This is a genomic window from Streptomyces changchenzhani (assembly GCF_039766235.1).
In the GTDB taxonomy this organism is placed as follows: Bacteria; Actinomycetota; Actinomycetes; order Streptomycetales; family Streptomycetaceae; genus Streptomyces.
Map to the genome: position 1 here is coordinate 1 of NZ_JBDHNH010000008.1, position 55,455 is coordinate 55,455.

Genomic DNA, 55,455 nt, shown 5'->3' on the forward strand with positions numbered 1-55,455 from the left:
CTTCCGAAAAATGGGCAAGAGGCGAAGTGTCTGCTAACCGAAACGAGGGAGGAGGAGATTCTGAGAGCTTCAATTCCGGTAACATAGGCGTAGCCTCGGCGAGTAAGGCAGCGATTCTAATTCCCTGCGTGCCGGCCGGCCGAATTCCCGGAGGCCCCTACAGTCTCAGTGTCATTGTCGACTTGAACAAACGAGGGGGGTCCGATGACGCCAAGGCTCGTCAAGGCTTGATTGATCTGACTCGGAGCGCGGCGCAATACGCCCACAAGAAGGCAGATTGCGAACTTCCCTTCCACAATCAGCTCTGAATGTGCGGCTGGCCGGGAAGTTGCAGAAATCGGGCAATGATTCCTACAAGACCGACAGGGCGATCCAAGATGCGCTCACGCAGCAGGTGTACTTGTGACTGCCAAGCCGGTCCGCTCGTAGCGTGGGGCACTGGACGAGCTGAGTACTTATCAATGATGCAGTCGCTCTGTCAGCACTCTCGATTGATCACTACGCTTGCTGACATGGCGACTGACAGCGTGAGCGTTCGGACCCTTGATGGCCTGCACCTGGCGGCCACCCTCGAACGTCCCCAAGAGCCCACCACACGCGCCGTGCTGCTGGTGCATGGCGGTGGTGTCACTCGCGAGGAGGGCGGGTTCTTCGGACGGCTCGCAACCGGCCTCGCAGAGGCGGGCATTGCCTCGCTGCGCTTCGACCTGCGGGGACACGGCGAGAGCGACGGCAAGCAGGAGGAACTGACGCTTTCCAGCATCCTCAACGACATTCGCGTCATGCTTGCCCACCTCCGCGAAGCAACGGGAGCCGCAGAGATCACCTTGCTCGGAGCGAGTTTCGGCGGAGGTATCTGTGCCTACTACGCCGCCAAGTGCCCGGATGAAGTTGACCGCCTGATGCTGTTCAATCCCCAACTCAACTACAAACGGCGGACTGTCGACGCCCGGCCGTACTGGACGGATGACGTCATCAGCGAGGAGGCGGCAGCCGAACTCACCGAGCGTGGTGCACTTCAGTTCACGCAGACGCTCCGCCACGGCCGCCCCATGCTCAACGAGGTGTTTTGGCTCAAGCCCCACGAAGTGCTTGGGGAAGTTCAGGCCCCAACGCTGATCGTGCACGGCACGGCTGACACGCTGGTGCCCTTCGAGTCGTCCCGAGAAGCCGTTGAGCGCTTCACTGCTCCGGTACAGCTTGTTCCTGTGGAGGGCTCACAACACGGTTTTGCCGTCCACGATGACCCGCAGTACCTCAACCCCAAGAGCCAGGAGTATCAAGCGTCTGTCATCCGCACTGTGACTGACTGGCTCACGGCGTCGCTGTAAGCGTCTCGCGGAATTCTCGGACTGCGGGCCGGCTACGCCACCGATCGAGCGTCTGCGAAACCTCGCCGAGCACGCGCATGGTGCGCTCTGACTTCACCTCGTGCGCGACTTGGGCCGACGGCTTACCGATCTTGGCGGCTTCGTCCGGTTCGCCGCTGAGCGCCAGTGCTGCCGCCCGTCGCGCGTTGAAGAATCCGGTGTCTCGGTGGGACAGCGATCCGGCGCTCAGCACGTCGTTGAACAGGCCAACCGCGAGGCTCGGCTTCCCGGCCTCGGTGTAGGTGACAGCGTTGCGCAGTAGCAATGTGTCGGTGGTGAAGTAGACCCCGAGCGGCGTGGGGTCGTCGGCGGACACGGCAGTCAACAGGCCATGCGCTTCGTCGAGCTTTTGCTTGACAGCATCCAGCGGTTCCCCAGTCATGGCCAGCCCGAGGGCTTCCTGCTGGGTGACCTCAGCGTGGACCCGGGGCGGCAACTGCCATCGCTCATGCCGAGCAGCCTGGGCGAGGGTGAGCACCCGCAGCGCATCGCGTTCGTCGTACGCCATCTGGGACTTCTTTAGCAGGACATAACCCTGCATGGCAGCATCGTCGGCTTCTTGCGCCCACTCCATCGCGCGGTCGTACCAGAAGCCTGCCTGACCGGGCTGGTGGATGTCGCGGTACAACCATCCGGCGAACTCGGCTCCGTCGGCCCCGACCGACAGTAGCTCGCGCCGGGCCTTGGGCTTGAAGTTGCGAGCGCTCTGCTCGATGGCCCCGAGTAGTCCGAGGACGACCGGCAGGGTCTTCTTCGGACCGAGTGCGCCGTCGTCGCCCTTGGCGCGCTCCAGTTGAGTGCGGAAGTAATCGACGACCGGGCCGTCGAGGTAACGATGGGAATCCTCCAAGGCGCTCGCGACGCGCTGAAGTTCTTCCAGGCCCAAACCAGGCAAAGCGGCAGCGACAATGCCGCTGAGCAGCGATCTACGGTGGAGCGGACTCATAGCCTCGTGTTCCGTGGCGGTGGCGGTGCTGTCGGCCGGGATTGCCGACAGGCTGCCGAGGCCGTTGCCCGCGAGCGCGTCCGCGTCGACCGGCACGAAGACCTGCTGTCCGTTGACCATGACCGGAAGCAACGTCACGCCTCGAGTCCGGGGTTGCTCTGGCTTCCGGTGGCCGGTCTCTTGCCGCGGATTGACAGGAGCCGCGAACTGTCGTTCGCTGCCTGGCAGCTTGAACCACAGTAGGTCGGCCGGGATTTTCAGGCTATGCGCCCATTGCATGAGCTTGGAGAGGTCCTGCGGGGCGGCGCCGTTCTCGATCCGGCTGAGCTGAGCCTGGGTTACGCCGAGCCAGTCGGCGACGGCTCCTTGCGACAGCGCTCGTCCATGGTGTGGGTGGGTGCGGTAGGCGTAGAGCACCTGGCCGAAGTGCCAGCTTTCCAGAGCTTCGCGCATCCGGGAGCGCTGCCAGAACCCGACCGGGAGATCTGGCGGTTGGCCGGCTGACTGCCGCTCGTGTCGCGCGCAGGCCCCGCACCGATCTCCGGCGTTGTCCCTGGCCAGCCGCGTACCGCACTGGCAGTAGCGGGCTTGCTCTGGTGCCATACCGCCGGTACTCCCGCCGCTGGTGCCCCTGGCCTTTGCCTACCCAGCGTATTGCCACATGCGGCCCCGGGATGGCAATACGCCGGACGTATACCCGCGTATGCCTGGCCGTCGTTGGCCTGCCAATTGGATAGCAGCAGGCTCGGGAAGCCCCACTTACCTACCCGTCAGGGCAAGGAGCCAACGCTATGCCGACAACACCTCGACGCGCCTTCGGCTACCTCCGCGTGCTGCCCGGCATGGGAATAGACGACGTACTGCGCTTGCAGCGCGACTTGGTGGTCTTCGCCGAAGTGCAAGGCCTTGTTCTCGCTGACGTGTTCGTCGAGGCCCAGTGGCAGCAACTCAAGGCGTGGCAGGAGGTCGTGGTCCATTGCTGGGCCAAGAACGTCAGCAATGTCGTCATGCCCTCGCCCGAGCACCTGCATCAGATTCCGGTGTTGGCGGAGATCATGAGGGACGAGGTTGAGAGGGAGATCGGCGGCAAGCTCTGGCTGGTCGAACCGCTTGAAGAGACCGCCGCAGCCGAACCGGAGGCGGGTCGTGAGCGCTGAACATTTGGTCAGCCGGCTGGAGTTGGCTGCCCAGGCCGACGCTGGGCGGTGGGCACGAAGCCATACCTGCGATGTGCTGAGGGCCTGGGGTGTCGGCGAAGACCATATCGACACGGCACGGTTGGCCGTCTCGGAATTGGTCACCAACGCCGTACGACACACAACGGACGAGCTGACCGACGCCCCGCCGCAACGGCTGACGCTGACGCTTCAGCGAGAACCACACCGCTTGCTGGTGTGGTTGGCCGACCCGAGCAACAGGCCACCAGCGCGCGCAGTGCAAGTGTCCGGCGCGGAGAGTGGGCGCGGGCTGCTCATTCTGGAACAGCTCACCAAAGAATGGAGCTATTACTTCCTGCCGACTGGCGGCAAGGTTGTCTGGTGCTCGATTTCCCTGACTTAGCGGAGATCAACAGGCACCTGAAGGGCATCAATTCTATTACCGGCCGACCACACCGCCGCGCACGTACCCGGGATGAAGACGAATTTCCCCGGCATCGGTGAGACGTAGACGTCCTCCACTCCGGGTACTGGGCGCCCCTCGGGAGGCAGGATGCCCAGTTCGAGCGCCTCCCGCAGTTCGACCATCACCACAGAGATCGCCGACATGACCTCGCTCGCGTCTCCGTGCTGTGCACGGGCTCGTCACCACGGCAGCTCCCGTACCTGCTGGAAGCAGAGCACGACGAACAGGAGGCCCGCCGACACCAGCATGCCGTTGCTCAGCCAGCCGTTGCGCCATTCCGCGGGCGTGCGGGAGGAGTTGAGGAGCCAGACCAGGGTGAGTGCCAGGAACGGCATGAAGAACGCGCCCAGTACGCCGTACACCACGACCAGGCCGAACGGCTGGTCCAGCCACAGCAGGGTCATCGGCGGGAACGTCAGCCACAGCAGGTACGCGCGGAAGGGCTTCGAGCGCTCCTTGGCGCCCGTCGCGAGCTCCTCGACCGTTCCCTCGTCGATCGGGGCGCCCTTGCGGTCGGCCTGGAAGCGCTCCACGAAGTCGGCGAACATCAGGCTCACGCCGTGCCACACGCCGATGAGGGACGAGAAGGACGTGGCGAAGAAGCCGACCAGGAAGAGCTTCGCGGTGAACGCGCCGTAGCGGTCCTCCAGGATCTTGCCGAGGTCGATCAGGCCCCGGTCGCCCTTGGTCAGGGCGAGGTGTGAGGAGTGGAGCAGTTCCGCGCCCACGATCAGCATCGCCACGACGAAGATGCCGGTCGTGATGTACGCGACGCGGTTGTCGAGCCGCATCACCTTCATCCAGGAGGGGTTGGTCCAGCCCTTCGCGTTGACCCAGTAGCCGTACGCCGCCATGGTGATCGTGCCGCCCACGCCGCCGATCAGGCCCAGTGTGTAGAGCAGCGAGCCGTCCGGGAGCACCGGCACCAGGCCCGCGAAGGACGCTCCGATGTCCGGGCTGACGCGGATCGCGACGTACACGACGACCACGAACATGATGCCGATCAGGGCCGTCATGACCTTTTCGAAGACGGCGTACTGGTTGAACCAGACGAAGACCAGGCCGATCAGGCCCATGAGGATCGCCCAGACCTTGAGGTTCGGCCCGTCCGGGAAGAGCGCAACGATCGGCAGGGCCGACGACGACATGGCGGTGGCGCCGTAGATGAAGCCCCAGATGGTGACGTAGATCGCGAAGTAGACCGTCGTCCACCGGCCGAGGCTGCGCCAGCCCTCGAAGAGGGTCCGGCCGGTGGCCAGGTGCCAGCGGCCCGCGGCCTCGGCGAGGGAGATCTTGACGACGCAGCCGATCACCGCCGCCCACATCAGGGTGTAGCCGAACTTGCTGCCGGCGATCAGCGTCGCGACCAGGTCGCCGGCGCCCACGCCGGTCGCGGCGACGACGATGCCGGGGCCGATGTACTTCCAACTGGACTTACGTGGCCGGGCGGTGAGCTCTTCCGTGCTGTTGTCCGTCGTACCTGCCATCTCTGGCGCCTCCCCGCTCGTCCCACTCGTCCCCGAAGGTGATCCAAGTCACCAAAGCGGGGTGGGGGTGATCGCGCAAGAGGGTCAGCGGTTCGTATTGCCGGGGGCGCCGCGGTTGCCGAGGTATTCGCCCAGGACGGGGGCTATCTCCTCGAACCATTCCTGGAGCATCCCGCGGTTCTTGGCGACCACCGCGCAGTCGAGAAAGCGGCCGTCGGTGAGCACCACGCCCACCATCAGGATGTGGCCGCTGGTGCCCTGCTTGTAGTGGACGGTGGTGATGTCGTGCCAGGGGAACTCGGCGGTGTGGCCTTGGGACTCGAAGCAGACGCCCGCCTCGTCGATCACGATGGCGAAGCGCCGGTCCGCCGCGAGGAACTCGGGGCCCGGGAAGGGTTGTTGAAACTGTTCCTGTTGGGGTGCGTACGGCGTCGGGGCGTACGGCGGGGGCGGTGGGCCGAAGCCCTGTGGCACGTTCTGCGCCTGCTGCTGACCCTGCTGTTCCATGTCGGCCCCCTCGGCTCACGCTTGCGCGCATGTCCGCGCATCAGTAGGGAGCGCCCTCGGGACGGACGGGTCCCGGGGGCGCTCGCACACCATGGATCGTAGAGGCAGAGGCAGCTCTGGATGTACCTCTAGATGACCAGGCTCAGCAGCGCCGCGACCACGAAGCCCGCCACCGACAGGACCGTCTCCAGGACCGTCCAGGACTTCAGAGTGTCGCGCTCCGAGATGCCGAAGTACTTCGCGACCATCCAGAAGCCGCCGTCATTGACGTGCGAGGCGAAGATCGAGCCCGCCGAGATCGCCATGATGATCAGCGCGAGGTGCGCCTGCGAGAGGTCCTGGCCCTCGACCAGCGGGACCACGATGCCCGCGGTGGTGACGATCGCGACCGTCGCCGAGCCCTGCGCGACACGCAGCACCACCGAGATCAGCCAGGCCAGCACGATGATCGGCAGGCCTACGTCGTTGAAGGTGTCGGCGAGGGCGTCCGCGATGCCGCTGCCCTTGAGGACCGCGCCGAAGACCCCGCCCGCGCCGACGACCAGCAGGATGTTGCCGACCGGCTTGAGTGACGCGGTGGAGACCGTCTCCAGGGACTTGCGGGACCAGCCGCGCCGGATGCCGAGCAGGTAGTACGCCAGGAACAGCGCGATGGTCAGCGCCACGAAGGGGTGGCCGAAGAACTCGATGACCGAGCGGAGCGTCGAGGGGTCGAGCGCGATGGAGGAGAACGTCGCCAGCAGGATCAGGACCAGCGGGGTTCCGATGATCGACAGGACCGTGCCGAGCGCGACGGGCGTCTCGCGCGGGGTCACTCCCGCGGCGTGCTGCTCGGCGGCGACGGCGGCCTTGGCCTCCTCGGCGGCCTCCACCATGTCGTGCGGTACGTCGACGAAGATGCGCTTGCCGATCCACGCGGCGTACGCCCAGGCGGCGAGGACCGCGGGGACACCGACGATGACGCCCATCAGGATGACCCAGCCGAGGTCGACCTTGAACAGGCCGGCCGCGGCGACCGGGCCGGGGTGCGGCGGCAGGAAGGCGTGGGTCATCGACAGGCCGGCGAGCAGTGGCATCGCGTACAGCAGGATCGATTTGCCGGAGCGCTTGGCGGCGGCGTACACGATCGGCGCGAGGACGAAGATACCGACGTCGAAGAAGACGGGGATGCCGAAGACAACACCGGTGACGCCCATGGCGAGCGGGGCGCGCTTCTCACCGAACAGGTTCAGCAGGCGGGTGCTCAACACCTCGGCGCCGCCGGACACTTCGAGTATCGCGCCGAGCATCGTGCCGAGGCCGATGATGATCGCCACGTGCCCGAGGATGCCGCCCATGCCGGACTCGATCATCGAGACGGCGGCGGACTTCTGGACCGTACCGAAGAGCTCGGTGACCGACAGGCCGGCGGAGAGGCCCACCGCGATGGAGACGCCGAGCAGCGCGACGAAGGGCTGGATCCTGACCTTGATGATCAGGACGAGCAGCAGCGCGATGCCGAGGGCGGCGACGGTCAGCAGGCCGGCCGTGCCGGGGATCAGGGCGAGCAGGCCGCCGGTGTGCGGGGTCGGCGGTGGTACGGGTGGAGCGGCTGCGAGAAGCACGGGGGGACTCCGTTGTTCGGTTCCGCGAGGGTTTTGGGGCAGGGGGGACCACGGCACGGCGCTTCGGGGGAAAGCACCGTGCCGTGAGTTGTGGGGAGGTGGTGCAAGATCAGCCGAGCACGGCCAGGGCGTCGATCTCGATGAGCAGCCCCTTAGGGAGGCCCACATAGACGGTCGTACGGGCCGAGGCGGGCGCCTTGAGACCCTGCTCCTCGAAGTACGCGTTGTAGATCGCGTTCATCTCGGCGAAGTGGTCGACGTCCGTGAGGTAGACGCGCATCATCATCACGTCGTCCCAGCTCGCGCCGCCCTCTTCGAGGATCGCCTTGACGTTGGCGAAGGTCTGGAGGGTCTGCTCGCGCAGGGTCGGGCCCGCGGGGGTGGGGGCCTGGCCCTCCACGGCCGGCAGGAAGCCGACCTGGCCGGCGACCTGCAGGATGTTGCCCTTGCGTACGCCGTGGGAGAACTTGGCGGGCGGGGCGGTGTGGGTGGACGGCGTGATCGCGGTCTTCTCGCTCATGCGCTTGCTTCCTTGGTGGGGCCTGCTTTGGCCGGGGTGTCGGCAGTTGCAGGGGGGTTGGCGGTACCTGAGTACTCCCGGCTGATGGCCTCGGCGGTGCGGCGCACCAGCGGGAGGAGGGTGAGGAGTTCCTCGGCGGTGACGACGACATTCGGTGCGGACACCGACATGGCGGCGACGACCCGGCCGTCCGCACCGCGGATGGGGGCGCCGATGCAGTTGATGGACTCCTCGTGGCCGCCGAGGTCGGTGGCCCAGCCCTGTTCGCGTACGTTCGCCAGTTCCTTGAGGAAGGCTCCGGCGTTCGGCGTCGAACGGGACGTGTACATGGGGTAGTCGAGCTTGTCGGCGATGGCGCGCCGCTCCGGCTCGGTGAGGTCGGCGAGCAGCAGCTTGGCGACCGCGGCGACGGTGATCGCGACGGGCTTGCCGATCCGGGAGTACATCCGGACCGGGTAGCGGCTCTCGACCTTGTCGATGTAGAGGACCTCGTTCTCCTCGTACACCGCTAGGTGGACGGTGTGGCCGCAGTCCCCGTTGAGTGCGGTGAGGTGGGGGTGCGCGATCTCCCGTACGTCGAGGTTCTCGACGGCCTGCTGCGCGAGCGCGAAGAGGCGGGCGCCGAGGCGGTAGCGCTGGTCCTGCTGGCGGTAGACGAGTCCGTGCTCGTGGAGCGTACGGAGGAGTCTGAGCGCGGTGGACTTGTGCACGCCGAGGCGGTCGGCGACCTTGCCGAGATCGGCGGGTCCCTCCGCGAGCAGCGGCAGGATGCTCAGCGCTCGGTCGACTGTCTGGCTCATGCGGTACGTACCTCCACCTGGTCCTCCCCTACCCCGTCCAGGATCCAGCCGGGGCCGAGACGCAGTGTGCCCCAGGCGGGGGCATCGAGGGCGGCAAGGCGGTCGGCGTGGGCGCGGGCGGGCGGGGTGGCGAGGTCGCCGGGGACGGTGAGGGCGGCGGCGGCCATGAGGTGGCCGTGCCGGACGCGGGCGCGGTCGGGCAGGCCGCGGAGGGTGGCGGAGAGGAACCCGGCGGCGAAGGCGTCGCCCGCGCCGACGGATGCGACGACGTCGACGGTGAGGGCGGGGACGAAGGTGACACTTTCGCCGCCGCGGGCCCCGTCCGTGCGGGCGTACACGGTGGCGCCGAGACTCCCCTGCTTGATCACCAGCACCTCGGGCTCGGGCAGGGCGGCGCGGATGGCTGCCAGGCCGGTCAGGTCCCAGGCGGCCTTGGCCTCGTCCTCGCCGACGAAGACGAGGTCGGCGCCGCGGGCGAGGTCGAGCAGGACGCGGGGGTGGGGGCCCTCGGCGTCGTGCCAGAGGTTGGCGCGGTAGTTGACGTCGAAGGAGACGAGGGGCCGGCCGGGGGCGCGGGTGGTGAGCTCATGCATGAGGGCGAGGCAGTCGGGCGAGAGAGCGGCGGTGATCCCGGACAGATGCAGGATCCGCCCCGACCACAGGTCCCGGTGCGGCATGCTGCCGGGCGCCATCGCGGAGGCGGCGGACCCGGCCCGGTAGTAGACGACCTCGGAGAGGGGCGCTGGTTCTCCGGCGGGGGCGGGGGCGGGGGTGGGGGCCGCGGTGACCTGCGGGACTGTCGCCGGGCCAGCTCCCGTCGGGCGTTCCCCCGCTGTGCGGAAGTAGATGCCCGTCGGGCGGTGGGGGTCGCGCTGGACCGCCGTCGTATCCACGCCGTACGCCGCGATCGCGGCCACCAGGTGGTCGCCGAAGCCGTCCGCGCCGACCCGGCCGAGCCACTTCGCCGTATGGCCGGAGGCTGCGAGGCCGCAGGCGACGTTGGACTCGGCTCCGCCGATGCCCCGTACGAACGACGGCACGTCGGCGAGGCGCCCCGGTCTCGACGGCAGGAACGTGACCATGGACTCGCCAAGACACACAACGTCGACATCGACATCGATATCGGCGTCGGCCTCGGCCTCGGCAGCGGCATCAATGTCGATACCGGCATCGGAAGCGATGTCGGAGTCGACGGATCCGGGCACGGGCGCGGTCACGATCGCTCAAGCTCCTCACTGGTCGGTCGCCGGGCACCATTGACCGGGCGTTGGCTCGGATGTTAGACAGCGCTAAGCGAAATGCGCAATGGGTGTTGCAGAGAGTGCAACGCAATCTTCTAAGGAGGCCCCATGGCTGCCGAGATCGACTCCGACACCGCAGACGCGGTCGGATCACTCGCCCTGGAAACGGTGGATCACCGCTTCAAGGCGCTCCCGCCCGACGCCACGGGCCTGACCGTCGGCGCACTGGCAGCAGAGCGCCGGAATCTGTTCACCGGCGGCTTCACCACCCCCGTGCTCGCACTCTCCGCCGAGTCCCTGGGCCACAACCTCACGCTCCTGGAGACCTACGCCGAGCGGCACGGCCTCGCCTTCGCCCCGCACGGCAAGACGTCCATGTCGCCGCAGCTCTTCGCGCGCCAACTGGAGCGCGGCGCCTGGGGAATCACCGCCGCCATGCCGCACCAGGCCCGGGTGTACCGCGCGTACGGCATTCAGCGGATCTTCCTCGCGAACGAGGTCGTCGACGCGCCCGCGCTGCGCTGGCTCGCCGCCGAGCTCGACGCCGACCCCGACTTCCGCTTCGTCTGTTACGTCGACTCCCTGCGCGGCGTCGAGCTGATGGACGAGGCCCTGCGCGGCGTCTCGCGCCCGCTGGACGTCGTGGTGGAGCTCGCCGCCGGTGAGGGGGCCCGTACCGGCGCCCGTACCGAGGCCGAGTGCGCGGCGGTCGCCGACGCGGTCGCCGCGACCGCGACCCTGCGCCTGGTCGGCGTCGCGGGTTACGAGGGCGAGGTGCCGCAGGCCGACGACGAGCGGGTGCATGCCTGGCTGCGCCGACTCGTCGCGCTGGCCTCGGAGTTCGACAAGGCGGGCCGCTTCGCGTCGACCGGCCTCGACGAGATCGTGATCAGCGCGGGCGGCAGCGCGTGGTTCGACGCGGTGGCGGATGTCTTCGCCGAGATCCCGAGCCTGTCCCTGCCCGTACTGAAGCTGCTGCGCTCCGGCGCGTACGTCTCCCATGACGACGGCCACTACCGCCATCTGACCCCCTTCAACCGGATCCCCGACGAGGGCGCGCTGCAGCCCGCCTTCCGCCTCTGGGCGCAGGTCGTGTCGCGCCCCTCGCCGACCCAGGCGTTCATCAACGCGGGCAAGCGCGACGCCGCGTACGACCTCGATCTCCCCGAGGCCCAGGTCGTACGCTCCGCACGCGACGGCTCGATCCGCCCGGCCACCGGCATCAAGGTCACCGGCCTCTCCGACCAGCACGGCTGGCTGACCACGGAGGAAGGCGGCGCGGGCCCGGAACTGGAAGTGGGCGACTGGGTCGGGATGGGTCTGTCCCACCCCTGCACGTCCTTCGACAAGTGGCAGTTGATCCCCCTGGTCCAGGGCGACGGCACCGTCATCGACTACGTCCGCACCTTCTTCTAAGCCCCCGGGAGCAGCAGCCATGGACCTCGTCCTTCGCGACGTACGCGTCATAGACGGCACCGGTGGTGCCTCCTATCGGGCCGACGTCGGTGTCACCGACGGCCGCATCGCCGAGATCCGCCGCGAGGGGGACAACGGCGGTCGCCCGCGCCTGAGCGCGGCGCGCACGGTGGAGGGGGACGGTCTGGCGCTGACCCCCGGCTTCATCGACATGCACGCGCACAGCGACCTCGCGCTGCTGCGCGACCCCGACCACTCGGCCAAGGCCGCGCAGGGCGTGACCCTCGAAGTCCTGGGCCAGGACGGGCTTTCGTACGCGCCGGTCGACGAGCGCACGCTCGCCGAGGTCCGCAGGTCGATCACCGGCTGGAACGGTGACGGCTCGGACATCGACTTCGACTGGCGCACGGTCGGCGGCTACCTGGACCGCCTCGACCGCAACTTCGACGGGCAGGGCATCGCGGTCAACGCGGCGTACCTCATCCCGCAGGGCACGCTCCGGATGTACGCCATGGGCTGGGACGACCGCCCCGCGACCCCGGCCGAGACCGACCGTATGAAGCAACTGGTTGCCGAGGGCATGGAGGAGGGCGCCGTCGGCATGTCGTCCGGGCTCACCTACACCCCCGGCATGTACGCCGACGACGCCGAACTCACCGAGCTGTGCCGGGTGGTGGCGCGGTACGACGGTTACTACTGCCCGCACCACCGCTCGTACGGCGCGGGCGCGCTCCAGGCGTACGAGGAGATGGTGACCCTCACCCGCTCCGCAGGCTGCGCGCTGCACCTCGCCCACGCGACGATGAACTTCGGTGTGAACAAGGGCAAGGCACCGGATCTCCTCACCCTCCTGGACCGCGCGCTGGCCGACGGCGCGGACATCAGCCTCGACACCTACCCCTACACGCCGGGCTGTACGACGCTCGTCGCGATGCTGCCGAGCTGGGCGACCGAGGGCGGCCCCGAGCCGACCCTGGACCGGCTGCGGGACGACTCGACCGCCGAGAAGATTCGTTACGTCATGGAGGAGGTCGGCGCCGACGGCTGCCACGGCGTCCCCATCGAGTGGGACACCATCGAGATCTCGGGCGTCTCGGACCCCGGCCTGGCGAGCTGTGTGGGCAAGACGATCGCGGAGTCGGCGGCCCAGCGCGGCGAGGCCCCCTGGGTCACCGCCCGCCGGCTGCTCGTCAACGACAACCTCGGCTCGACGATCCTCCAGCACGTGGGCCACGAGGACAACGTCCGGGCGATCATGCAGCACCGGGTCCACACCGGCGGCAGCGACGGCATCCTCCAGGGGTACAAGCCGCACCCGCGCGCGTACGGCACGTTCCCCCAGTACCTGGGCCGCTACGCCCGCGACCTGAACATCCTCGGCCTGGAGGAGACGGTCGCCCACCTGACCTCCCGCCCGGCGGCCCGCCTTCGCCTGGCCGACCGGGGCCTGGTCCGCGAGGGCTACCGCGCCGACCTGGTCCTCTTCGACCCGGAGACGGTCGCGGCGGGCTCCACCTTCGCAGCGCCGCGCACGCTTCCTGTGGGCATCCCGCACGTCCTGATCGACGGCAAATTCGTGATGGAGGACGGCAGGCGTACGGATGTGCTGGCGGGGCGGGCGATCCGGCGTACGACGTAAGGCGTAAGACCGACCGGCAACTGAGGGGGGCGGCGTCGCGGGGGTCGGATCTCGCCGCGTCAGTACAGGTCGAGCACCGCCCGCAGGGCCTGGTTGACGCGTGCCATGTCCGACGGGCCGACCGCGCCGAGCAGTTGGGCGCCACGGAAGCGCGTGGTGCGCAGCTGCTGGACGTTGACGGCTACGGCGGTGCACGGCAGCGGGTCGTCGATCACCACCGACATCGCGGTGTCCGGGAAGCGGCCCGAGGGGTGCAGCACGATGACGAGCACCGCGCCGTAGGGCTGCTCCAGGCCGTCCAGCGAGATGACAAGAACGTTCCGCGCGTCGCGGAGCGTCCAGATGTCACCGCGCTTCACAGTGTGTCGCCCTCGCCACACAGCTCGTCGCCGAGTCCGAGCGCCGCCAGGTGCTGGGCGGAGTCGAGGACGGCCTGCCGCCGTGCGGCGCGCACGATGTACGCGTTGAGGGACAGACCGGCCGCTTCCGCCCCGGCGCGGATCGCCGGGGCGAGATCGTCGGGAATCCGGAGCGTCATCACAGTCATGCGGTCACTTTAGGAACCGTGGAGTGGTTGCGCAGCCCGGTGGCGGCCAGTGGTGTCCGAATCGGTATCTGCCTCCCTCCGGTGGCCGCCCGGGAAAGATCTCCGAAGAATTCCCAGAAGAATTCCCAGAAGCTGTCGATCCGGGCGTCTCCCGTTCGACGTAAGGGTGAGAGGCAGGGAAAACCCCCGCCCCGAAGGGCCCGAAAGCCCCGACCGAGGAGTCACGATGCCGCGCTTCATGACGCTGATCCGTATCGACGAGAACATGGCGCCCGAGGGCCCCAGCCCCGAGCTGGAGGAGCGCATGGGCGCGCTCCTCGAAGAGATCACCAAGGCCGGAGTCATGCTGGACACGGCCGGGCTCGCCCCGACCGCCGAGGGCACCAGGGTCACCTGGTCCGGCGGCACCACCAGCTACACCGACGGCCCCTTCACCGAGAGCAAGGAAGTCATCGGCGGCTACTCGATCATCCAGGCCAAGGACAAGGCCGAGGCGCTCGAGTGGACCAGGCGGTTCCTGGAGACCCACCCGGCGGAGTGGAGCATCACCGCCGAGGTCCGCGAGATCGCCGGAGGCTGACGGCAGGATTCACCAGGGGCCGACGGCCGTATTCAGCGGAAGCTGACCGCCGGAGTCCGCTTGCCGCACCCCCGTCCGGCTGCTCTGATGAGTGACCGTGACGGCAGCAAGTGCGACTCGTACGGTCGAAGCGGTATTCAGGATCGAATCCGCGCGGATCATCGCCGGTGTCACCCGCATCGTGCGGGACGTCGGCATCGCCGAGGAGCTCGCGCAGGACGCACTGGTCGCCGCGCTGGAGCAGTGGCCGGAGTCAGGTGTCCCGGACAAACCGGGTGCCTGGCTCATGGCCACCGCCAAGCACCGCGCGATCGATCTGGTACGCCGCAAGGAGACGTACGCGCGCAAGCTGGCGGAGGTCGGAAGGACCCTGGAGGACGTGCCGGCGCCCGAGCCGACGGGCCCGGACGACATCGACGACGACCTGCTGCGGCTGATCTTCACCGCCTGCCATCCCGTGCTGTCGACGGAGGCCAGGATCGCGCTCACCCTGCGGCTGCTGGGCGGCCTGACGACGGAGGAGATCGCCCGTGCGTTCCTGGCGTCGGAGCCGACGGTCGCCCAGCGCATCGTCCGCGCGAAGCGGACGCTCGCGAAGGCCGCGGTCCCCTTCGAGGTCCCGTACGGAACCGACCGGGCGGCCCGCGTCGCGTCGGTACTCGAAGTCATCTACCTGATCTTCAACGAGGGTTACTCCGCCACCGCCGGCGACGACCTGGTGCGCCCGGCGATGTGCGAGGACGCGTTGCGCCTGGTCCGCGTACTGGCGGCACTGATGCCCGAGGAGCCGGAAGTGCACGGCCTGGCCGCGCTCCTGGAGTTCCAGGCCTCCCGCATCGCGGCCCGCACGGGTCCCGACGGTGAGCCGGTGCTGCTCGCCGACCAGAACCGCGCCCAGTGGAACCGCATGTTCGTCCGCCGCGGCATCGAGGCCCTGCAGCGCGCGGGCCACGGCCCGTACGCCGTCCAGGCCGCGATCGCCGCGTGCCACGCGCGGGCGGTGCGCTACGAGGACACGGACTGGACGACGATCGCCACCCTGTACGGCCGCCTGATGGCGCTGACCCCGTCGCCGGTGGTGGAACTGAACCGCGCGGTGGCCGTCTCGATGGCGGAGGGCCCGGAGGCGGGCCTGAAGCTGGTGGACGCCCTGGCGGCCGAACCGGCCCTGAAGGACTACCACTTGCTGCCCAGTGTCCGGGGGCATCTGCTGGAGCGCCTGGGGCGCGGGACGGAGGCGCGTACGGAGTTCGAGAGGGCGGCGGCCCTGACCCGCAACGCGCGCGAGAAGGAGCTGCTTCTGGAGCGGGCGGCGCGGGCGGGGGCGGGCACCCCCTAAGGGACCCCTAAAGGACCCCTAAGAGCTGTCCCGGGCCGGTATTCCGGAACCCGCCGTACCGGGTGCGCCCCGGCCCGCCGGAGTGGACGATGGCCTCCACAGAGCCTGCTCACTCCTCTCCCTGGAGCCACACCATGGAATGGACCCTCGAAGTCGTCAGCGTGCCCGTCTCGGACGTCGACCGGGCCAAGGCCTTCTACGCCGACCAGGTCGGCTTCAAGGTGGACCTGGACACCGAGGTCGCCCCCGGCATCCGCATCGTCCAGCTCACCCCGCCCGGCTCCCGCTGTTCGGTCGCCCTGATCACCGGCATGCCCAAGCCACCAGGGGCCCCGGACCCCGCCGCCCCCGGCTCCCTGCGCGGCCTCCAACTGTGCGTGACGGACATCGGGGCGGCCCGCGCCGAGCTGGTCTCCCGGGGGGTCGACGTCTCCCCCGTCCTGCACATGGGCGCCCAGGGCTGGGCCGAGGGCCGCAGCGAGGCCGACTGGAGCAGCTTCATGCACTTCACCGACCCCGACGGCAACGCGTGGAACGTCCAGGAGGCCCCGGCTCCCCTCTCGGAGCGGTAGCCGACAGGCGGCAGGCGGCAGGCCTACGCGGCACCCGACGGGCCGCCACCCCGGGGCGTACGTCCCGGGGTGGCGGCGGGCCAAACGGTGGTGCGGGTTACCTCTCGGGGAGCCGGTCGAGGATCCAGCCGCCCAGTTCGGCGGTCATCTGCGAGTGCATCGTGTTCGTGGACGAGCACGTGAACTCGTCGAGGTCACTCGCCTGCGGCGAGATCGCGCTGACGTCCTCGTACAACGTCTCCTGGCTGATGTCCCGGATGTCGACCGCGCTGACCGTCGGCACGAAGCAGATCGAGTCGTAGTACGCCTTCGCCTTCATCCCGAGCAGCGGCTTCGTCAGGTTGGCAGCCGCGATCCCGAAGGACTCCAGCATGCCGCCGGGCGCGCCGTCCGCCTCGGGAAGGCCTCGTACACGTACCTCCTTCTCCTGGAGCAGCCCCTTGAGGTGTGCGAGGACGATCCGGTTGTCCGGCGACTGGGTCATCAGCGTGGTCGGCTTGAAGACGCCCTGCGTACACTCCAGCGCCTTCACGCCGGGCGGTACGTCGTTGCCCACGCCCCGCCCGTTGCCGTTGGCCACACCGATCTTGCGGGGGCGCATCGGCCAGCTGCCGACCTTGGCGAGCGCCTCACGGAACTCGGCGCGCAGCTCGTCCTCCTGCGGTGCTTCCTCGACGGTCGAGATGTGCCGCCACAGGAGCTGCCGCGAGGCCGGGCTGTTGATCTGCTTGCTCAGCGCCGGTATGCCCGTCATGAAGTGGGCGAGCGCCTGTAGCGAGACGGGGATCCACGCGCCCCGGTGCGGGCTGTCGTAGCTGAAGTAGAGCGCCGTCTCGTGGTCGATGTTCTCGGACTCCATCTTGGCGAGCGTGTAGCGGGTGATGATCCCGCCCACGCTGAAGCCGCCGACGGTCAGCGGCGCGTTGCCGACGCGCTCACTGATGGCCCGGTGGATGCAGTCCTGCGCCACCCTCGCGTTGTCCAGGAGCGACGCGGAGCGCTCCAGGTAGCCGAGCAGGATCAGGTCGTAGCCGCGCCGCGAGAGCTCGGTCGCGAACGCGTAGCCCTTGTTCTCCAGGCCGTCCCAGAACTCGTCCATGTTCGAAGGACCCGAGTTGAACCCGTCCGAGATGATCACCGGATTCGTCAGCCGGTCGTGCCCCTGCGCGTAGTAGACCCGGGCCATGCCGCCCTGACGGGTACGTTCGGCCGGGAAGATCCACTCGGCGTTCGGTGCGGGTGCCGCCGGCACCTGAGGAGCTTCTTCGCGCTCCCACAACCCCCAGGTCTGAACAGGCAGTTCGCTCATGACACACCCTTCTCTTGCTCAAGGAATGGAGTGACTGTCGCGCTGCGCTGAACGTATCGGCCGGGTGGCCCGGACGGAGGGCCTGGCGGGGCGATGTCCGGAACTTGGCCGATATCGGATCACATGAGTGTGGTGCCGCCGGAGCCTTCCGGCGGCACCACATTCAGGGGTCTGTTCGTGCTGCTTCGCTGGTTACGGCTTCGGGAGCGTGCAGCCCGGACGGCCGAGGTCGATCTTGTTTCCGGCGCCCACGCACGGAACGATGGTGTACGTCTGCTGGGCGTAGTTGATGCCCTTGCGCACGGTCACGTTTCCTGTCTCGTCGACCTCGCAGGGATTGTTGTCCGTGCAGCGACCGCCGCTCTCGTTACCGGTGTTGTTGACGGCGACGACCTTGCCGGTGGCGTTGTCGATCACCGGCGAGCCGGAGGTGCCACCGATGGTCTTGCAGGCCGGGGTGTAGCGGACCGAGTCCTTCCAGGTCCAGGCGCCTTCCTTGATCCGGTAGGCGAAACCGTCGACCGCGCAGCTGTACGTCCGCTTCCAGTAGCCGGAGACGACCGTGATGGCGCCGCCCTGCGCCGGGCGGGCCGCGCTGAGCTCCAGCGCCTTGATTTGGTAGGAGCTCTCGATCTGGGCGTAGGTGCTGGTCAGTTGGTAGAGGGAGGCGTCGGTGTCCGTCATCGTGCCGTACGCGATCTTGCTGGCTTTGAGCGTCCCGGCGTTGCCGCCCGAGGCGTTCAGCAGGGTGAAGGTGCGCGTCGACGGCTTGTCGACGACGACCTGGCCGGGGGCGGGGAAGCCGCTCTCCAGGCAGTGCCCGTTGGACAGCACCAGGGCCGGGTCGGTCGGCTTCGAACTGGCCACCCTGACGACCGAGCCCGAACAGTTGCTGAGCGCCACCGTTCCGGCGAAGTCGACTGCCTTGACGGCGGGTTGGGGCTTGACGGCCTTTACAACGGGGTGGGGCGCGGGCCGGTCGAGAGTCTCTGCGGCTGCGGGCGCCGCGCCTGCTCCGAGGAGCAGGACGGCGAAGAGCGCACCGACGAGAGGCTTCTTCATGTGGGGGGTCCCCTCTGCGTGACCTTGCGGCCTTGTGACATGTGGGACCGAAGTGGCCTTCGGTTTGTCATGCGCATTGTTAGGTGATTCCGGGTGCCCGACAAGACCGCATGCTGAGACGGCGCAATAAATCCATCCGACTTGGACGCGGGTTCGGCTACCTGACCGAGTCCTGCACCTGTGCCTGTGCCCGCGCCTGCATCCGCGCCTGCGCCTGCGCGACGGCGGTGGCGTACGAGAACAGCTCGTCCCCGTCCCGGCAGACCTCCGCCCTGGAGCTTGGCGGGCAGCCGGTCCAGCACTTGTACGCCCTGCTCCGCTGCCACACCCTTTCGCCTGATCACCACGCCCCGGCAACGTGGCCAAAAACACGGGGCGGCCTTCATTACGCGCCCGTAAGGTGGCCGTCATGCAGGTGATCCAGTCGACGAAGCTCGCAAACGTCTGTTACGAAATCCGCGGCCCCGTGCTTGAGGAGGCGATGCGGCTCGAAGCGGCGGGTCATCGCATCCTCAAGCTCAACACCGGTAATCCGGCGGCCTTCGGGTTCGAGTGCCCGCCCGAGATTCTGGAGGACATCCTCCGCAATCTTTCCAGCGCGCACGGCTACGGCGACGCGAAGGGGCTGCTGGCCGCGCGGCGCGCGGTGATGCAGCACTACCAGACCAAGGGGATCAACCTCGACGTCGAGGACATCTACCTCGGCAACGGCGTCTCCGAGCTGATCCAGATGGCGATGCAGGCACTGCTCGACGACGGCGACGAGGTGCTCGTACCGGCGCCGGACTATCCGCTGTGGACCGCGTCGGTCTCACTGGCGGGCGGCACCGCCGTGCACTACCGGTGCGACGAGCAGGCCGACTGGATGCCGGACCTCGCCGACATCGAGCGCAAGATCACCGACCGCACCAAGGCGATCGTCATCATCAACCCGAACAATCCGACGGGTGCGGTGTACGACGACGAGATGCTGCGCTCTCTCACCGAGATCGCCCGCCGGCACAACCTGATCGTCTGCTCCGACGAGATCTACGACCGGATCCTCTACGACGGCGCGACGCACACCCCGACCGCCGCCATCGCGCCCGATCTCCTCACCCTCACCTTCAACGGGCTCTCGAAGAACTACCGCGTCGCGGGCTTCCGCAGCGGCTGGCTGGCGGTCTGCGGCCCGAAGGCGCACGCGTCCTCGTACATCGAGGGGCTGACGATCCTCGCCAATATGCGACTGTGCGCCAACATGCCCTCGCAGCACGCGGTGGCCACGGCGCTCGGCGGGCGGCAGTCGATCGACGACCTGGTGCAGCCGGGCGGCCGGATCCTGGAGCAGCGGAATACGGCGTACGAGCTGCTCACGCAGATCCCGGGTGTGACGTGTGTGAAGCCCAAGGGCGCGCTGTATCTCTTCCCGCGTCTGGACCCCAAGGTCTACAAGATCAAGGACGACCGGGAGATGGTCCTCGACCTGCTGCGGGCCGAGAAGATCATGGTGGTGCACGGTACGGGCTTCAACTGGCCCGAGCCCGATCACTTCCGGATCGTGACGCTGCCGGCGGCGGAGGATCTGGCCGACGCGGTGACCCGGATCGGCACCTTCCTGGACGGATACAGCCAGCCGTAGTCGGCCGTGGCCGCTCGTGGTGCGGGCTGCGGAAGCTTCGTCCGACTCGGCTCAACTTTAGACAAAATCTAATGTAGGGTGGTCTGCAGACCCTGGAAGGAGGCCACCCATGTACGAGCCGATTCGCACCAAGTCGGTCCATCGTGTGGCCACCGACTCCGGCGACTTCCCGCACCTCACGCGCGAGGAAGAGCTGGACATCCAGCTGGCCGGGCACCTCGCCGCACTGCTCGCGGTGACGGACGAGCTCGGCCTCGACGAAGCGGCGCAGATCGCCACCCAGGTGGCACGACTGCGCGGCGCACCACCGGTCCGGCACGCGGCGCTCACCAACGCCACCCCCGCGGTGCTGCACCGCAGGGCACGGGACCTCGCCGGGCGGGCGCTCGTTGTCGCCGCCTCGCGAGCGGACACCGCTGCCGCGATCCTGTCCGCCAAGCGCATGGACGCGCACGCGGCCGCGCTCGACCAGCTCGCTCTGGTCGGCGCCCACTGACGGCCCCGGTTCGTGAGCCGCGGAGGTGCACGGACCGGGTGCCACCCATTTGCAGTAACCCTTTGAGCAGCTGAACGACGCGCGTGCGCTTGCGGACGCGCGTCGTTCGCATGCGCGCACCGAAGAGTCCCCCACACACAAGAGTCCGGCCCCCGAAGCCATGAGGGGGCTTCGGGGGCCGGATACCGCGGCTGGCCGGGACCCCACAGGTCAGGGCGGATGTCGAAAATGGCCCGGCCGCGGAGTTACGTCGCCGGGGCTCAGCCCAGGCGCTTCACCAGGGCGCGGTACTCGTCCCACAGCTCCTTCGGGGCGTGGTCGCCGAAGGTGTTGAGGTGCTCGGGGACCAGCGCCGCCTCCTCGCGCCAGACCTCCTTGTCGACCGTGAGCAGGAAGTCCAGGTCGGACTCGGAGAGGTCCAGGCCCTCGGTGTCCAGCGCGCCCTTGGCGGGCAGGATGCCGATCGGCGTCTCGACGCCCTTGCCCTTGCCCTCCAGGCGCTCGACGATCCACTTGAGCACCCGGCTGTTCTCGCCGAAGCCCGGCCACACGAACTTGCCCGCGTCGTTCTTGCGGAACCAGTTGACGTAGTAGATCTTCGGGAGCTTGGACTGGTCGGACTTGTCCGCGCCGACCTTGATCCAGTGGGCCATGTAGTCGCCCATGTTGTAACCGCAGAACGGCAGCATGGCGAACGGGTCGCGGCGCAGCTCGCCGACCTTGCCCTCGGCGGCGGCGGTCTTCTCGGAGGCGACGTTCGCACCGAGGAAGACACCGTGCTGCCAGTCGAAGGACTCGGTCACCAGCGGCACGGCCGTGGCGCGGCGGCCACCGAAGAGGATCGCCGAGATCGGCACGCCCTTGGGGTCCTCCCACTCCGGCGCGATGATCGGGCACTGCCCGGCCGGGACGGTGAAGCGGGCGTTGGGGTGGGCGGCGGGGGTGCCGGACTCGGGGGTCCAGTCATTGCCCTTCCAGTCCGTGAGGTGCGCGGGCGGCTCCTCGGTCATGCCCTCCCACCACACGTCGTTGTCGTCGGTGAGCGCGACGTTCGTGAAGACCGAGTTGCCCCACATGGTCTTCATGGCGTTGGCGTTGGTGTGCTCGCCGGTGCCGGGCGCGACACCGAAGAAACCGGCCTCCGGGTTGATCGCGTACAGCTGGCCGTCCTCGCCGAACCGCATCCACGCGATGTCGTCGCCGACGGTCTCGACGGTCCAGCCGGAGATGGTCGGCTCCAGCATCGCCAGGTTCGTCTTGCCGCACGCGCTCGGGAAGGCGGCGGCGATGTACTTCGACTCACCCTTCGGCGGCGTCAGCTTGAGGATGAGCATGTGCTCGGCCAGCCAGCCCTCGTCGCGCGCCATGACGGACGCGATGCGCAGGGCGTAGCACTTCTTGCCGAGCAGGGCGTTGCCGCCGTAGCCCGAGCCGTAGGACCAGATCTCGCGGTCCTCGGGGAAGTGCGAGATGTACTTCGTGGTGTTGCACGGCCACGGCACGTCCGCCTCGCCCTCGGCGAGCGGCGCACCGAGGGTGTGGACGGCCTTGACGAAGAAGCCGTCGGTGCCGAGCTCGTCGAGGACGGCCTGGCCCATCCGCGTCATGGTGCGCATCGACACGGCGACGTATGCCGAGTCGGTGATCTCGACGCCGATCGCGGAGAGCGGCGAGCCGACCGGGCCCATGCAGAACGGGACGACGTACATCGTGCGGCCACGCATCGAGCCGTGGAAGATGCCCTCCTTGCCGGAGAACATCTCCCGCATCTCGGCGGGGGCCTTCCAGTGGTTCGTGGGGCCGGCGTCCTGCTCCTTCTCGGAGCAGATGAAGGTGCGGTCCTCGACGCGGGCGACATCGCTCGGGTCGGAAGCGGCGTAGTAGGAGTTCGGGCGCTTGACCGGGTCCAGCTTCTTGAACGTCCCCTTGGCCACGAGCTCCCCGCACAGGCGCTCGTACTCGGCCTCGGTGCCGTCACACCAGACCACCCGGTCCGGCTGGGTGATCCGAGCGATCTCGTCTACCCAGGAGACGAGCTCCTGGTGGTTGGTGGGGACGGTGGGAGCCGCGATGTCGCGCGCCACGGTTGCTCCTTGTTGAGGGGTTTTATTGATGTATGCCCCGTGGGGGCTGCGACCCGGATGCGACGTGCCGCTCATCCGGTGCCGACCGCACTCATTTGATCATCGGGCCCATGCGCCCATATGTCCAGGGGGCTGCACACGTGAGCATCGCCACTCAGGGACTTAATACCTGGTCGTAACCTACGGTTCCGTAGGTAGCATTGGGGGCATGACTTCAGCCGCGCCAGACCCGCTCGCTCAACCGCAGGCCCTCGACGAGGGGCCGGTCGACATCGAGAGTCCTGGCCTGGTCAAGCCAAAGCTGCGGGGCTGGCTGCACGCCGGGATGTTCCCCCTGGTGCTGGTCGCGGGGCTGGTCCTGATCGCTCTCACGGATTCCACCCGGGCCCGGATCGCGTGCGGGATCTTCGTCCTGACCGCCTGCCTGCTCTTCGGCATCAGTGCGATCTATCACCGGGGCACCTGGGGTCCGCGTGGTGAGGCCATCCTGCGTCGGCTCGACCATGCCAATATTTTTCTGATCATCGCGGGCACCTATACCCCGCTGACCGTGCTTCTTCTCCCGGACTCCACCGGACGCCCGCTGATGTGGGCCATCTGGGCGGCGGCCGTTGCGGGCATCGCCTTCCGGGTCTTCTGGGTCGGCGCACCGCGCTGGCTGTACACGCCCTGCTACATCGCGATGGGCTGGGCCGCCGTCTTCTTCCTGCCCGACTTCATGCGCGCGGGCGGAGTCGCCGTGCTCATCTGTGTGATCGTCGGCGGGCTGCTCTACAGCGCCGGCGGCGTGATCTACGGAATCAAGCGGCCCAATCCGTCACCCCGGTGGTTCGGCTTTCACGAGGTCTTCCACTCACTGACCCTGGCGGCGTTCGCCGTGCACTATGTGGGCATCTCGCTGGTGGCCTACCAGTACGGCTGAGTCACCCCGGCCCGAGCCGCCCCGGCCCGCCCGGATGCGTACGGACCCGATCCCCCCGGTGGCCGTGGCCTCGAAACCGCGGCCACCTGCCATGGCCTAGCCCCCCACGCCCGTACCCGCCTCCGCGTCCGCGCCCAGCCTCTCCCGCAGCACGGACGGCTCCGCCGTGGGCGCGTCGCACACGAAGTGCCGGCACACGTACGCCCCGGCCGGCCGGTCCGCGAGCAGCGGGAACTCCTCGCTGCCCACCTCCCCGACCGCCACCACCGCCCCCGGCGCCTGCGCCAGCAGCGCGACCCGGTGCAGGTCCTTCGTCAGCGGGTCGTCCGCAGGGCCGACCACCGCGACCTCGCGCGGCCCGTCCAGCGCCGCCTCGGCGACCGCCAGGCCCCAGCCGATGAAGCGCGGGGCGCGCGGGCCCAGCGCCTTGACGACGCCCAGCGCCCCCTCGGCCGCCGCGCGGTGCGCCTCCGAGCCGGTGTGCGCGGCGTACGACAGGAGCGCGCCCGCGGCGGCCGTCCAGCCGGACGGCGTCGCGCTGTCCGTCGGGTCCTGCGGGCGGCGGATGAGCTTCTCCGCGTCGTTCGCGGTGTCGTAGAGCGCCCCGCCCTCCCCCACGAACTGGTCGATGACGATGTCGAGGAGGAAGCCCGCGAAGTCCAGCCAGACGCCTTCGCCCGTCACCGAGGCCAGCGCGAGGAAGCCCTCCGCGACATCCGCGTAGTCCTCAAGCACCCCCGCGTTGGCGCCTGCCTTGCCGTCCTTGGACGTACGGGCGAGCCGCGCACCCTCGTCCATGTGGACCCGCACCAGCAGATCGGCGGCCTCGGTCGCGCGCTCGACGAGGTCGGGCCGGTCGAAGAACGCCCCGGTCTCGGCCAGCGCGGCGATCGCGAGCCCGTTCCACGCGGCGACGACCTTGTCGTCACGCCCCGGCGCCGGCCGCTGCGCGCGCGCCGCGAGCAGCCGTGCCCGGACACTCGCGACCCGCCCGGCCTCGGCCAGACCCAGGCCCGCGCTCTCCGCCTCGGTTTCGGAGAGCTGGAGCACGGACGCGCCCTCCTCGAAGGTGCCCTTCTCGGTCACCAGGAAGCGCCGCGCCGCGAACTCCGCGTCCTCGTCGCCCAGGACCGCACGCAGCTGCTCCGGCGTCCATACGTAGTACGCGCCCTCGACGTGCTTGCCGCTGCCGTCGTCGCTGTCCGCATCGAGCGCGGACGCGAACCCGCCTTCCTGCGTGCGGAGTTCACTCACCAGGAAGTCGGCGGTCTCCAGCGCCACCCGGCGCGCGAGGTCCGATCCGGTGGCCCGCCACAGATGGGCGTAGACCCGGCAGAGGAGGGCGTTGTCGTAGAGCATCTTCTCAAAGTGGGGTACCAAGGGCCCATCGGCTCGCTGACGCAGAACGTACCGGTGGAAGCCCCCGCCCAGCTGGTCGTAGAGGCTGGAGCGCCCCATGGCGTCGCACATCCCCTGAGCCATCTCCAGCGCTCCCTCGGACTCCGTCCGGGCGTGATGCCGCAACAGGAACTCGATCACCATGCTCGGCGGGAACTTGGTGTCGCCACCGCCGAGCCAGCCGCTCACCGGGTCGTACTCCCGCGTAAGCCCCAGCAGCGCCTGCGCGAGCTCCTCCTCGGCCGGCATCTCTGGCGCGTTGTACGCGAGGGAGCGCTCCGCCAGTTCGCGCACGATCTTCGCGGCGACCTCGGCGACCTCCTCACGCCGGTCGGTCCAGGCGCTGTCGACGCCTTCGAGCACCTGCCGGAAGGAGGCCATGCCGTGCCGGGGCTCGGGCGGGAAGTACGTACCGAAGTAGAACGGCTCCCCGTCCGGCGTCATGAAGACCGACATGGGCCAGCCACCCTGACCGGTCGCGGCCTGTACGGCCTCCATATAAACGGCGTCCACGTCGGGGCGCTCCTCGCGGTCCACCTTGACGTTCACGAAGTGCTCGTTCATGTACGCGGCGGCCGCCTCATCCTCGAACGACTCGTGCGCCATGACATGACACCAGTGGCAAGCGCTGTATCCCACACTCAGGAAGACAGGCACGTTGCGCCGGCGGGCCTCCTCAAAGGCGGCCGGCTCCCACTGCCACCAGTCGACGGGGTTGTCCGCGTGCTGGAGAAGGTACGGGGACGTGGCGTGCACGAGTCGGTTGGACATACGTCCATCCTTGCGCACCCGCCAAAGCGCCGCCCACGCGCCACGACACACGGACGGGCGCAGGCAACCTGGGGCAGCTGTAGGCGGCAGCGGGCTCGTCTTCGGTGTCCCCGCACGCTTACGCGGGGGCGTGCAGACGCCCTCACTCGGAGCCTGGTGAGCGGATTACCTGGCGAAGAAAAGAACAAGGCCGGGCCCGAAGGCCCGGCCTTGCGCTTCGAATCTCACTTCTTGGTGGTTGTGTCCTTCGACAGCCAGTCGAACTCAATCCGTTCCAAGATCGGGGTGTGATCCCCCTGCCGTGCGGCGGGCTTGACCGTGATGCCCTTCTTTCCAAGGGCGCACTTCAGGAGCATCCGCTTATCCGCCATATCCGCCGCTTCCCACGCCTCACGCAGGGTGTCGACCTGCGTGAGGGGCGAGAGGTCTGCCTCCGTATCCAACGCCTCAAGGGTCGCGGAGATGCTCTCGATAGCGGCGCGCTGTCCTTCGCTCAGCTCCTCGAAGCGCTCTTCGTCCATCTTCCCGTACACATAGAAGTCGTCTTCGAGCTTCTTCACACGCCGCTGAACCGCCTCAAGGGCCTTCTGGGCCTCGTCCTTCTTCGCCTGCGTCTCAGGGTCCGCGAAGGCGAGCCACCGGCGGGCTATCTCGATGACCACCGGATCACCGGACTCAAGGGCCGTGACGTTTTGAATCCAAGCCTGCCCAACCGCATGGTCGAGGCGGTCTGCCAGGGTTACCACTCCCTCGCAGATGGACTTGCCCCGCGTCTGCCTGACTTCGCATCGGTAGCGTCCGCCACGGTGGCTCATCGAGCCACCACACGGTTCAAGGTCCCCCATGCCCTGCTTGTCGCGCATCCGCCCGCACCGGTAGCTCCCCGTTCCCAAATACTTGGCCTCTGGCTTCCCCTTCGCCCACCGTTCATCGGTCCGTTCGGCGATGAGCGACTTGATCTTGAACCACTCGCCCGGCGTTACAACCCCGCTGCCGCACATGACGACTTCGCCCTTCTCGTTACGCAGAGGCTCCCCGTATCCCTCCCAGCTGTCCAAGGGGTTACCGTGCTCGTCCGTCTTGCGCCGCCGGACCGGGACCATGCCCGCGAAGAGCGGGGATTGCGCCAGCTTGCTCACTGCTGTGGGCGACCAGGTAGCACCGCCCCGGGTCCGGTACCTCTCCTCATTGAGTTGGTGGGCCGCGTCCTTCGTCGTCTTCTTGTCGAGCAAGAGGTCCGCCAGTCTGCGAGCCGTGTCGTACTCGTCGGGGTGAGGTTCGACTTTGCCGCTTCCTGGCGCACTGTAGAGACCGAACGGAGGCCTGCCCGTTCCTCTTCGGCCTTCCGCCTTGTGCGAGTCATGGCCAATCTTCACGCGCTTCGCCATGTCCTTCGCTTCCTCCCTGGCGCGTTCACTCAGGATCGCGAAGACCATGCGGCCGCCCTGTAACGAGTCCAGCCCTTCAGAAACGGAGACAAGCCGCGATTGCCGGCGGTCGAACTCATCGAGCAGCCGACCCACCGCCCCCATGCCGCGCCGGTCGAAGCGGTCCGTCTTCCACACGCCGAGCGTCTTGGACTTGCCATCCATGATCGCTTGCGTGGCCTTCTCGAACTCCCGCCGCCGTACATAGGACTTGGAGGCTGAGACTTGTTCGAACCAGACGTGCCGGATCTGGAGCCCGTTCACGTGTGCCCAGCGCACCACGTCTCGCAAGTGCCCCCGCAGCGTGGCCAGGTCTTCCTTCTTGTTACTTCGTCTCAGGTAAGCGTCCATAAGTCCGGACGGCCCAGCCGTAGCGGGCCCGTCCAGTCCCAGGGTTTCCAGCTCCTCAGGACCGAGCCCCAACCCGACCAGCGTCGCGTGATCCTCGCGCACCACAACCCCCTCTGTTCTCAGGAGAAATGGTACGGAAGCAGTGGACCTTAGACACCAACTTTCTGGAAATGCGGCACGATCCATTCGCCGTCGATCGAGTAGCGGGCGAATCCGCCGCCGAGCTGGTCGCAGATCCCTCCGTGCGCCATAGCCTCGCCGGTTTCGCGGGCCAGTTGCTGGGACCCTCGGACCCGGTGCGCGCGTAGTGGTTCAGCAGGAACTCGGCGTGCTGGAGGAGGTAGGGGGACGTCTCATGGGCCAGTCGGTTCGCCATGCCCCAATCCTCGCGCACCCGGCCATGGACCGCCCCGGCGCCACGGGGCGCCGGTCCAAGATCACTTCGGATATAATTACCGACCGGTAAGTGACCGTACTTGGACAAGGGGAATCTTGTGCGTCGACGCATTTCTACGCTCGCCGTGACCGCAGCGATGGCCGGAGGCGTGCTGTTCGCGGCGCTGCCCGTGGCCACCGCGACCGCCGCTCCGGCCGCCGGCCTGCAGAGCGTCGCGGCCCGTGGGGGCAGCATCAGCGTCAACATCCCGAAGCTGCGCCAGCAGTCCGCCGACCTGAAGGCCAGGGCCGCCAGGCTGGACCGGGACGGCGCCCACGCGGAGGCCAGGCGCGCCCGCGCCGAGGCCGCGGCGATCGACAGGAAGATCCAGGCGTACCTCGACGCCGAAGAGAACATGTAATACCGCGACACCCAACACCCCACTTCGCCCGCCCCGGACGCGCCCGGGGCGGGCGAAGTGCGTTCCGCCCCGGCCCACTCCGGACCGCCCCGGACCGCCCCGGACCGCTGCGGCCCTCTCCCGGCCCGCTCCGGGCCACCGCTCCCTCGCGCCGACGCGCGTCAAGCAGGACACTTGGACCGCAACCGTTGCTCTCGGAGGGGGACGCATATGCGGGAAAGCCATCGGACCGAGGCCGAGAGGCTGTTGGTACGTGCCGTCGAGGAACAGGTGCGGCGGTCCGGCGGACGGGTCGACGCCAACGCGCTGCTCACCCGCGGACGTGCCGCGTTGGATTCGATGGCCGCCAACGCGGCCGAGGAGTACACCGCCTACACCAAGGCGCTGGACGAATCACAGGCCGGGCAGCAGCTCCTGTCGGAACGTTTCACCAGACAGACTCTCGGAACTCCCGCCCTGGTCACCACAGTTGCCGCAGCCGCCGCTTTCGGCGCGGACCTCGCACTGGGCACCGCGGCCGGCACCGCGCTGGGCGCCGGCGCCGTCGTCGCGATGGCGGGCGCCGCGACCACCGTCGCCAAGGTCACCGCTTCGCACTGGCCCGCCGCCCACCGCAGGGCCGGGGCTCTCGGACAGCCGGGCGGCCACGAGCAGTTGAGGTTGCAGTGGCTGACCGCGCTTGAGGTGCGCGGCATCCGGCCCTTCCTCGACCAGCAGCACGTCCTGCTCGCCGCGAACAGAACCAGCCGTACGGCGAAGAAGTCCGCCGCGGTGGGGCAGTTGCGCGGCGCCGACCGCAGCCAGGCGGCACGCAGGCGGTCCGTACTTGAGCAGTCGTTCGGTCATCTCCCGCAGCCCGACGGGCCGTTCGCCGGGCGCCGCGCCGCGATGGCGCAGATCGCCCGGTGGGTGCACGCCGCCCGGGCGAGCACCGAGACGCGGCCCACCATCGTGGTGCTGCACGGCGCCCCGGGGTCGGGGCGCACCACGCTCGCCGTACGGGCGGCGCACGACCTCAGGGACCAGTTCCGCGGGGCCTGCGTGGTCGACCTGCGCGGGGACAGCGCGGACGAGTCCCCGCTGTCGACCCGCGACGCGCTGCTGCATCTGCTGAACCGGCTCGGCGCACCGCGCGACCAACTGCTCTTCCGTGAACGCGCCTCGCAGGCACAGCAGTTGCGCAGACTGACCGAGCTGTACCACCAGCATCTGACGGGACTTCCGGTGACCGTCGTCCTGGACGACGCGTCGGACGCGGCGCAGGTACGCACCCTCGTCCCCGAGCGCTCGGACAGCCTGGTGCTCGTCACCGCACGGACCCCGTTGGAGCTGCCCGCCGACATCCCGGCGTGGGTGCACCAACTGCCGGTGGATCCGCTGGACTCGGTGGGCGCCGAGGAGCTGCTGCGCGAGTCGGCGGAGGAGAAGGACGGCCCGTACGACGCCCAAGCAGCCGACAGCATCACGGAGTTGTGCGGCGGACTGCCGCTGGCCCTGCGCATCGCGGGCTCCTCACTCGGCGCGCGCAGCGCCCCGGCCCTGGCCGCGGACCTCGCGGCGTACGGCCCGGTCGAACCGGTCGAGCGCGCCCTGTGGCTGCGCTACACCGACCAGCCGGACGCGGCCCGCAGACTGCTGCGCCGCCTCGCACTGGCGGGCCGGGCGAGCCTCGGCGCGGCGGCGGCCGGCGCGCTGCTGTCCACCGACGACCAGGAGGCGCAGCGGCTGCTGACCGTGCTGTCCCGGGCCGGCCTGATCGACCATGTGCGCGGCAGCCGCTACCGATTGCACGACCTGGTAAGGGACTTCGCGCACGCCAGGCTCCTCGACGAGGAGGAGCCCGCGGACCGGGCCGCCGCGCAGGAGCGGCTCATCCGCGCGTACGGCGAGCTGGCCGACTCGGTGATCCGGCTGGTGGACGGCAAGACGTCGACGCGGGCGGACCAGTTCGGGCCGCACGGCTTCGCCTCGCTCGACGCCGCCCTGCGCTGGCTCGACGACGAGTCGAGCTTCATCACGGCGGCGCTGCGGCACGCGGAGGGCGTGGACCAGCAGGTCGTACTGAATCTGCTGGGGGCCCTGTGCGACTACTGCCTGCTGCGCGGCGACCTGTACCGGCTCGGCGAGATCAGCGAGCTGACGCAGGCCGTCGACCAGGGGCTGCTCGTACGTTCCGTCCAGTGGCGCACGGGCATCGCGGCCCGCCAGCTCGGCGAGCTGGACAAGGCCCGTACGACCCTGTCCTCGGTCGTGGACCTCTACTTCGAGGCCCAGCACGAGGCGGGCGCCGCCCGCGCCCTGTGCTCGCTGGGTATCACCCTGCACCACCAGGGCAATCTGACGGAGGCGGTGGCGAGGCTGCACGAGGCCCTCGCCCTGCAGTCGACGGACAAGCTGGCAGGCGACCGCGCGTGGACCCTGCACGCGCTGGCCGCGGTGGAGCGCGACCGGGCGAACATCGGGCAGGCCGTCGCCCACCTGGACACCGCGCTCACCCTGCACCGGGAGAGCGAGTCCCTGCACGGGCAGGCGTGGGCGCACTTCCAGCTCGGCCAGGTGTGTTTGCGGATGGGCGATGTACCGCGTGCGGAGGGCGAGTTGCGGGAGGCGCTCGATCTGTACGGGCAGACCCGCGACGGCCGGGGCGAGGCGTGGGCGCTGACCCAGCTGGCGCGGGCCCGCCTGGTGGACGGCGACCCGTCGCCCGCCGTGGACCAGCTGCGCCAGGCCCTGTCGCGGCACCGGGACGCGGAGGACGCGCGCGGCGAGGCATGGACGCTGTACTACCTGGGGCAGGCGCTGGAGGAGCGCGGCGACGGCGACCAGGCGGTGCGCGAGCTCGAGCGGGCGCGGGGCATGTTCTCGCGGATGCGTGATGTGTACGGGCTGGCTTGCGCCCGCCACCACTCGGGCCGCGTCACCCGCGACCAGCGGGCCGCGCAGACCGGCAACCTCCGCAACAGCGGCTTCGCCCGCCAGCTCCTGGTCGACGCCCGCCAGGACTTCCGCCGTATCGGCGTCGCGCACGGCGAGGCGTGGACGTGCCTGGAGCTGGCGATCGTGGACGCGGGCAACAACCGGCCCGCCCCGGCCCTGGAGCTGTGCGACGCGGCGATCGGCCTTTTCACGTCGTACGAGGACAACCGCGGCGGCGACTGGGCCCGCTTCCTGCGCTGCACACTGCTGCCGTTCGCGTCCCCGGGCGGCTCGGAGATCGGCACGGCGGTGGCCATCGAGGAGCTGTCCCAGCTGGCGAACGCCCCGCACCCGACGCGCGACGGCAAGCTGGAAGAGTGCCTGGACGCGTACGCGCTGGTCCTTGAGCGCGGCGTGGACCTGACGGCGGGCTGGCAGGCGTGGCGCCTCGGCATGGTGCCGAACCGGCACTCGCGCGAGGTCATGGGGGTGCCGGTGGGGGTGGCGGGGGGCTGAGCGATGCGGGGCACTGCAACGGCCGTCCCCGCATCGGCGTAAGGCGCCCCCGCACCGACGCCGCGGGGCGGGCAGCGCGGGGGAAGCCGGTGCGACGTACCGCCGCCCGTCAGCCCTTGGAGCCGCCCCGGGGCGCCGCCGAGGGCGACTGCGCCCCGGCGTCGGCGTGCGCGGACTTGTCCGCGTCCACCGCCGCCGGGTCCGGGGCCTCCGTGAAGTCGACCCTGCCCATGTGCCGGTTCATCGACTTCATCAGCATCCACACACCGACAGCCAGCGCCGCGAACACGAGGAACCCGAGCACACCGGGTGTCACCTTGTTCTTGTCGAAGCTGTCGGCGGCGAGCGGAACGAGCTGCGTCATTGCCTGAGAAACGTTCACATCAGGCATTGTCGCGGATGCCCGCGAAGAGGTCGCTCTCGGGGATGGATGTATCGACGTGCGACTTCGCCAGCTCGTACTCCTCGGTCGGCCAGACCTCCCGCTGAAGATCCATCGGGACGTTGAACCAGCCGCCGTCGGGGTCGATCTGGGTGGCGTGCGCGATCAGCGCCTTGTCGCGGATCTCGAAGAATTCGTCGCACGGGACGAACGTGGTGAGCGTCCGCTCGTCGCGTACGAACTCCTTCCAGCGCTCCAGCCACTCGCCGTACGGCGAGTCCATGCCGCGCGCGAGCAGCGCCTCGTGCAGCGCGACGGTGCGCGGCCGGTTGAAGCCCTGGTTGTAGTAGAGCTTCTGCGGCTGCCAGGGCTCGCCCGCCTCGGGGTACTTCGAGGCGTCACCCGCGGCCTCGAAGGCCACCATCGAAATCGTGTGGGTCATGATGTGGTCGGGGTGCGGGTACCCGCCGTTCTCGTCGTACGTCGTAATGACCTGCGGACGAAACTCGCGGATCGACTTCACCAGCCGGCCCGCGGCCTCCTCCACGTCCTCCAGCGCGAAGCAGCCCGGCGGCAACGGCGGGAGCGGGTCGCCCTCGGGGAGACCGGAGTCGACGAAACCGAGCCACTCCTGCTGCACACCCAGGATCTGGCGGGCCTCGTCCATCTCCTGCTTGCGTACTTCGTGGATGTGCTCCTCGACATATTTGTCGCCCTGGAGCTTCGGATTGAGGATGGAGCCGCGCTCGCCTCCCGTACAGGTCACGACCAGCACGTCCACCCCCTCGGACACATACTTGGCCATGGTGGCCGCGCCCTTGCTCGACTCGTCGTCGGGGTGGGCGTGCACGGCCATCAGCCTCAGCTGCTCAGTCAAGACTCGATCCTCAGTTATTGGACGCAATAAGCGGCTTCTATAGTGACCGAATCGGGGGGCGGAAAATTCCGGGGGTCCTCAGGTGCCCCCGAGGTGTCCCCTGCACAGGAGGAAAGATCATGACTGCGGTACGCGAGGACCTCCCCGAGAGCCGCTACGGCCGCTCCGCGGATCAGCGCGCGGACCGCAAGCTCAAGATCGCGGGCGCGGTGCTCGGCGCGCTGTTCCTCGCGATGATCGGCTGGTTCGGTTACGACTACATCGCCGGCCAGAAGATCAGCGCCGAGGTCATCAAGTTCGACACGATCTCGGACACCGAGGTCAAGGTGCACCTCGAAGTGCGCAAGGACGCCGACGCCACCGGCACCTGCACGCTGCGCTCCATCGCGGAGAGCGGCGACGAGGTGGGCCGCAAGGACGTCAGGATCAGCCAGAAGTCCACCGACCGCATCGACGAGATCTACTCGGTGCGTACGAAGTCCAGGGCGACCAGCACGGAGCTGACAGGCTGCACAGCCGATTCCGGTTCTACGGGCTGACCTGCGTTGATGGTCCTCTGACGGGGATTCTCCTCCCCCTTGTCCGACAGAATTGTTAGGCTCGTGGTTTCGCCCGCCCGTGGAGGCACATCCTTCTGGGTAGGGCGTTGCTTTGTATTCCCAGTACCTACGAGGAGCACCTGTGACCCAGACCAGCGAGAGCGTCATCTGGCTGACCCAGGAGGCTTACGACCAGCTCCGGGCCGAGCTGGCCCACCTGTCGGGTCCCGCGCGTACCGAGGTCGTGGCAAAGATCTCGGCGGCCCGTGAAGAAGGTGACCTGAAGGAGAACGGCGGCTACCACGCCGCCAAGGAGGAGCAGGGCAAGCAGGAGCTTCGGGTGCGCCAGCTGACCCAGCTCCTGGAGAGCGCCAAGGTCGGCGAGGCCCCCGCGGCCGGTGGTGTGGTGGCGCCCGGCATGGTCGTCAAGATCGCCTTCGACGGTGACGAGGACGACACGATGACGTTCCTGCTCGCGTCGCGCGAGTACGCGAGCTCCAAGGTCGAGACCTACTCGCCGCAGTCCCCGCTGGGCACCGGGGTGACGGGCAAGAAGGTCGGCGACGCCGCGGAGTACGAGATGCCGAACGGCAAGAAGGCCTCGGTGAAGATCCTCGAAGCCACGCCGTACAAGGGCTGAGCCGCCGGCAGGCAGTGCACCGACGAAGCCCCCGGCCGGTTTGGTATCGGCTGGGGGCTTTGTCGTGCGTACGGCTGAGTACGGGTCCGTAAGACCGCGTACGGAAGGTCAGACGGTCGCGTTGCGGTATTTGCGCACCGCCAGCGTCCTGAAGACCACGATGATGAGGATCGACCAGAGCAGCGAGGCCCAGATGGGATGCTGCATCGGCCAGGCCTCGGCCGCCTTGAAGCCCGGTGGCAGGTTGCCGAACAACTCACGGCAGGCCTGCACGGTGGCGCTGAACGGATTCCACTCGGCGATGTGCCGCAGGAACGTCGGCATCTGGTTGGCGTCGACGAAGGCGTTCGAGATGAACGTCAGCGGGAAGAGCCAGATCAGGCCGCCCGAGGTGGCCGCCTCCGGCGTACGGACCGAGAGGCCGATCAGGGCGCCGATCCAGGAGAACGCGTACCCCAGCAGGAGCAGCAGGGCGAACCCGGCCAGCACCTTGCCGATGTTCTCGTGGGTGCGCCAGCCGATGATCAGCGCGACGATCGCAAGGACGACCAGCGTGAGCGCGGTCTGCACCAGGTCGGCGAGCGTGCGGCCGGTGAGGACCGCGCCGCGCGCCATGGGCAGCGACCTGAACCGGTCGATGAGGCCCTTGTGCATGTCGTCGGCGATGCCCGCGCCCGCACCGGCGGTGGCGAAGGTGACGGTCTGCGCGAAGATGCCCGCCATCAGGAACTCACGGTAGGCCGCGGGGCTGGTGGTGCCGCCGACCTGGATCGAGCCGCCGAAGACGTACGTGAACAGCACCACGAACATGATGGGCTGTATCAGCCCGAAGATAACCATCTCGGGGATGCGCATCATCCGAATCAGATTGCGCTTGGCGATGACGAGCGAGTCGGTGACCGACTGGACGAGGCCGCCGCGCGGCTGCGGGGCCCTGATCTTGGCCACGATGTTCGTTCCGGCGCTCACTTGGTGACCTCCGTCTCTGCCGTCTCTGCCGTCTCGTCTTCCACGACCTCGGCCGCGTGGCCGGTCAGCGAGATGAAGACGTCGTCGAGGGTCGGCCTGCGCAGCCCGATGTCGTCGATCTCCACACCGCGGGCGTCCAGCTCGCGGATGACCTCGGCGAGCAGCTTGGCGCCGCCCAAGACCGGCACGGTGAGCTTGCGGGTGTGCTGCTCGATCTTGCCCGCGCCCTTGCCGAAGGCGCGCAGCACCTCGTCGGCGGTGGCGAGGTGCTCGCGCTCGTGCACGACGAGCTCGATGCGCTCGCCGCCGGTCTGGGCCTTGAGCTGGTCGGAGGTGCCGCGGGCGATGACCCGGCCGTGGTCGATGACGCAGATGTTGTGCGCCAGGTGATCGGCCTCTTCGAGGTACTGGGTGGTGAGCAGCAGCGTCGTACCGCCCGCGACCAGTTCCTGGATGACTTCCCACAGCTGCTGCCGGTTGCGCGGGTCGAGGCCGGTGGTCGGCTCGTCCATGAACATCACCGGCGGGCTGACGACCAGCGCGGCCGCGAGGTCCAGACGGCGGCGCATGCCGCCGGAGTACGTCTTGGCCATGCGGTCGGCGGCGTCGCCGAGGTGGAAGCGCTCCAGCAGCTCATTGGCCCGGACCTTCGCTTCCTTCGCGGAGATCTGGTAGAGCCTGGCGACCATCTGAAGGTTCTCGCGGCCCGTGAGGTATTCGTCGACCGCGGCGAACTGGCCCGAAAGTCCGATCGAACGGCGTACCTCGTTGGGGTTCTTGAGGACGTCGATGCCGGCCACGACCGCCTTGCCGCTGTCGGGCTGGAGCAGCGTCGTCAGGACGCGCACGGCGGTGGTCTTGCCGGCGCCATTGGGGCCGAGCAGCCCCAGGACCGTGCCTTCCGGAACGTCGAGATCAACGCCGTCGAGGGCCTTTACGTCGCCGAAGGTCTTCACCAGGCCTTCGGCGTAGATGGCACCTGGCATGAAGGGTCCCCCCAAGGTCTCGGGTGTCCTGCGTCGCTGTTTCCCGGGACGACGCGGTGGTTCCCGTAACGACGCGGTGATTCCCGGTCATCGGTCGAGTCGTCGGTCGAGTGATAGATCGTGTCATCGATCGGGTCACCGGTCAGGTCATCGGTCAGGTCACCGGTCGCTCTACGCGAATTTTAGGTTTGCGCGCGAGCTCCTGCGCGGTGAAACCGCGTGAAACAACAGCGAAGGGCACCCCCATGACGCGATACGGCGCGTCACGGAAAGGGTCCGGCGGAGCCTGGGAATCCGGCGCGGGGCCTGCCTCGGGACACGACCTCAGGACATGACCGTGTATCCCGCTTCGCGCAACGCCGACCTGACCTCCGTGCAGTGCTCCGGACCCTTGGTCTCTAGGTGCAGCTCCACCTCCGCCTCCGTGAGCCCCAGGCGCGGATCGGTCCGTACGTGACTCACATCCAATACATTCGCATCCACCACTGACAACGACCCCAGCAGCGTCGCCAGCGCCCCCGGCCGGTCGGTCAGGCGCAGCCGCAGCGACAGGTAGCGGCCCGCCGCGGCCATGCCGTGGGTCAGGATGCGCTGCATCAGCAGCGGGTCGACATTGCCGCCCGAAAGCACCGCGACCACCGGGCCCTCGAAAGCCTCGGGGCGGCTCAGCAGGGCCGCGACCGGGCTCGCCCCGGCCGGTTCGACGACCATTTTGGCGCGCTCCAGGCAGAGCAGCAGCGCGCTCGACAGCGCGTCCTCGGACACCGTGACGACGTCGTCGAGCAGTTCCCTGATGATCGCGAACGGTACGTCGCCCGGCCGCCCCACCTTGATGCCGTCCGCCATCGTCTGGAGCGCGTCGACCGACACCGGCCGTCCGGCAGCCAGCGACGGCGGGTAGCAGGCCGCGCCCTGGGCCTGTACGCCGATGATCCGCACATCGGGGCGCAGCAGCTTGACCGCGACCGCGATGCCCGCGGCGAGCCCGCCGCCGCCCACGCCGACGACGATCGTCCGTACCTCGGGGCACTGTTCGAGGATCTCCAGCCCCACCGTGCCCTGGCCCGCGATGATGTCGGGATGGTCGAAGGGGTGGATGAAGACCGCGCCCGTCTTCTCCGCGTAGTCCTGGGCGGCGGCCAGCGTCTCGTCGACCACCTGGCCGTGCATCCGCACCTCCGCGCCGTACTCGCGGGTCGCGGCGACCTTCGGCAGCGGCGCCCCGACCGGCATGAAGACCGTGGAGCGCACCCCGAGGAGGGAGGAGGCGAGGGCGACGCCCTGCGCGTGGTTGCCCGCGCTGGCGGCGACGACGCCGGCCGCGCGCTCCTCCGGGGAAAGACCGGCGATCCGTACGTACGCGCCGCGCAGCTTGAAGGAGCCGGTGCGCTGGAGGTTCTCGCACTTGAGGTGGACCGGGGAGCCGACCAGCTGCGACAGGTGCCTGCTGCCCTCCATCGCGGTCGTTCTGGCGACACCGGAGAGCATCTTCTGCGCGCCCCTGATGTCGTCGAGGATGACGGTGCGCAAGGGGTCGGACGTACGGAAGCTCATGAAAGCAAGCATTGCAGCTCATGGCTCTCACGGCCGTCCCGGTCCAGGCCCTGGTATCGGTTTGCGCAGCGCCGGTACGCGTCCGCCCCCGTCCGCGTACTCTGTCCCCCACCTAAACCGACCGCCGCACGAAGAGAGCCCCCAGCCATGCCCACTTCCCAGGACATGACGACTGATCCGGACACCGGCCTCCTCGATGCCCTCCAGCACCAGGTCGCCGTCTTCGCCCGTCGCGCCGAGCAGACCCGGCTCGGTGGCGTCGGCCAGGTCCGCAACTCGATGGACCGCGCCGCCTACCTGCTGCTGAACCGGCTCGACCTGGAAGGCCCGATGGGCGTCAAGGCGCTCGCCGCGGGCATGGGGATCGACTCCTCGACCGTGACCAGGCAGGTCGCGCCGCTCGTCGACACGGGACTGGTCAAGCGCACGTCGCACCCGGAGGACGGCCGTGCGGTCGTGCTCCAGCTGTCGCCGCGCGGCCAGGCCAGACTCGACGAGGTACGGTCCTCGCGCCGCGAGCTGATGGCCCGGGTGACCGACGGGTGGAGCGAGGAGGAGCGCGACTCCTTCTGCGCGCTCCTGACGCGCTTCAATTCAGCGCTTTCCGCCCGGCAGAGCGCTGCGTCGGCGGACTCCGGGAACCCGGACGCGGACACCGAGGTGCCGCCGACCTCTTGACCCGGGCCCCGTCCCTGGCCTGATATGAGGGCACGGGGCGACGGGAGGCACCGTGCGAGACCGGCCTGCAGTCCAGCAGCGCCGCCGGGCCCGGGAGTTCGAGGCATACGTCGCGGGCGCGGCGGGGCGTCTGCTGCATGCCGCCACGCTGCTCACCGGCGAGGTGCCCGAGCACAACGTCCGCGCCAGGCGACTGCTCACGGCCGCCCTCTCCCGTACGTACGCGGAATGGGAGCGGCTGCGCGGCGAGGACCCGTACGACCACACCCGCCAGGAGCTCGCGGCCCGCTTCGCGCGCGGTGCGTGGCTCTATCACCACTGGGGCGCCCTGCGGGGCCGGGTGCTCCCGTGGGCCGCCCGGCGGGCCGGCAGTGGAGGCGTGCTTGAGCGGCTGTCCCCCAGGGAACGGCTGGTCCTGGTGCTGCGCCTCTACGAGGGCGTCGCCGAGGAGCAGACGGCGGCGCAGATCGGGCTGCCGGTGGAGCGGGTGCACGCGATCTGCTTGCGCGCGATCGCCACAATGTGCAGCAAGCCGCCGGGACCCACCGCCGCGCGCCCCCGGGTGGCGACGCCATGAGCCGGGCGGACCGCAAGGAGAACGAGGTGCGGCGGATGCTGGACGGCGCGCACCCGCCGGTCCCCGCCGACCTGGGCGCGCGGGCCGCGGAGCGCGGGGAGCGGCTGCTGCGGCGCAATGTGGTGGCGCGCCGGGTCATGTGGGTGCTGCTGATGGCGGTGATCGTGGCGTTCGCGGTGTGGGTGTCGGTGGAGCAGCCGTGGGTGACACCACCGTCGGACACTGCGCCGCCCTTGGAGGGCTGGTAGGCCCTTTCGGCCTCTGTGGCCTTTAGATCCGTTTCGCCCGGATCTATGCTGGAGAGTGGCCGTGCCGAACGAGCCGAGGAGGTCATCATGACCAGGAAAGTCGCCGACTGCCGAAAATTCCCCAGCGAGATGAACTGCACCCTCACCATCTCCGGTGAGGAAGAGGAAGTCGTACGGGCCGCCGGCGAGCACGCGGTCTCCGTCCACCAGCACCAGGACAGCCCGGAAATGCGCCAGCAGATCCGGGCCTTCCTGGAGGACGAAAAGGTCAGCGCCTGAGCCGAGCCCGGCCGGGAAAGCTCCCGGCCGGGCACCGCACTGCCCGGGTCCGGGGATGTCCCGGGTCCCGGGATGTCCGGTCGGTCCTCCAGCCCCCTCTAGCCCAGCGCCTGCTTCAGGTCGGCCAGCAGGTCGTCGCCCGACTCGATGCCCACCGAGAGCCGCACCAGGTCTGCGGGCACCTCCAGCGCCGAGCCGGCCACCGACGCGTGCGTCATGCGGCCCGGGTGCTCGATCAGCGACTCGACGCCGCCCAGGGACTCACCGAGGGTGAAGAGCTTCGCGCGGTTGCAGACCTCGACCGCGGCCTCCTCGCCGCCCTTGATCCGGAAGGACACCATGCCGCCGAAGGCCTTCATCTGCTTGGCTGCGATCTCGTGGCCCGGGTGCTCGGGCAGGCCCGGGTAGAGGACCTGCGTCACCTTCGGGTGGCTGGTCAGCATGTCCACGACGCGCGTCGCGTTCTCGCTGTGCCGGTCCATGCGGACCGCGAGGGTCTTGATGCCGCGCAGTACGAGCCAGGCGTCGAACGGCCCGGCGATCGCGCCCATCGCGTTCTGGTGGTACGCCAACTCCTCTGCCAGCTCGGGGTCGTTGGCGATCAGTGCGCCGCCGACGACGTCGGAGTGGCCGCCCATGTACTTGGTCGTGGAGTGCACGACGATGTCCGCGCCGAGGGCGAGGGGCTGCTGGAGGTAGGGGCTGGCGAAGGTGTTGTCGACGACGAGACGCGCACCGGCCGTGCGGGCGATGTCCGCGACGGCGGCGATGTCGGTGATGCCGAGGAGCGGGTTCGACGGGGTCTCGACCCAGATCACCTTGGTACGCGGGGTGACGGCGGCCCGTACCGCCGCCGGGTCCGAGGTGTCCGCGACGGAGAACTCGACGCCCCAGCGCGACACCACCTTGGCGAAGAGCCGGAACGTACCGCCGTACGCGTCATTGGGGATGACCACATGGTCACCGGGGGCGAGGAGCGTACGCAGCAGGCAGTCCTCCGCCGCGAGCCCCGAAGCGAAGGCGAGCCCGCGCTGGCCGCCCTCCAGCGCCGCGAGGTTCTCTTCCAGGGCGGTGCGGGTCGGGTTGGCGCTGCGGCTGTACTCGTAGCCTCCGCGCAGGCCGCCCACACCGTCCTGCTTGTACGTGGACACCTGATAGATCGGCGGGACGACCGCGCCCGTGAGCGGGTCCGCGGTGTTGCCCGCGTGGATGGCGAGGGTCTCAAAGCTGTGCTGGTCGGTCATGGGACCCGAGGGTAGTTCGTCCCCGTGCCGGAGCCGTCGCGGTCCAGGGACAATGGGGGTATGGAGATTCTCTGGTTCTTGATCGCCATGTGCATGCTGGCGGCGATCATCGGTCCGATCGCGCTGCGCAGGCGAGGCGGCATCCGACTGGTCGCGCCCGGCTCACCCGACGCCGCCGACCCGGCCCACTACGACTTCGTACGCCAGGAGGAGCTGGACATCCGGATGCCAGGTCCCGACCAGGACCTGGAGGACGTACTGGACGTGGTGCAGTCCACGCAGGGCTGGCAGGCCGCCGCGCAGCTCCTCGCCGGGACGGCGAAGGAGAGCGAGACGCGCTGGCAGCGCGTCCAGGCCTTCGCGGGCGCCGCGTCGCTGGAGCTGGTGCAGCGCCCCGGCGAGGGCGGGCGCTGGCTGCGGACGTGGCGGGCCGAGGCGTCGAAGGACGCGGGCGGCGCGGCGGTGCACGCGGAGTTCCTGGTCCAGCAGGCGTGGCGCACGTCGACGCCCGGCACGGACGACTTCCGGATCATCCTGGAGGAGGCCCGTACGGTGTGCGGCGAGGCGGCGCTGCTGGCGCCGGGCGACCCGATCCCGTACATCGTCGAACTGGCCGTCGCACGCGGACTGGGTTACACCGAGCCGGAGTTCGACCTGCTGTGGGCGAAAGTGATGGACCGTGCGCCCGCGCATATGGGCGCGCATCTGGCGGCGCTGAGCTACCGCAGCGAGAAGTGGCACGGCTCGCGCGCCTCGGCCGACACCTTCGCCACGACGGCGGCGGCCCGCGCCCCGCACGGCTCCCTGCTCGCGGCGCTGCCGCTCTTCGCAGTGTACGAGCACCTGCCCGAGGTCAATCTGGTGCAGGGCTTCTACCGAAGCGCGGTCGTGACGAAGGCCATGGAGGGCGCACTGTTCGCGGTGCACGCGGCCCGCCGGGACGACCCGATGCTCGCGCACGTACGACACCTGCTGATCCTCTTCCTGGTCCGCTCGGAGCGCTGGTCGGAGGCGATGAACGAGATCCAGCACGTGGACGGCCACGTCGGCGCCCTGCCCTGGACGCACGACCCGGACCCGGCGGCCGAGTACGCGGTGTACCGCGCACTGGCGGTGGCGGGCTACGAGGCGAACGGCGGCAGCCCGGCGACGCTGCGGGGATGAGGTGGACCCGGGGGGACCCTTCCACCTCCCGGGTCAGCCGACCTTGCGCAACTCACCGTCGTCGAAGATGGCGACCATCACCAGATTCCCGCCGAGCGCTGCGACGTACCGGGCCACGACATCGGTACCGGACACCTGGCCGCTTTCGATCTGGGAGACGCGGCCCTTGCTGACCCCCATCCCCTCGGCAAGCATGCGCCGGTCGGAGCTCTTTGAGGTTGTGCAGCGTGGACCCCCGGATCCGATGGACCGGCGGAGGTCGCGCTGCGCCACCGGAAATGCCCCGGACCCACCCGAACGGGCAAGGCGACGCACCAACCAACGCCAGGACGGAAGCGGGCTGGAATCACCGGCCCCCTCCACACGTTGACGTACAGGCGTAGACCGACCCAGGAGGAGACCGCATGATGTTCGGCCGTACCCCCCAGCTCCCCACCCCCGAGCAGGCCCTGAAGGGCCGCTCCACCCCGGAATTCCAGGTCCCCTCCCGCCACACCGTCCTGGGGAACCCGCTGGTCGGCCCGTACCCGGAAGGCTTCGAGGTCGCCGACTTCGCCATGGGCTGTTTCTGGGGCGCCGAGCGCAAGTTCTGGGAGACGCCGGGCGTCTGGACGACCCTCGTCGGCTACCAGGGCGGCTACACCGAGAACCCGGCGTACGAGGAGGTCTGCGCGGGCGTGACCGGGCACACGGAGGCGGTGCGTGTCGTGTTCGACCCGGCGGCCGTCTCGTACGAGCAGCTCCTGAAGGTCTTCTGGGAGTCCCACAACCCGACCCAGGGCTTCCGCCAGGGCAACGACGTGGGCACCCAGTACCGCTCGGCGATCCACACCCACTCCCCCGCCCAGGCGGCGGCCGTGGAGGCGTCGCGGGAGGCGTACCAGAAGGTACTGACGGGCGCGCGGCACGGGACGATCACGACGGAGATCCTCCCGGCGGAGGGCCGCGCATTTTGGCCTGCGGAGCCGTATCACCAGCAGTACCTCGACAAGAACCCGGCGGGTTACTGCGGGATCGGCGGGACGGGCGTCAAGCTGGACAGCCCGTCGGAGACGAACTGGGGCCGGTCATGCCCGACCGGGATCGCGCCCGTCGAAGACTGACCCGGCCGCGCTGAGGGCCAGGTGCCAGGGGTAGGCGTCCGGGTTGCCCTGGCCCGGCTCGTTCGGCACGAAGCCAGCCTCTCCGTAGAGCACCTGGACGCCCATGTCCCGCAGCGTCTCGACACTTCTGGCGAACTGAGTGTGCTGGACGTACGCGGCGTTGACACAGGGCATGGTGACCAGCGGAATGCCCTTGCCGACGGCCTCGGCCGCGAAGCCGACGACGAACTTGTCCGTGATCCCCAGCGCCCACTGATTGATCGTGTTGAAGGTCGCGGGCGCGATCACCGTGGTCACGCGGCCATGCGCACCTCGCCGTAGTGCGAGCTCGGCCGCGACCCGGAGCCGGTGCGGTGGCGGGTGCTCGTGAGGCGGGTGGCGGGCCTGGCCACCGTCACGCAGTCGAGGTGGATCAGCTCGGCCTGGCCCAGGTCCAGTAGGTCCGCCAGGCTCAGGCCGAGCGCGCGGGCGGCGGCTGCGAGGATCTCCGACGACGCCTCCTTGTGGCCGCGTTCGAGCTCGGAGAGGTAGGGCATCGAGATGCGGGCCTCGTCGGCCACGTCCTTGAGCGTGCGCCCCTGCGCGCGGCGCTCGCGGCGCAGGGCGCTGCCTACGACGTCCCGCCAGAGGGGTTCCTTGGGTGCCGGGGCCTGTTCCTGGGCGGCTGTGGCCGGGCGCAGGGGGACGACGACGCGGGCTTCGTTCGGTACGTGGCTGGTCACCTGTCCAGAGTAGGAGCGTTGCGGGCGCCTGGGTGGGTGTGGCGTTGCGCCGGCCGTGAAATCTCGGGAGCGCGGACGACAACCTCGTGATCATCACCGGGACGGTCAGGCGCCGGGACGGTCAGGTGCCGCCCGGTCCCGGCCGAGCAGCTTCACCGCCGTGTAGACCAGCGCGGCGAACGCCACGTCGGACAGCAGCATCAGCCCGATCGCGTACGACCCGGTACTGCTGTAGACGGCGCCCATGACCAGCGGCGGGACGAAGCCGCCGAGGCCGCCGGCGGCTCCGACCAAGCCGGTGACCGTGCCCACCTTCTCCTTCGGTGTGACGATGGCCACCAGAGCGAAGACCGCACCGCTGCCCGCACCGACCATGCCTGCCATCACCAGGAAGGTCACCGTCGCCCAGGGCATCAGCGCGGGGGTGAACGCCTGCGAGACCGCCATCAGCCCGAGCAGCGCGTAGGTCACTGTGAGGACCTTCGCGGGTCCCACCCGGTCGGACAGGTAGCCGCCGATCACCCGGCAGAGCACCGCGACGACCGTGAAGCCGGCCGCCCGGGTCGAGGCGCTGTCCTGCGAGAGGTCGTAGACCTCCTTGAGATACGTGGGCAGATAGACACCGAAGGCCACAAAGCCGCCGAACGACACCGAGTAGAGCAGGGCCAGCGGCAGGGTGAAGCGCTGCTTGAGAGCCTCGCGGAAGCGGCTGCCGAACAGTTCGTCAGGAACCTTCCGGTCAGGGGCGTTCCTGACCAGCAGTGCGGCGATCACACCGAAGGCCGCGAGCACCCCGGCCACCAGGTAGAACTGGAAATCGCGGTCGCCCGTCCAGTCGATGAGCCGTGAGGTGAAGAATGCGGCGATCGCGGTGCCGCCGGTGCCGAGCCCGAAGATGCCGATCGCCGTTCCCCGCCGCTCCGGCGGGAACCAGGCGTTGACGTACGGCACCCCGGAGGCGAAGTAGGTGCCGCCGATACCGAGGAAGAAACCGGCCAGGAGCAGCAGCCCGTAGCTGTGGAAGATGCTCAGCGCGAGGACCGGAAGCACCGTCAGGAAGCTGAGCATCGGCAGCATGACCCGGGCGCCCAGCTTGTCGGTGAGCGCGCCCACCGGGATCCGCCCCAGTGAGCCGACCAGGACCGGCACCGCCACCAGGAACGACTGCTGGAAGGAGCTCAGGCCCAGTTCGTCCTTGTAGGTGGGGCCGAGGGGGCTGATCAGACCCCACGCCCAGAAGCTGACGAGCATCCCGACAGTGGCGATACCGAGGTTGAGGTACGCCGCGCTACGGGTCGGGGGCTTCACGGCAATGGTGGTCGTCGTGGTCATGCGCTATCTGTCCTTCGGGTCGGAGTACCACAGGCCGAGGACCACCAGGAAAGACAGTCCGAGAAGTCCGGCGCACCACCAGGCCGTGTCGGTGTGTCCCTGCATCCATTCGTTGACGCCGACTGTCAGCGCCCAGAGCTGTCCGATGACGACGGTCATGGCGATGACGAGCCGGGCGCTGAGCCGGGCGGACCGCTCGGGGTCCTGCTCGGTGCCCGCGCCCGGGCCGGGGCCGGTGCGGTCGACGCGCGAGTCTCCGTAGCCGCTGGTGGCGCGGATCTGTGGATAGCGTTCGCGCACCGGGCGGTTGAGTCGCGGCTGATCACTGCCCGGGTGGTACGGCGGTGGGTTCGGGGATGGGTTCGGGGCTGGGTTCGGGGGGACTGCGGTCATGTCCGCTCACCCCGTTCCGCTTTTGCCGGGCCCGGAGACGCGGCCCCGGGACAGCTGAGCCGGCCGGCCGGTCCACTGTCCCTCCCGCTCAGCTGCCGGCACAGGCCCTCCTCGGCGCTCTCGCCCGAGCGGGCGGTACCGATCGCCCATACGCTGCCGTCGGTCCGCTCGACGAGGACCACTTTGGGCAGGCCGCGGGGCGGCGGCCCGGCGGTGACCTCACCGGTGCGGGCGTCGAAGACCCCCTCGTGGCAGGGGCAGTGCAACTCGCCCTCGGTGCCCCGGCCGGAGCGCCAGAGCACCGCGCAGGCCAGGTGGGTGCAGATCGCGGAGTAGCCGACGAGTGTGCCGTCGGCCATCCGGATCGCGACGGCGCGGTCCTCCTCGCCGGGGTAGCGGAAGGCGACGGACTGCCCCGCCGGGATCCGGTCGGCGATCCGCTTCGGCTCGGCCGCTCCGTCTCCGTGCCGGTGCAGCACTCCGGCGGCGACTGCCACTCCTCCGACCGCAAGGCCGCCGGACACGGTAGCCACGATCCGCAGATAGTCGCGCCGGGTAGTGAGCGAGTCCGAGCTGATCCGGTCGCGCATCGCTTCCTGGTCCCGCAGCGCCTCCTGATCCGGTTCGGCCGGCTGATGCTGATCCGTCGTACTCATCGGACGTCCACCCCGTTGATCTCGACCACCGGCAGTCCGCCCGGCACCGGCCACTTGACCTTGTCGGCCGGGACGACCATCGCCACGCCGGTGGTGACCATCACGTCGCCGAAGGTGAAGGAGTCGGCGACCTGGACCCCCGGCCGCTCGGCCTGCAGCTCCTCCAGCGTTCCGTAGAACAGCGCGCCGGTCGGGCAGACGGTGGCGCACATCGGGGCCAGGCCGTAGGACGTGCGGTCGTAGCAGAGGTTGCACTTGAGTTGGAGTTTCGCCTGCAGATCGATCTTCGGTACGCCGAAGGGGCAGGCGTTGACGCAGTTCGAGCAGCCGATGCAGCGGGTCGGGTCGGCCTCGTGCACCACCCCGTCCGGGGAGATGAGGATCGCCTCCGCCGGGCAGACCTCGGCGCACGGGGCGACCGGGTCCGAGCAGTGCATACAGACGGTGGGCAGCGAGGCGACGGTCTGTCCCTCTTCCGGATAATCCAGGTGGATCATCGACTTGCCCCGGTGCGAGTCGCACTCCCGGCAGGCCGAGACACATGCCTGGCAGCCGATACACCGGCCGGGGTCAATGAAGATCGTCCGTCCCATCACGACGGCATCAGCTCCTCTCCGAAGTTCCGCGACCCTGTGGAGCGGTCGGTGGCAGGGGGTCGTTCAGGGACATCTGCGCCTCGGGGTACGACTCGCGGCCGGGCGGCATCGGGGGCGCGGGCACCTCGTCGGCCGCCGTCGCCCGCTCGATGCGGCAGGCGCAGACCTTGTACTCGGGGATTTTCGAGCGGGGGTCGAGCGCGTCGTTGGTCAGCACGTTCGCCGCCACCGGATACGGCCAGTGGTAGGGGACGAAGACCGTGTCCGGCCGGATGATCTCGGTGACCAGCGCGGGCAGCACCGTCTCCCCGCGCCGGGTGACCACCCGCACCGGATCGCCGTTGCGGTAGCCGTGGCTGGGGTGGATCTCCACCCACGGCCGCGGTGTCTGCTCGACCAGTCCGCCGAGCCGCCGGGTCTGGTTGCCGGACAAGAAGTGCGCCACCGTACGGCCGGTGGTGAGTGACATGGGGAATTCGTCGTCGTAAGGATCGGCCGGCGGGTGCCACTCGACGACCTGCAGGTGGATCTTCCCGTCGGGGTGGTACGACCGGCCGCCCTCCAGGATCCGCGGTGTGCCCGGGTGGTCGGTGGTCGGGCAGGGCCAGGAGATCCCGCCGGTCTCCTCCAGCCGTTCGTAGGTGATGCCGTAGTAGTCGTTCACCGTGCCGGCCGAGGCCGTCCGCAGCTCTTCGAAGACCTCGCGGGAGCCGGGGAAGTCGAATTTGTCGCCTTCGCCGAGCCGGCGCGCCAGTTCGCACATCACCCAGGTGTCGGTGCGTACGCCGTCCGGCGGTTCCTGGGCCTTGTTGTGCTTGACGACCCTGGCCTCGGCGTTCGCCATCACGCCCTCGTCCTCGGCCCAGGTGGTGACGGGGAAGACGACGTGCGCGTTGTTCGCGGTCTCGGAGAGGAAGAAGTCGAACTGGGCGTGGAACTCCAGCGCGTCGTACCCGGATTTGACGGTGTGCAGGTTCGGCAGGGAGACAAACGGGTTGTTGCAGATGCCGATCAGGCCGCGGATCTCGCCGCGCTGCATCTGCCAGACCATTTCCATCATCGAGGTGCCGGCCCCGGGCAGTTCTGACTCCTCGATACCCCAGATCGCGGCGACCTCCCGGCGGTGGTCGGGGTTGGAGATGGACCTCCCGCCGGGCAGCATGTCGGACTTCTGGCCGTGTTCACGGCCGCCCTGTCCGTTGCCCTGCCCGGTGAGCGTGCCGTAACCGGCGCCGGGCCGGCCGATGTTGCCGGTCGCGGTGCACAGGTTGATGACGGACAGGCAGTTCTCGACGCCCTGGGTATGGTGTTCGATGCCCCGGGCGTGCCAGGCCATGGCGTTCTTGGCCCGGCCGAAGACCCTCGCGACCTGCTCGACCTGGGCGGCAGGGATGCCGCAGATCTCGGCGGCCCGCTCCGGCGGATACGCCGCGACGGTCTCCTTCACCTCGTCCCAGCCAGTGGTGTTCGCGGCCAGGAACGCCTCGTCGGTGAGGCCGTCCCGTACGACGACGTGCAGGACGGCGTTGAAGAAGGCGGAGTCGGTGCCGGGCTTCAGCGCGACATGGATGTCGGCAGTACGGGCGACCGGCGTTTCCCGGGGGTCGATGACGATAAGGCTCGCCCCCCGGTCCCTGGCCCCCCAGAGGTACTGGGTCAGGACGGGGAAGCACTCTCCGACGTTCGACCCGGCGATCAGCAGGCAGTCGCTGAGCAGAATGTCGGAGAAGGGGTTGCCGGCCCGGTCGATGTTGAAGGCCAGCTTGTTCGCGCCGGCCGCGCTCACCATGCACAGCCGGCCGTTGTAGTCAAGGTGCTTGGTCTTGACCGCGACCCGGGCGAACTTGCCGACCAGATAGGCCTTCTCGGTGAAGAGACTGGCCCCGCCGAGGACACCGAAGGCGTCCCGTCCGGACTCCTGCTGGATGCGGCGGATCTCGGCGACGGTGAAGTCCAGCGCCTCGTCCCAGCTCACCTCCTGGAACTCCTCGTCGCGGCTGCGCCGCATGAGCGGCGCGGTGAGCCGGTCCGGATGGTTGATCTGCTGGTAGGCGTTGAGGCCCTTGGGGCACAGCCTCATCCGGTTGATGTCGTGATTGCGCGGCTCGACGCCGAAGACCTTGCCGCCCTTGTCCCGCCGCAGGTACATGCCGCACTGCACACCGCAGAAGCAGCAGTGGGTGGGGACGAGTGTCTCGCCGTTCTGGTCCGCCGCCCACCGGTCGGCGGGGATGCCACCGGCGTCCCGGAAGTTCCGGGTGCCGGGCGGGGCGATGGACGGATCGATCGGGATGGTCACTTGAAGCCCCGCTTCACATGGTCGAGATAGGCGCCACCGCGCAGCACCCGTTTGCAGCGTGGGCAGTATTCGGCCCACTCGTCGAAGTCGAGCCGCAGGTCCCGCATGGTGTCGCGGAGGTTCTCCACGTACGGGGCGGTGTCGATCGGTTCCTCGCAGCGGCGGCAGGCGAGGATCTCCTCGTCCTTCCGGGCGGTGTACTTGAACAGCTGCATACCGACCGCGGCCGGGCGCTGCACGATGTGGAAGAACTTCCCGAACGGGATGTAGATGAGGGTGAAGACGACCGAGACCATGTGGAGAATCGCCAGGAACTCGTAGCCCCCGCCGTGCAGGAAGATGCTGGAGAAGGTCAGCAGCAGTCCGGTGACCGCGATGACGAGCAGGGAGATCAGCGGCACGAAGTCGTAGGCGAAACGCTGTCCGGTCATCGCCTGGCGGTCCCGCATCCGCCGCCACAGGAAGTAGCCGGCGCCGGGGATGACGAGGACGGCGGCGATGTCCAGGCCGTGGAACATCAGCCAGCCGGTGATCGATGACGAGTCGTAGCCCAGCACTTTGAAGCCGAAGACCCGCATCTCGTAACCGGGGCCCGCGCCGGTGGAGGAGGTGAAGGTGAACCAGCCCCAAACGAGCGGGAAGGTGATCGCGACAGCCAGCAGGCAGCCCCAGAACATCAGTTGGTGAGCAGCCCAGCGGGCGTGCGAGCGAGCGCCCAGGAACTTCTGCATGCCCAGGTAGGTCACGATCATCTTCGGCAGGGCGGTGGGGGCCTTACGGAAGTTCGCAAGGGAGAAGAAGCTGCCCCAGCCGCGCTTGAACAGCCGCCGGGAGGCGGGGGCGGAGATCCAGACGACGTAGCGGTACGTCACCCCGAAGGCGAGGAAGATCGTCGCGACGGTGTACGGGATCAGCGCGGAGTCGAACGTGGCCAGGCCCCGGCTGCCGGCGTAGATGGCGGCACAGAGGCCGAGCGAGACGCCAACCGCCACGAGGGAGGCGCGCCTGGTCACCGGACTTGACTGGCTTCGATTCACACGGGAAACACTAGGTCTCGTACCTGATTTCGCACCGCGGCCATGCGGGTCCTGATCCGAACGGGTGATCAGGACCTCTTGCCCTTCAGACGGATACCCGTTAGGCCCTTTCCCTTCAGGCCGGTTAGTGCATCAGTGAGCGCTCACTGATGCACTTTGATCTCGGCCACAAGCCGAGAGTTCGTGACCGGCGGGGTGCTCTCGTACCCGTACCTGGAGATCTACTCGTACGAGGAGGAGCCGTTCGGCGCCTGGCCGCCCATCGAGCAGCTCACCGTGAGCCGAGCGGGGCCCGGCCCTGTCACCCCGCCCGCTTAGAGTTGCGCCGTGGCGGCGATCAGCGGAAATCTACGCATACGCAGAGGCATACGCAGAGGCATACGCAGAGGCAGCGGAGGCAGCAGAGGCATACGCCGAGGCGAGAAGAGCGAGCCCGGCGGCCGGGTCGTCGTGCCCTGGTGGCGGCGGCAGTATGTGCCGCTCGTCGCTGTCGCCGTCGTCCTGCCGTTGTACGTCCTGTGGGCCGCCGTGCTCGCCACCGGCGGTGGGGATCTCGCCGCGCAGGTCGCCTGGTCGGGGTTCACCGCGCGGCACCCGGACTCCGCGTACAACTTCTCCTGGTACGGGGGCACCCACACCGCCAACTACAGCCTGATCGCACCCCATTTGATGGCCGCCTTCGGCGTGCGGGCCGTGTCCGTCGCCGCCGGGCTCGCCGGGACCTGGCTGCTGGCCCTGCTGTTCGTGCGGAGCGGGGTGCGGTACGCCGTGTGGCCCGCCCTCCTCGCGTCGCTCACCCTGTGGTGCAACGTCGCCTCCGGGCGTACGACCTTCGCCCTCGGCGTCGCCATCGGGCTGATCGCCTGTCTGTACGCGCACCGCACCGTCGTCGCCGTCGTGGCGGGGGCGCTCGCCACGATGGCCAGCCCCGTCGCCGGGCTCTTCCTCGTGGTGGTCGGGGCCGCGTATCTGCTGGGGCGGGAGTGGAGGAAGGGGGCCGCCCTTGTTGTGCCGTTCTTCGTCGTGGTCGGTGTCACCACGCTTCTTTTCCCCTTCGAGGGCGAGCAGCCCATGGCATCCGGCCGGCTGTGGATGCCGCTGTTCGTCTGCGCCGCCCTGCTGTTCGCCACCCCGCCCGGCCGCTGCTGGCGGACCGTGCGGTGGGGCGCCGGGGTGTATGCCATCGGGGTCGTCCTGACCTTCCTGATCTCCTCGCCCATCGGCACCAATGTGGAGCGGCTGTTCGGGCTGACTTCGCTGCCCCTGCTGCTCGCCGCCGCCCTCGCCGAAGGCCACGGAGCCACGCGCCGCGCCCGGGTGGGGCGCGTGGTGCTGGTCGTCGCCCTGGTGTTCTCCGCCAACTGGCTGGTGGGCAAGACCGCCGAGGACCTCGGCGTCTCCAACACCGTGCCCGCCTGGGCCGCCGGTACCGACGGTGTCGTACGGGAGCTGGCGCGGCTCGGCGCCGACCGTACCCGCGTCGAAGTCGTCCCCGCCCGCAACCACCGCGAGGCCACCGCCCTCGCCCCGCACGTGAACCTGGCCCGTGGCTGGAACCGGCAGCTCGACGTCGAGCGCGGGCGGCTCTTCTACGACGGATCCCTGACCCCGTCGACGTACCGGCAGTGGCTGGACCGCTGGGCCGTCGGCTTCGTCGTGCTGCACCACGGGAGGCCGGACGGGCCCGCCGAGGCCGAGGCCGCGCTCGTCCGGAGCGGGCCCGAGTGGCTGGAGCAGGTGTGGCGGGACGACGGCTGGACGGTCTACCGGGTCAAGGACGCGACACCGCTGGTGTCACGGCCGGGCACGGTCGTGCGGGGCAGTGACGCCGACCTGGTCGTACGGATGCCCGCGGCCGGGTCGGTGACGGTGCGGGTCGCCCACTCGCCGTGGCTGCGCGCCAGGGGGGCGTGCTTGCGGCAGGACGGCGAGTGGACGCGGCTGACGGTGCCGAAGGGCGGGACGTACCGGCTGGACTCGGCCTACCGGGCGCCGCGGGACGAGGACGAAGCTGCCTGCGGCGAGACCCGATAGGTCACACCGCGAGCTTCCGGAGCGTCGCCGCCGTGTGCGCCGCGTCGTAACCCGGCGCCACTCCATCGGCCAGGACGACCGTGCCGGTGATGTGCCGGGTGCGCAGCGGCAGGATCTCCTGGTACGCCTCGGAGTCGTACCAGGCGCGTGCCTTTTCGATGTCCGGGAAGCCGATGACGACCAGGTAGCCGGGCCAGTCCCCCTCGCGGACCTCGACCTCCGTGCCGTGGACGAGGAAATGGCCGCCGAAGGGGTCGAGGGTGGCCTGGATGCGCTCCAGGTACGCGAAGACGTCGTTGTGCTGGGCTGCGGGCTTCAGGTGACCGACGGCGTACGCGCTCATGGTGTTCCTCCCGGTAGTGGCTGGTGTGAATGCCGATCCTGCCGGGAGGAGCCATGAGCGTCGATTACGTCGCAGGTAATGCAATCTCTCCAACAGCGACGGTCAGATCGTCGCGCTGTCGATCACGAAGCGGTAGCGCACATCGCTCGTGAGGACCCGCTCGTACGCCTCGTTGATCTCGCTCGCGCTGATCAGTTCGATCTCCGCACCCAGCCCGTGCAGCGCGCAGAAGTCGAGCATCTCCTGGGTCTCCCGGATGCCGCCGATGCCTGAGCCCGCGAGAGTCTTGCGGCCGCCGATGACGGAGAAGAGGTTGAGCGAGACCGGCTCCTCGGGGGCGCCCACGTTCACGAACGCGCCGTCCGTCTTCAGCAGGCCCAGGTACTTGTCCAGCGGCAGCGGCGCCGACACGGTGGAGATGATCAGGTCGAGGGAGCCCGCGAGCGCCTCGAAGGTCGCCTCGTCGCTGGTCGCGTAGTAGTGGTCGGCGCCCAGCTTCAGGCCGTCGTCCTTCTTGCGCAGCGACTGGCTGAGCACGGTCACCTCGGCGCCCAGCGCGTGCGCGATCTGCACGCCCATGTGACCGAGGCCGCCCAGGCCGACGATGGCGACCTTCTTGCCGGGGCCCGCGTTCCAGTGGGCGAGCGGCGAGTAGAGCGTGATGCCGGCGCACAGCAGCGGCGCGGCGACGTCCAGCTCGATGCCCTCGGGGATGTGCAGGGTGTAGTTCTCGTCGACGACGATGTGGGTGCGGTAGCCGCCGTACGTCGGCTCGCCGTCCTTGCCGACGGCGTTGTACGTACCGACGTTGCCGGCCTTGCAGTACTGCTCCAGGCCGGCCTTGCAGTTGTCGCACTCACGGCAGGAGTCGACCATGCAGCCGACGCCCGCGCGGTCGCCGACGGCGAACTTGGTGACGCCGGGTCCGACCTCGGTGACGATGCCGGCGATCTCATGGCCGGGCACCATCGGGAAGATGCCCTCGCCCCAGCCGTCACGGGCCTGGTGGATGTCCGAGTGGCAGATCCCGGCGAACTTGATCTCGATCAGTACGTCGTACTCGCCGACCGGGCGGAGCGGCACGGTGGTGCGCTCCAGCGGGGCCTTGGGGGCGGGAGCGGCGTATGCGGCAACAGAAGTGGTCATGCCATCCACCATGCCTGAGCTGGGAACATTCACCCAGCCCCCTGTTGTGCCTACGACTGCTGTGCGTACCACTGGCGGGGACAGGCTCACTTTCCCGGCACGGTGAATACTTGGTCGGTATGGATCAGCGCGCCGAACTGAGTGAATTCCTCCGGTCCCGTCGGGCGCGGCTCAAGCCCGAGGACGTGGGCCTGCCGGACTTCGGCAGGCACCGCCGGGTGCCGGGCCTGCGCCGCGAGGAGCTGGCGCAGCTGGCCGGGGTGTCCGTCGCGTACTACACCCGGCTGGAACAGGGCAACGGCCGCAATGTGTCCACCGAGGTCCTCGACGCCATCGCCCGCGCCCTGCAGCTTTCCGACGCGGAGAGCGACCACCTCACGCATCTCGCGAAGCCGACGCCCAAGAAGAGGCGCGCGGCGCGTCCGCAGCGGCTGCGGGCCGGGATCCAGCAGCTGATGGACGCGATGGAGGGCGTACCGGCGTACGTGGTGGGGCGGCGCACGGACATCCTCGGCGGGAACCGTCTCGCGCGCGCCCTGCTCGGCGACTTCCTTTCGCTGCCGGCGGCGGAGCGCAATACCGCCCGGCTGATCTTCCTCGACCCCAACTCGAAGGATTTGTACGTCGACTGGGACATCAAGGCCTGCGAGGTCGTCAGCTATCTGCGGCTGGACGCGGGCCTCTTCCCGGACGATCCGCTGCTTTCGTCGCTCGTCGGGGAACTGTCGGTGAAGAGCGACGAGTTCAGGGGCCTGTGGGCGGCGCACCACGTGAAGGACAAGGGCCACGGCACGAAGCGGCTGCAGCACCCGCTGGTGGGCGAGCTGACCCTGTCGTACGAGACGCTCCGGCTGCCCGACGACCTCGAACAGTGCCTGGTCACCTTCCACGCCGAGCCCGGCTCACCCTCGCAGGAGTCCCTGCGGCTGCTGGCGAGTTGGGGCACGGACGCGGAGGTACGTACACCCAGAGGCTGAGGAGGTCCCGGCACAGGCACGGGAACGCATACGGCGGCGGGCGCCACCCACAAGGGGTGACGCCCGCCGCCGTACAGAACAGGTGAAGCGGATCAGGCGGCGGAGCCGGCCTGCCACTGCGCCCAGTCCATGTTCCAGCCGTTGAGGCCGTTGTCCGGCTTGATCGTCTTGTCCGGGGAGTTCTTGATGACGACCACGTCACCGACGATCGAGTTGTTGAAGAACCACGCGCCGGGCTGGTTCGGGTCGTTGGCGCCCTTGGCGTCGTTCAGGCCCACGCAGCCGTGGCTGGTGTTGGCGCTGCCGAAGATCGAGTCGGCGCCCCAGTAGTTGCCGTGGATGAACGTGCCCGATGTGGACAGCCGCATGGCGTGCGGCACGTCCTTGATGTCGTACTCGCCCTTGCCGTCGTCGTCGGTGAAGCCGACCGTCGCACCGTCCATCCGGGTCTCCTTGAACTTCTCGGAGATCACCATGGCGCCGTTGTACGTCGGGTTGTCGGCCGAGCCCGCGGAGATCGGGATGGTCTTGACCGTCTTGCCGTCCTGCGTGACCGTCATGGTCTTTGTCTTGGCGTCGACGGTGCTGACCTGGTTTCGGCCGACGGTGAAGTTGACCGTCTTGTCCTGTACGCCGTACAGCCCCTCGGCGCCCTCGACACCGTCGAGCTCCAGCTTCAGGGAGACCTCGGAGCCGCCCTTCCAGTACTCCTGGGGGCGGAAGTCCAGGCGCTGCGGGCTGAACCAGTGGCCGACGACTTCCTGGCCGCTGCTCGACGTCACCGTGATGCCGTCCTGGACGGCCTTCTTGTCGGTGATC

57 protein-coding genes and 1 pseudogene (1 of these 58 only partly in view) are annotated in these 55,455 nt (G+C 69.1%); 25 read left to right on the plus strand and 33 right to left on the minus strand.

The features are described 5' to 3' along the window. The first annotated feature begins 512 nt into the window (after positions 1-512). On the plus strand, positions 513-1,331 hold the full coding sequence (locus ABCR94_RS23945) for an alpha/beta hydrolase (RefSeq protein WP_347122057.1): 819 nt from the start codon (positions 513-515) through the stop codon (positions 1,329-1,331). Here the strand turns inward: ABCR94_RS23945 and ABCR94_RS23950 are convergent. After that, positions 1,315-2,769 carry a helix-turn-helix domain-containing protein gene (locus tag ABCR94_RS23950; RefSeq protein WP_347122058.1) on the minus strand — a complete coding sequence of 485 codons (1,455 nt, stop codon included), beginning with the start codon at positions 2,767-2,769 and terminating at the stop codon, positions 1,315-1,317. The two genes, ABCR94_RS23945 and ABCR94_RS23950, sit on opposite strands and share 17 nt — an antisense overlap. 338 nt (positions 2,770-3,107) lie before the next feature. Between ABCR94_RS23950 and ABCR94_RS23955 the strand changes: the two genes are divergently transcribed. Next, positions 3,108-3,473: a hypothetical protein gene (locus ABCR94_RS23955; protein WP_347122060.1), complete on the plus strand. Its 366-nt coding sequence runs from the start codon at positions 3,108-3,110 to the stop codon at positions 3,471-3,473. After that, positions 3,463-3,876 carry an ATP-binding protein gene (locus tag ABCR94_RS23960; protein ID WP_347122061.1) on the plus strand — a complete coding sequence of 138 codons (414 nt, stop codon included), beginning with the start codon at positions 3,463-3,465 and terminating at the stop codon, positions 3,874-3,876. The genes ABCR94_RS23955 and ABCR94_RS23960 overlap by 11 nt, the downstream gene beginning before the upstream one ends. A 242-nt stretch (positions 3,877-4,118) precedes the next feature. On the opposite strand, the gene ABCR94_RS23965 is transcribed toward ABCR94_RS23960, so the two are convergent. The 6 genes from ABCR94_RS23965 to ABCR94_RS23990 form a co-directional block, all read right to left on the minus strand. Beyond that, on the minus strand, positions 4,119-5,426 hold the full coding sequence (locus tag ABCR94_RS23965; protein WP_347122062.1) for an Nramp family divalent metal transporter: 1,308 nt from the start codon (positions 5,424-5,426) through the stop codon (positions 4,119-4,121). Between the two features lie 84 nt (positions 5,427-5,510). Further along, complete coding sequence (locus ABCR94_RS23970; protein WP_347122063.1) at positions 5,511-5,933, minus strand: hypothetical protein; 423 nt, start codon at positions 5,931-5,933, stop codon at positions 5,511-5,513. Between the two features lie 128 nt (positions 5,934-6,061). Next, on the minus strand, positions 6,062-7,537 hold the full coding sequence (locus ABCR94_RS23975) for a GntP family permease (protein WP_347122065.1): 1,476 nt from the start codon (positions 7,535-7,537) through the stop codon (positions 6,062-6,064). Positions 7,538-7,646: 109 nt separating this feature from the next. Next, positions 7,647-8,057 (minus strand): RidA family protein, encoded by a 411-nt coding sequence (locus ABCR94_RS23980; protein ID WP_283520976.1) that lies wholly within the window; start codon positions 8,055-8,057, stop codon positions 7,647-7,649. Beyond that, on the minus strand, positions 8,054-8,857 hold the full coding sequence (locus ABCR94_RS23985; protein WP_347122066.1) for an IclR family transcriptional regulator: 804 nt from the start codon (positions 8,855-8,857) through the stop codon (positions 8,054-8,056). Before ABCR94_RS23985 ends, ABCR94_RS23980 begins: the two co-directional genes overlap by 4 nt. Beyond that, entirely contained in the window at positions 8,854-9,939 is a 1,086-nt protein-coding gene (locus ABCR94_RS23990) for a sugar kinase (protein ID WP_521977836.1), read from the minus strand. Before ABCR94_RS23990 ends, ABCR94_RS23985 begins: the two co-directional genes overlap by 4 nt. Positions 9,940-10,206: 267 nt before the next feature. On the opposite strand from ABCR94_RS23990, the gene ABCR94_RS23995 reads away from it, so the two are divergent. Both ABCR94_RS23995 and ABCR94_RS24000 read left to right on the plus strand, forming a co-directional pair. After that, positions 10,207-11,514: an alanine racemase gene (locus ABCR94_RS23995; protein ID WP_347122068.1), complete on the plus strand. Its 1,308-nt coding sequence runs from the start codon at positions 10,207-10,209 to the stop codon at positions 11,512-11,514. Between the two features lie 19 nt (positions 11,515-11,533). Further along, a complete protein-coding gene (locus ABCR94_RS24000; RefSeq protein WP_347122070.1) occupies positions 11,534-13,153 on the plus strand; it encodes an N-acyl-D-amino-acid deacylase family protein in 1,620 nt (539 codons plus the stop codon). 59 nt (positions 13,154-13,212) lie between these two features. Here the strand turns inward: ABCR94_RS24000 and ABCR94_RS24005 are convergent, their stop codons facing one another. Then, complete coding sequence (locus tag ABCR94_RS24005) at positions 13,213-13,512, minus strand: type II toxin-antitoxin system PemK/MazF family toxin (protein WP_347122071.1); 300 nt, start codon at positions 13,510-13,512, stop codon at positions 13,213-13,215. Further along, the gene (locus ABCR94_RS24010; protein ID WP_347122073.1) at positions 13,509-13,700 is read right to left on the minus strand and encodes a toxin-antitoxin system HicB family antitoxin; all 192 of its coding nucleotides are present in this window, start codon (positions 13,698-13,700) and stop codon (positions 13,509-13,511) included. Before ABCR94_RS24010 ends, ABCR94_RS24005 begins: the two co-directional genes overlap by 4 nt. A gap of 226 nt (positions 13,701-13,926) precedes the next feature. Between ABCR94_RS24010 and ABCR94_RS24015 the strand changes: the two genes are divergently transcribed. The 3 genes from ABCR94_RS24015 to ABCR94_RS24025 all read left to right on the plus strand — a co-directional run bounded on the left by ABCR94_RS24015 (position 13,927) and on the right by ABCR94_RS24025 (position 16,191). Further along, positions 13,927-14,280: a YciI family protein gene (locus tag ABCR94_RS24015; protein ID WP_347122075.1), complete on the plus strand. Its 354-nt coding sequence runs from the start codon at positions 13,927-13,929 to the stop codon at positions 14,278-14,280. A 97-nt stretch (positions 14,281-14,377) separates the two neighbouring features. Further along, the gene (locus ABCR94_RS24020; RefSeq protein WP_347122077.1) at positions 14,378-15,619 is read left to right on the plus strand and encodes an RNA polymerase sigma factor; all 1,242 of its coding nucleotides are present in this window, start codon (positions 14,378-14,380) and stop codon (positions 15,617-15,619) included. Between the two features lie 134 nt (positions 15,620-15,753). Beyond that, positions 15,754-16,191, plus strand: a complete 438-nt coding sequence (locus tag ABCR94_RS24025) for a VOC family protein (RefSeq protein WP_347122079.1) — start codon at positions 15,754-15,756, stop codon at positions 16,189-16,191. Positions 16,192-16,288: 97 nt separating this feature from the next. Here ABCR94_RS24025 and ABCR94_RS24030 read toward each other — a convergent pair whose 3' ends face one another. From ABCR94_RS24030 to ABCR94_RS24040, 3 genes are all read right to left on the minus strand, one after another. Next, positions 16,289-17,500 carry a lipase family protein gene (locus ABCR94_RS24030; RefSeq protein ID WP_347122080.1) on the minus strand — a complete coding sequence of 404 codons (1,212 nt, stop codon included), beginning with the start codon at positions 17,498-17,500 and terminating at the stop codon, positions 16,289-16,291. A gap of 192 nt (positions 17,501-17,692) precedes the next feature. Continuing rightward, a complete protein-coding gene (locus ABCR94_RS24035) occupies positions 17,693-18,562 on the minus strand; it encodes a S1 family peptidase (protein WP_347122081.1) in 870 nt (289 codons plus the stop codon). Positions 18,563-18,719: 157 nt separating this feature from the next. Next, a complete protein-coding gene (locus ABCR94_RS24040; RefSeq protein ID WP_347122083.1) occupies positions 18,720-18,890 on the minus strand; it encodes a hypothetical protein in 171 nt (56 codons plus the stop codon). 81 nt (positions 18,891-18,971) lie between these two features. Between ABCR94_RS24040 and ABCR94_RS24045 the strand changes: the two genes are divergently transcribed. Then, positions 18,972-20,183, plus strand: coding sequence for a pyridoxal phosphate-dependent aminotransferase (locus tag ABCR94_RS24045; protein ID WP_347122084.1), 1,212 nt, complete (start codon positions 18,972-18,974; stop codon positions 20,181-20,183). 109 nt (positions 20,184-20,292) lie between these two features. Then, entirely contained in the window at positions 20,293-20,679 is a 387-nt protein-coding gene (locus tag ABCR94_RS24050; RefSeq protein ID WP_347122085.1) for an SCO4983 family protein, read from the plus strand. Between the two features lie 260 nt (positions 20,680-20,939). On the opposite strand, the gene ABCR94_RS24055 is transcribed toward ABCR94_RS24050, so the two are convergent. After that, complete coding sequence (locus ABCR94_RS24055) at positions 20,940-22,763, minus strand: phosphoenolpyruvate carboxykinase (GTP) (RefSeq protein ID WP_347122086.1); 1,824 nt, start codon at positions 22,761-22,763, stop codon at positions 20,940-20,942. A 208-nt stretch (positions 22,764-22,971) separates the two neighbouring features. Here ABCR94_RS24055 and trhA point away from each other — a divergent pair, with 208 nt between their 5' ends. Then, positions 22,972-23,685, plus strand: a complete 714-nt coding sequence (gene trhA / locus ABCR94_RS24060) for a PAQR family membrane homeostasis protein TrhA (RefSeq protein WP_347122088.1) — start codon at positions 22,972-22,974, stop codon at positions 23,683-23,685. Positions 23,686-23,781: 96 nt separating this feature from the next. Here the strand turns inward: trhA and ABCR94_RS24065 are convergent, their stop codons facing one another. Then, the gene (locus tag ABCR94_RS24065) at positions 23,782-25,854 is read right to left on the minus strand and encodes a thioredoxin domain-containing protein (RefSeq protein WP_347122090.1); all 2,073 of its coding nucleotides are present in this window, start codon (positions 25,852-25,854) and stop codon (positions 23,782-23,784) included. A 224-nt stretch (positions 25,855-26,078) separates the two neighbouring features. Continuing rightward, entirely contained in the window at positions 26,079-27,734 is a 1,656-nt protein-coding gene (locus ABCR94_RS24070; RefSeq protein ID WP_347122091.1) for a recombinase family protein, read from the minus strand. A 68-nt stretch (positions 27,735-27,802) separates the two neighbouring features. Between ABCR94_RS24070 and ABCR94_RS24075 the strand changes: the two genes are divergently transcribed. The 3 genes from ABCR94_RS24075 to ABCR94_RS24085 all read left to right on the plus strand — a co-directional run bounded on the left by ABCR94_RS24075 (position 27,803) and on the right by ABCR94_RS24085 (position 31,861). Beyond that, positions 27,803-27,940, plus strand: a complete 138-nt coding sequence (locus tag ABCR94_RS24075; protein WP_347122518.1) for a hypothetical protein — start codon at positions 27,803-27,805, stop codon at positions 27,938-27,940. Between the two features lie 213 nt (positions 27,941-28,153). Further along, positions 28,154-28,429 carry a hypothetical protein gene (locus tag ABCR94_RS24080; RefSeq protein ID WP_347122092.1) on the plus strand — a complete coding sequence of 92 codons (276 nt, stop codon included), beginning with the start codon at positions 28,154-28,156 and terminating at the stop codon, positions 28,427-28,429. Positions 28,430-28,639: 210 nt separating this feature from the next. Next, positions 28,640-31,861 (plus strand): tetratricopeptide repeat protein, encoded by a 3,222-nt coding sequence (locus tag ABCR94_RS24085; RefSeq protein WP_347122093.1) that lies wholly within the window; start codon positions 28,640-28,642, stop codon positions 31,859-31,861. Between the two features lie 109 nt (positions 31,862-31,970). On the opposite strand, the gene ABCR94_RS24090 is transcribed toward ABCR94_RS24085, so the two are convergent. Together ABCR94_RS24090 and mca are read right to left on the minus strand one after the other, a co-directional pair. After that, on the minus strand, positions 31,971-32,252 hold the full coding sequence (locus ABCR94_RS24090) for a hypothetical protein (RefSeq protein WP_347122094.1): 282 nt from the start codon (positions 32,250-32,252) through the stop codon (positions 31,971-31,973). Continuing rightward, positions 32,245-33,120 carry a mycothiol conjugate amidase Mca gene (gene mca / locus ABCR94_RS24095; RefSeq protein ID WP_347122096.1) on the minus strand — a complete coding sequence of 292 codons (876 nt, stop codon included), beginning with the start codon at positions 33,118-33,120 and terminating at the stop codon, positions 32,245-32,247. Before mca ends, ABCR94_RS24090 begins: the two co-directional genes overlap by 8 nt. Positions 33,121-33,239: 119 nt before the next feature. Here mca and ABCR94_RS24100 point away from each other — a divergent pair, with 119 nt between their 5' ends. Further along, positions 33,240-33,659 (plus strand): DUF4307 domain-containing protein, encoded by a 420-nt coding sequence (locus ABCR94_RS24100; protein ID WP_347122098.1) that lies wholly within the window; start codon positions 33,240-33,242, stop codon positions 33,657-33,659. Positions 33,660-33,801: 142 nt separating this feature from the next. After that, the gene (greA, locus tag ABCR94_RS24105; protein WP_347122100.1) at positions 33,802-34,299 is read left to right on the plus strand and encodes a transcription elongation factor GreA; all 498 of its coding nucleotides are present in this window, start codon (positions 33,802-33,804) and stop codon (positions 34,297-34,299) included. A gap of 108 nt (positions 34,300-34,407) precedes the next feature. Here greA and ABCR94_RS24110 read toward each other — a convergent pair whose 3' ends face one another. From ABCR94_RS24110 to ilvA, 3 genes are all read right to left on the minus strand, one after another. Beyond that, positions 34,408-35,250 (minus strand): ABC transporter permease, encoded by an 843-nt coding sequence (locus ABCR94_RS24110; protein ID WP_347122489.1) that lies wholly within the window; start codon positions 35,248-35,250, stop codon positions 34,408-34,410. A 14-nt stretch (positions 35,251-35,264) separates the two neighbouring features. Next, a complete protein-coding gene (locus ABCR94_RS24115; protein ID WP_347122102.1) occupies positions 35,265-36,254 on the minus strand; it encodes an efflux ABC transporter ATPase subunit, DrrA-related in 990 nt (329 codons plus the stop codon). A gap of 324 nt (positions 36,255-36,578) precedes the next feature. Then, complete coding sequence (gene ilvA, locus ABCR94_RS24120) at positions 36,579-37,808, minus strand: threonine ammonia-lyase (RefSeq protein WP_347122104.1); 1,230 nt, start codon at positions 37,806-37,808, stop codon at positions 36,579-36,581. A gap of 147 nt (positions 37,809-37,955) precedes the next feature. On the opposite strand from ilvA, the gene ABCR94_RS24125 reads away from it, so the two are divergent. The 4 genes from ABCR94_RS24125 to ABCR94_RS24140 all read left to right on the plus strand — a co-directional run bounded on the left by ABCR94_RS24125 (position 37,956) and on the right by ABCR94_RS24140 (position 39,590). Continuing rightward, complete coding sequence (locus tag ABCR94_RS24125; RefSeq protein ID WP_347122106.1) at positions 37,956-38,486, plus strand: MarR family winged helix-turn-helix transcriptional regulator; 531 nt, start codon at positions 37,956-37,958, stop codon at positions 38,484-38,486. Positions 38,487-38,538: 52 nt separating this feature from the next. Beyond that, on the plus strand, positions 38,539-39,063 hold the full coding sequence (locus ABCR94_RS24130) for a sigma factor-like helix-turn-helix DNA-binding protein (RefSeq protein ID WP_347122108.1): 525 nt from the start codon (positions 38,539-38,541) through the stop codon (positions 39,061-39,063). After that, positions 39,060-39,311, plus strand: coding sequence for a hypothetical protein (locus ABCR94_RS24135; protein WP_347122109.1), 252 nt, complete (start codon positions 39,060-39,062; stop codon positions 39,309-39,311). The genes ABCR94_RS24130 and ABCR94_RS24135 overlap by 4 nt, the downstream gene beginning before the upstream one ends. Before the next feature lie 87 nt (positions 39,312-39,398). Continuing rightward, positions 39,399-39,590 carry a DUF1059 domain-containing protein gene (locus ABCR94_RS24140; protein ID WP_347122110.1) on the plus strand — a complete coding sequence of 64 codons (192 nt, stop codon included), beginning with the start codon at positions 39,399-39,401 and terminating at the stop codon, positions 39,588-39,590. A gap of 98 nt (positions 39,591-39,688) precedes the next feature. Here ABCR94_RS24140 and ABCR94_RS24145 read toward each other — a convergent pair whose 3' ends face one another. Next, positions 39,689-40,834, minus strand: a complete 1,146-nt coding sequence (locus ABCR94_RS24145) for a cystathionine gamma-synthase (protein WP_347122111.1) — start codon at positions 40,832-40,834, stop codon at positions 39,689-39,691. A gap of 60 nt (positions 40,835-40,894) precedes the next feature. Here ABCR94_RS24145 and ABCR94_RS24150 point away from each other — a divergent pair, with 60 nt between their 5' ends. After that, complete coding sequence (locus tag ABCR94_RS24150) at positions 40,895-41,998, plus strand: hypothetical protein (RefSeq protein WP_347122113.1); 1,104 nt, start codon at positions 40,895-40,897, stop codon at positions 41,996-41,998. A gap of 33 nt (positions 41,999-42,031) precedes the next feature. Here the strand turns inward: ABCR94_RS24150 and relB are convergent, their stop codons facing one another. After that, entirely contained in the window at positions 42,032-42,193 is a 162-nt protein-coding gene (gene relB / locus ABCR94_RS24155; RefSeq protein ID WP_347122114.1) for a type II toxin-antitoxin system RelB family anti-toxin, read from the minus strand. A 209-nt stretch (positions 42,194-42,402) separates the two neighbouring features. Here relB and msrA point away from each other — a divergent pair, with 209 nt between their 5' ends. Then, the gene (gene msrA / locus ABCR94_RS24160) at positions 42,403-43,101 is read left to right on the plus strand and encodes a peptide-methionine (S)-S-oxide reductase MsrA (protein WP_521977678.1); all 699 of its coding nucleotides are present in this window, start codon (positions 42,403-42,405) and stop codon (positions 43,099-43,101) included. Here the strand turns inward: msrA and ABCR94_RS24165 are convergent. The 8 genes and pseudogenes from ABCR94_RS24165 to ABCR94_RS24200 form a co-directional block, all read right to left on the minus strand. Next, positions 43,066-43,389, minus strand: a pseudogene (locus ABCR94_RS24165) (flavoprotein); the annotation flags it as partial. The gene msrA and the pseudogene ABCR94_RS24165 overlap by 36 nt on opposite strands. A gap of 5 nt (positions 43,390-43,394) precedes the next feature. Continuing rightward, the gene (locus ABCR94_RS24170; protein WP_347122115.1) at positions 43,395-43,823 is read right to left on the minus strand and encodes a helix-turn-helix domain-containing protein; all 429 of its coding nucleotides are present in this window, start codon (positions 43,821-43,823) and stop codon (positions 43,395-43,397) included. Between the two features lie 105 nt (positions 43,824-43,928). Beyond that, positions 43,929-45,155, minus strand: a complete 1,227-nt coding sequence (locus ABCR94_RS24175; protein ID WP_347122117.1) for an MFS transporter — start codon at positions 45,153-45,155, stop codon at positions 43,929-43,931. A gap of 3 nt (positions 45,156-45,158) precedes the next feature. Next, on the minus strand, positions 45,159-45,548 hold the full coding sequence (locus ABCR94_RS24180) for a hypothetical protein (protein WP_347122118.1): 390 nt from the start codon (positions 45,546-45,548) through the stop codon (positions 45,159-45,161). Continuing rightward, positions 45,545-46,204, minus strand: coding sequence for a Rieske (2Fe-2S) protein (locus ABCR94_RS24185; protein ID WP_347122120.1), 660 nt, complete (start codon positions 46,202-46,204; stop codon positions 45,545-45,547). Before ABCR94_RS24185 ends, ABCR94_RS24180 begins: the two co-directional genes overlap by 4 nt. Next, on the minus strand, positions 46,201-46,800 hold the full coding sequence (locus ABCR94_RS24190) for a 4Fe-4S dicluster domain-containing protein (RefSeq protein ID WP_347122121.1): 600 nt from the start codon (positions 46,798-46,800) through the stop codon (positions 46,201-46,203). Before ABCR94_RS24190 ends, ABCR94_RS24185 begins: the two co-directional genes overlap by 4 nt. A 7-nt stretch (positions 46,801-46,807) precedes the next feature. Continuing rightward, entirely contained in the window at positions 46,808-49,093 is a 2,286-nt protein-coding gene (locus ABCR94_RS24195; RefSeq protein ID WP_347122491.1) for a molybdopterin oxidoreductase family protein, read from the minus strand. Positions 49,094-49,095: 2 nt separating this feature from the next. After that, complete coding sequence (locus tag ABCR94_RS24200) at positions 49,096-50,112, minus strand: MFS transporter (RefSeq protein WP_521977682.1); 1,017 nt, start codon at positions 50,110-50,112, stop codon at positions 49,096-49,098. A 180-nt stretch (positions 50,113-50,292) separates the two neighbouring features. On the opposite strand from ABCR94_RS24200, the gene ABCR94_RS24205 reads away from it, so the two are divergent. After that, the gene (locus ABCR94_RS24205) at positions 50,293-50,454 is read left to right on the plus strand and encodes a hypothetical protein (protein ID WP_347122125.1); all 162 of its coding nucleotides are present in this window, start codon (positions 50,293-50,295) and stop codon (positions 50,452-50,454) included. A 156-nt stretch (positions 50,455-50,610) separates the two neighbouring features. Beyond that, positions 50,611-52,170 (plus strand): hypothetical protein, encoded by a 1,560-nt coding sequence (locus ABCR94_RS24210; RefSeq protein ID WP_347122492.1) that lies wholly within the window; start codon positions 50,611-50,613, stop codon positions 52,168-52,170. Position 52,171: 1 nt separating this feature from the next. On the opposite strand, the gene ABCR94_RS24215 is transcribed toward ABCR94_RS24210, so the two are convergent. Further along, positions 52,172-52,513, minus strand: coding sequence for a DUF1330 domain-containing protein (locus tag ABCR94_RS24215; RefSeq protein ID WP_347122127.1), 342 nt, complete (start codon positions 52,511-52,513; stop codon positions 52,172-52,174). A 102-nt stretch (positions 52,514-52,615) separates the two neighbouring features. Continuing rightward, the gene (locus ABCR94_RS24220; RefSeq protein ID WP_347122129.1) at positions 52,616-53,659 is read right to left on the minus strand and encodes an NAD(P)-dependent alcohol dehydrogenase; all 1,044 of its coding nucleotides are present in this window, start codon (positions 53,657-53,659) and stop codon (positions 52,616-52,618) included. Between the two features lie 119 nt (positions 53,660-53,778). Between ABCR94_RS24220 and ABCR94_RS24225 the strand changes: the two genes are divergently transcribed. Then, entirely contained in the window at positions 53,779-54,636 is an 858-nt protein-coding gene (locus ABCR94_RS24225; RefSeq protein WP_347122130.1) for a helix-turn-helix domain-containing protein, read from the plus strand. Positions 54,637-54,728: 92 nt separating this feature from the next. Here the strand turns inward: ABCR94_RS24225 and ABCR94_RS24230 are convergent, their stop codons facing one another. Further along, positions 54,729-55,455: the 3' portion of a L,D-transpeptidase gene (locus ABCR94_RS24230; RefSeq protein WP_347122132.1), read on the minus strand. 545 nt of this gene lie beyond the right edge of the window; the window shows 727 of its 1,272 coding nt (coding positions 546-1,272); its start codon lies beyond the right edge, outside the window — the gene reads right to left on this strand; the stop codon is at positions 54,729-54,731.

Excerpts from the sequence above, each read along its gene's own strand:
- ABCR94_RS24085 (WP_347122093.1), top strand. The coding sequence starts at position 28,640 with ATGCGGGAAAGCCATCGGACCGAGGCCGAGAGGCTGTTGGTACGTGCC.
- ABCR94_RS24185 (WP_347122120.1), bottom strand. The coding sequence starts at position 46,204 with ATGAGTACGACGGATCAGCATCAGCCGGCCGAACCGGATCAGGAGGCG.
- ABCR94_RS24050 (WP_347122085.1), top strand. The coding sequence starts at position 20,293 with ATGTACGAGCCGATTCGCACCAAGTCGGTCCATCGTGTGGCCACCGAC.
- ABCR94_RS23980 (WP_283520976.1), bottom strand. The coding sequence starts at position 8,057 with ATGAGCGAGAAGACCGCGATCACGCCGTCCACCCACACCGCCCCGCCC.
- ABCR94_RS24125 (WP_347122106.1), top strand. The coding sequence starts at position 37,956 with ATGCCCACTTCCCAGGACATGACGACTGATCCGGACACCGGCCTCCTC.
- ilvA (WP_347122104.1), bottom strand. The coding sequence starts at position 37,808 with ATGAGCTTCCGTACGTCCGACCCCTTGCGCACCGTCATCCTCGACGAC.
- ABCR94_RS23950 (WP_347122058.1), bottom strand. The coding sequence starts at position 2,769 with ATGCGCGAAGCTCTGGAAAGCTGGCACTTCGGCCAGGTGCTCTACGCC.
- ABCR94_RS24075 (WP_347122518.1), top strand. The coding sequence starts at position 27,803 with ATGCGGCACGATCCATTCGCCGTCGATCGAGTAGCGGGCGAATCCGCC.
- ABCR94_RS23970 (WP_347122063.1), bottom strand. The coding sequence starts at position 5,933 with ATGGAACAGCAGGGTCAGCAGCAGGCGCAGAACGTGCCACAGGGCTTC.
- ABCR94_RS23995 (WP_347122068.1), top strand. The coding sequence starts at position 10,207 with ATGGCTGCCGAGATCGACTCCGACACCGCAGACGCGGTCGGATCACTC.
- ABCR94_RS24180 (WP_347122118.1), bottom strand. The coding sequence starts at position 45,548 with ATGACCGCAGTCCCCCCGAACCCAGCCCCGAACCCATCCCCGAACCCA.
- ABCR94_RS23990 (WP_521977836.1), bottom strand. The coding sequence starts at position 9,939 with ATGGTCACGTTCCTGCCGTCGAGACCGGGGCGCCTCGCCGACGTGCCG.
- ABCR94_RS23955 (WP_347122060.1), top strand. The coding sequence starts at position 3,108 with ATGCCGACAACACCTCGACGCGCCTTCGGCTACCTCCGCGTGCTGCCC.
- relB (WP_347122114.1), bottom strand. The coding sequence starts at position 42,193 with ATGCTTGCCGAGGGGATGGGGGTCAGCAAGGGCCGCGTCTCCCAGATC.
- ABCR94_RS23965 (WP_347122062.1), bottom strand. The coding sequence starts at position 5,426 with ATGGCAGGTACGACGGACAACAGCACGGAAGAGCTCACCGCCCGGCCA.
- ABCR94_RS24000 (WP_347122070.1), top strand. The coding sequence starts at position 11,534 with ATGGACCTCGTCCTTCGCGACGTACGCGTCATAGACGGCACCGGTGGT.
- ABCR94_RS23945 (WP_347122057.1), top strand. The coding sequence starts at position 513 with ATGGCGACTGACAGCGTGAGCGTTCGGACCCTTGATGGCCTGCACCTG.
- ABCR94_RS24150 (WP_347122113.1), top strand. The coding sequence starts at position 40,895 with ATGGAGATTCTCTGGTTCTTGATCGCCATGTGCATGCTGGCGGCGATC.
- msrA (WP_521977678.1), top strand. The coding sequence starts at position 42,403 with ATGATGTTCGGCCGTACCCCCCAGCTCCCCACCCCCGAGCAGGCCCTG.
- ABCR94_RS24010 (WP_347122073.1), bottom strand. The coding sequence starts at position 13,700 with ATGACTGTGATGACGCTCCGGATTCCCGACGATCTCGCCCCGGCGATC.
- ABCR94_RS23985 (WP_347122066.1), bottom strand. The coding sequence starts at position 8,857 with ATGAGCCAGACAGTCGACCGAGCGCTGAGCATCCTGCCGCTGCTCGCG.
- ABCR94_RS24115 (WP_347122102.1), bottom strand. The coding sequence starts at position 36,254 with ATGCCAGGTGCCATCTACGCCGAAGGCCTGGTGAAGACCTTCGGCGAC.
- ABCR94_RS24030 (WP_347122080.1), bottom strand. The coding sequence starts at position 17,500 with ATGAGCGAACTGCCTGTTCAGACCTGGGGGTTGTGGGAGCGCGAAGAA.
- ABCR94_RS24025 (WP_347122079.1), top strand. The coding sequence starts at position 15,754 with ATGGAATGGACCCTCGAAGTCGTCAGCGTGCCCGTCTCGGACGTCGAC.
- ABCR94_RS24220 (WP_347122129.1), bottom strand. The coding sequence starts at position 53,659 with ATGACCACTTCTGTTGCCGCATACGCCGCTCCCGCCCCCAAGGCCCCG.
- trhA (WP_347122088.1), top strand. The coding sequence starts at position 22,972 with ATGACTTCAGCCGCGCCAGACCCGCTCGCTCAACCGCAGGCCCTCGAC.
- ABCR94_RS24065 (WP_347122090.1), bottom strand. The coding sequence starts at position 25,854 with ATGTCCAACCGACTCGTGCACGCCACGTCCCCGTACCTTCTCCAGCAC.
- ABCR94_RS24175 (WP_347122117.1), bottom strand. The coding sequence starts at position 45,155 with ATGACCACGACGACCACCATTGCCGTGAAGCCCCCGACCCGTAGCGCG.
- ABCR94_RS24140 (WP_347122110.1), top strand. The coding sequence starts at position 39,399 with ATGACCAGGAAAGTCGCCGACTGCCGAAAATTCCCCAGCGAGATGAAC.
- ABCR94_RS24145 (WP_347122111.1), bottom strand. The coding sequence starts at position 40,834 with ATGACCGACCAGCACAGCTTTGAGACCCTCGCCATCCACGCGGGCAAC.
- ABCR94_RS24225 (WP_347122130.1), top strand. The coding sequence starts at position 53,779 with ATGGATCAGCGCGCCGAACTGAGTGAATTCCTCCGGTCCCGTCGGGCG.
- ABCR94_RS24045 (WP_347122084.1), top strand. The coding sequence starts at position 18,972 with ATGCAGGTGATCCAGTCGACGAAGCTCGCAAACGTCTGTTACGAAATC.
- ABCR94_RS24015 (WP_347122075.1), top strand. The coding sequence starts at position 13,927 with ATGCCGCGCTTCATGACGCTGATCCGTATCGACGAGAACATGGCGCCC.
- ABCR94_RS24135 (WP_347122109.1), top strand. The coding sequence starts at position 39,060 with ATGAGCCGGGCGGACCGCAAGGAGAACGAGGTGCGGCGGATGCTGGAC.
- ABCR94_RS24215 (WP_347122127.1), bottom strand. The coding sequence starts at position 52,513 with ATGAGCGCGTACGCCGTCGGTCACCTGAAGCCCGCAGCCCAGCACAAC.
- ABCR94_RS24035 (WP_347122081.1), bottom strand. The coding sequence starts at position 18,562 with ATGAAGAAGCCTCTCGTCGGTGCGCTCTTCGCCGTCCTGCTCCTCGGA.
- ABCR94_RS24090 (WP_347122094.1), bottom strand. The coding sequence starts at position 32,252 with ATGCCTGATGTGAACGTTTCTCAGGCAATGACGCAGCTCGTTCCGCTC.
- ABCR94_RS24100 (WP_347122098.1), top strand. The coding sequence starts at position 33,240 with ATGACTGCGGTACGCGAGGACCTCCCCGAGAGCCGCTACGGCCGCTCC.